47 protein-coding genes and 2 tRNA genes (2 of these 49 cut by a window edge) are annotated in these 57,671 nt (G+C 70.5%); 29 read left to right on the top strand and 20 right to left on the bottom strand.

Annotated features, from left to right (window positions below; genetic code table 11):
• From QNO09_RS18705 to QNO09_RS18695, 3 genes are all read left to right on the top strand, one after another.
• Positions 1-16 carry the 3' end of a hypothetical protein gene (locus QNO09_RS18705; RefSeq protein WP_283971336.1) on the top strand. It extends 719 nt beyond the left edge of the window, so 16 of the gene's 735 nt are visible here — the last part of the coding sequence; its start codon lies off the left edge, out of view; it ends in the stop codon at positions 14-16.
• A 104-nt stretch (positions 17-120) separates the two neighbouring features.
• Entirely contained in the window at positions 121-603 is a 483-nt protein-coding gene (locus QNO09_RS18700; protein WP_283971335.1) for a hypothetical protein, read from the top strand.
• A 2-nt stretch (positions 604-605) separates the two neighbouring features.
• Positions 606-995, top strand: a complete 390-nt coding sequence (locus tag QNO09_RS18695) for a hypothetical protein (protein WP_283971334.1) — start codon at positions 606-608, stop codon at positions 993-995.
• Positions 996-1,059: 64 nt separating this feature from the next.
• Here QNO09_RS18695 and QNO09_RS18690 read toward each other — a convergent pair whose 3' ends face one another.
• Positions 1,060-4,356 carry a S8 family serine peptidase gene (locus QNO09_RS18690; RefSeq protein ID WP_283971333.1) on the bottom strand — a complete coding sequence of 1,099 codons (3,297 nt, stop codon included), beginning with the start codon at positions 4,354-4,356 and terminating at the stop codon, positions 1,060-1,062.
• A 224-nt stretch (positions 4,357-4,580) separates the two neighbouring features.
• Between QNO09_RS18690 and QNO09_RS18685 the strand changes: the two genes are divergently transcribed.
• Positions 4,581-5,039 (top strand): NUDIX hydrolase, encoded by a 459-nt coding sequence (locus QNO09_RS18685; RefSeq protein WP_283971332.1) that lies wholly within the window; start codon positions 4,581-4,583, stop codon positions 5,037-5,039.
• 231 nt (positions 5,040-5,270) lie between these two features.
• On the top strand, positions 5,271-7,031 hold the full coding sequence (locus QNO09_RS18680; protein ID WP_283971331.1) for a TIGR03767 family metallophosphoesterase: 1,761 nt from the start codon (positions 5,271-5,273) through the stop codon (positions 7,029-7,031).
• A 269-nt stretch (positions 7,032-7,300) separates the two neighbouring features.
• On the opposite strand, the gene QNO09_RS18675 is transcribed toward QNO09_RS18680, so the two are convergent.
• Both QNO09_RS18675 and pepN read right to left on the bottom strand, forming a co-directional pair.
• Positions 7,301-8,341: a hypothetical protein gene (locus QNO09_RS18675; protein ID WP_283971330.1), complete on the bottom strand. Its 1,041-nt coding sequence runs from the start codon at positions 8,339-8,341 to the stop codon at positions 7,301-7,303.
• A gap of 196 nt (positions 8,342-8,537) precedes the next feature.
• Positions 8,538-11,117 (bottom strand): aminopeptidase N, encoded by a 2,580-nt coding sequence (pepN, locus tag QNO09_RS18670; RefSeq protein WP_283971329.1) that lies wholly within the window; start codon positions 11,115-11,117, stop codon positions 8,538-8,540.
• A gap of 137 nt (positions 11,118-11,254) precedes the next feature.
• Here pepN and QNO09_RS18665 point away from each other — a divergent pair, with 137 nt between their 5' ends.
• Complete coding sequence (locus QNO09_RS18665; protein ID WP_283971328.1) at positions 11,255-11,893, top strand: mycothiol-dependent nitroreductase Rv2466c family protein; 639 nt, start codon at positions 11,255-11,257, stop codon at positions 11,891-11,893.
• Between the two features lie 3 nt (positions 11,894-11,896).
• On the opposite strand, the gene QNO09_RS18660 is transcribed toward QNO09_RS18665, so the two are convergent.
• The 9 genes from QNO09_RS18660 to QNO09_RS18620 form a co-directional block, all read right to left on the bottom strand.
• On the bottom strand, positions 11,897-12,118 hold the full coding sequence (locus QNO09_RS18660) for a hypothetical protein (RefSeq protein WP_283971327.1): 222 nt from the start codon (positions 12,116-12,118) through the stop codon (positions 11,897-11,899).
• A gap of 442 nt (positions 12,119-12,560) precedes the next feature.
• Complete coding sequence (locus QNO09_RS18655) at positions 12,561-13,979, bottom strand: FGGY family carbohydrate kinase (RefSeq protein WP_283971326.1); 1,419 nt, start codon at positions 13,977-13,979, stop codon at positions 12,561-12,563.
• Positions 13,980-13,998: 19 nt separating this feature from the next.
• Positions 13,999-15,030 (bottom strand): 2-hydroxyacid dehydrogenase, encoded by a 1,032-nt coding sequence (locus tag QNO09_RS18650; RefSeq protein WP_283971325.1) that lies wholly within the window; start codon positions 15,028-15,030, stop codon positions 13,999-14,001.
• Positions 15,027-16,106 (bottom strand): ABC transporter ATP-binding protein, encoded by a 1,080-nt coding sequence (locus QNO09_RS18645; RefSeq protein ID WP_283971324.1) that lies wholly within the window; start codon positions 16,104-16,106, stop codon positions 15,027-15,029. The genes QNO09_RS18650 and QNO09_RS18645 overlap by 4 nt, the downstream gene beginning before the upstream one ends.
• A gap of 57 nt (positions 16,107-16,163) precedes the next feature.
• Positions 16,164-16,976: a DeoR/GlpR family DNA-binding transcription regulator gene (locus QNO09_RS18640; RefSeq protein WP_283971323.1), complete on the bottom strand. Its 813-nt coding sequence runs from the start codon at positions 16,974-16,976 to the stop codon at positions 16,164-16,166.
• Positions 16,973-18,061, bottom strand: a complete 1,089-nt coding sequence (locus tag QNO09_RS18635) for an ABC transporter ATP-binding protein (protein WP_283971322.1) — start codon at positions 18,059-18,061, stop codon at positions 16,973-16,975. The genes QNO09_RS18640 and QNO09_RS18635 overlap by 4 nt, the downstream gene beginning before the upstream one ends.
• Positions 18,058-18,882 (bottom strand): carbohydrate ABC transporter permease, encoded by an 825-nt coding sequence (locus tag QNO09_RS18630; protein ID WP_283971321.1) that lies wholly within the window; start codon positions 18,880-18,882, stop codon positions 18,058-18,060. The genes QNO09_RS18635 and QNO09_RS18630 overlap by 4 nt, the downstream gene beginning before the upstream one ends.
• Entirely contained in the window at positions 18,879-19,757 is an 879-nt protein-coding gene (locus QNO09_RS18625; protein WP_283971320.1) for a carbohydrate ABC transporter permease, read from the bottom strand. Before QNO09_RS18625 ends, QNO09_RS18630 begins: the two co-directional genes overlap by 4 nt.
• A 2-nt stretch (positions 19,758-19,759) precedes the next feature.
• Positions 19,760-21,181, bottom strand: coding sequence for an ABC transporter substrate-binding protein (locus QNO09_RS18620; RefSeq protein WP_283971319.1), 1,422 nt, complete (start codon positions 21,179-21,181; stop codon positions 19,760-19,762).
• Positions 21,182-21,337: 156 nt separating this feature from the next.
• Here QNO09_RS18620 and QNO09_RS18615 point away from each other — a divergent pair, with 156 nt between their 5' ends.
• Positions 21,338-22,810: an FGGY-family carbohydrate kinase gene (locus tag QNO09_RS18615; RefSeq protein ID WP_283971318.1), complete on the top strand. Its 1,473-nt coding sequence runs from the start codon at positions 21,338-21,340 to the stop codon at positions 22,808-22,810.
• Positions 22,807-23,430, top strand: coding sequence for a histidine phosphatase family protein (locus tag QNO09_RS18610; protein WP_283971317.1), 624 nt, complete (start codon positions 22,807-22,809; stop codon positions 23,428-23,430). The genes QNO09_RS18615 and QNO09_RS18610 overlap by 4 nt, the downstream gene beginning before the upstream one ends.
• Positions 23,431-23,584: 154 nt before the next feature.
• Here QNO09_RS18610 and QNO09_RS18605 read toward each other — a convergent pair whose 3' ends face one another.
• The gene (locus QNO09_RS18605) at positions 23,585-24,232 is read right to left on the bottom strand and encodes a superoxide dismutase (RefSeq protein WP_283971316.1); all 648 of its coding nucleotides are present in this window, start codon (positions 24,230-24,232) and stop codon (positions 23,585-23,587) included.
• A gap of 130 nt (positions 24,233-24,362) precedes the next feature.
• Complete coding sequence (locus QNO09_RS18600) at positions 24,363-25,745, bottom strand: amino acid permease (RefSeq protein ID WP_283971315.1); 1,383 nt, start codon at positions 25,743-25,745, stop codon at positions 24,363-24,365.
• Positions 25,746-26,116: 371 nt separating this feature from the next.
• Here QNO09_RS18600 and QNO09_RS18595 point away from each other — a divergent pair, with 371 nt between their 5' ends.
• Entirely contained in the window at positions 26,117-26,737 is a 621-nt protein-coding gene (locus QNO09_RS18595; protein ID WP_283971314.1) for a biotin transporter BioY, read from the top strand.
• Between the two features lie 84 nt (positions 26,738-26,821).
• Here the strand turns inward: QNO09_RS18595 and QNO09_RS18590 are convergent, their stop codons facing one another.
• Positions 26,822-27,547 (bottom strand): hypothetical protein, encoded by a 726-nt coding sequence (locus QNO09_RS18590; RefSeq protein ID WP_283971313.1) that lies wholly within the window; start codon positions 27,545-27,547, stop codon positions 26,822-26,824.
• A 197-nt stretch (positions 27,548-27,744) separates the two neighbouring features.
• Between QNO09_RS18590 and QNO09_RS18585 the strand changes: the two genes are divergently transcribed.
• Complete coding sequence (locus QNO09_RS18585; protein WP_502962313.1) at positions 27,745-29,658, top strand: serine/threonine-protein kinase; 1,914 nt, start codon at positions 27,745-27,747, stop codon at positions 29,656-29,658.
• Between the two features lie 89 nt (positions 29,659-29,747).
• On the opposite strand, the gene QNO09_RS18580 is transcribed toward QNO09_RS18585, so the two are convergent.
• The gene (locus tag QNO09_RS18580) at positions 29,748-31,238 is read right to left on the bottom strand and encodes an amino acid permease (RefSeq protein ID WP_283971311.1); all 1,491 of its coding nucleotides are present in this window, start codon (positions 31,236-31,238) and stop codon (positions 29,748-29,750) included.
• Between the two features lie 277 nt (positions 31,239-31,515).
• Here QNO09_RS18580 and QNO09_RS18575 point away from each other — a divergent pair, with 277 nt between their 5' ends.
• Both QNO09_RS18575 and QNO09_RS18570 read left to right on the top strand, forming a co-directional pair.
• Positions 31,516-32,001 (top strand): ribose-5-phosphate isomerase, encoded by a 486-nt coding sequence (locus QNO09_RS18575; RefSeq protein WP_283971310.1) that lies wholly within the window; start codon positions 31,516-31,518, stop codon positions 31,999-32,001.
• 249 nt (positions 32,002-32,250) lie between these two features.
• Positions 32,251-33,060: an Fpg/Nei family DNA glycosylase gene (locus tag QNO09_RS18570; protein ID WP_283971309.1), complete on the top strand. Its 810-nt coding sequence runs from the start codon at positions 32,251-32,253 to the stop codon at positions 33,058-33,060.
• A gap of 113 nt (positions 33,061-33,173) precedes the next feature.
• On the opposite strand, the gene QNO09_RS18565 is transcribed toward QNO09_RS18570, so the two are convergent.
• Positions 33,174-34,424, bottom strand: a complete 1,251-nt coding sequence (locus QNO09_RS18565) for a GNAT family N-acetyltransferase (protein ID WP_283971308.1) — start codon at positions 34,422-34,424, stop codon at positions 33,174-33,176.
• Positions 34,425-34,587: 163 nt separating this feature from the next.
• On the opposite strand from QNO09_RS18565, the gene QNO09_RS18560 reads away from it, so the two are divergent.
• Positions 34,588-35,766, top strand: a complete 1,179-nt coding sequence (locus QNO09_RS18560) for a SpoIIE family protein phosphatase (RefSeq protein ID WP_283971307.1) — start codon at positions 34,588-34,590, stop codon at positions 35,764-35,766.
• A 144-nt stretch (positions 35,767-35,910) separates the two neighbouring features.
• Positions 35,911-36,348, top strand: coding sequence for an HD domain-containing protein (locus QNO09_RS18555; RefSeq protein ID WP_283971379.1), 438 nt, complete (start codon positions 35,911-35,913; stop codon positions 36,346-36,348).
• Positions 36,349-36,363: 15 nt separating this feature from the next.
• Here the strand turns inward: QNO09_RS18555 and QNO09_RS18550 are convergent, their stop codons facing one another.
• On the bottom strand, positions 36,364-37,476 hold the full coding sequence (locus tag QNO09_RS18550; protein WP_451521803.1) for an acyltransferase family protein: 1,113 nt from the start codon (positions 37,474-37,476) through the stop codon (positions 36,364-36,366).
• Positions 37,477-38,169: 693 nt separating this feature from the next.
• Between QNO09_RS18550 and QNO09_RS18545 the strand changes: the two genes are divergently transcribed.
• Positions 38,170-38,364 (top strand): hypothetical protein, encoded by a 195-nt coding sequence (locus QNO09_RS18545; protein ID WP_003990237.1) that lies wholly within the window; start codon positions 38,170-38,172, stop codon positions 38,362-38,364.
• Between the two features lie 109 nt (positions 38,365-38,473).
• Positions 38,474-40,861: a protein kinase domain-containing protein gene (locus QNO09_RS18540; protein WP_283971305.1), complete on the top strand. Its 2,388-nt coding sequence runs from the start codon at positions 38,474-38,476 to the stop codon at positions 40,859-40,861.
• Between the two features lie 113 nt (positions 40,862-40,974).
• On the opposite strand, the gene QNO09_RS18535 is transcribed toward QNO09_RS18540, so the two are convergent.
• Positions 40,975-41,048 (bottom strand) — tRNA-Gly (locus tag QNO09_RS18535).
• 164 nt (positions 41,049-41,212) lie between these two features.
• Between QNO09_RS18535 and QNO09_RS18530 the strand changes: the two genes are divergently transcribed.
• The 5 genes from QNO09_RS18530 (at position 41,213) to clpX (ending at position 46,118) form a co-directional block, all read left to right on the top strand.
• Positions 41,213-41,289, top strand: a tRNA-Pro gene (locus QNO09_RS18530).
• Between the two features lie 194 nt (positions 41,290-41,483).
• Positions 41,484-42,890: a trigger factor gene (gene tig / locus QNO09_RS18525; RefSeq protein ID WP_283971304.1), complete on the top strand. Its 1,407-nt coding sequence runs from the start codon at positions 41,484-41,486 to the stop codon at positions 42,888-42,890.
• 335 nt (positions 42,891-43,225) lie between these two features.
• Entirely contained in the window at positions 43,226-43,831 is a 606-nt protein-coding gene (locus tag QNO09_RS18520; RefSeq protein ID WP_030818448.1) for an ATP-dependent Clp protease proteolytic subunit, read from the top strand.
• Between the two features lie 110 nt (positions 43,832-43,941).
• On the top strand, positions 43,942-44,649 hold the full coding sequence (locus QNO09_RS18515; RefSeq protein ID WP_283971303.1) for an ATP-dependent Clp protease proteolytic subunit: 708 nt from the start codon (positions 43,942-43,944) through the stop codon (positions 44,647-44,649).
• Positions 44,650-44,828: 179 nt separating this feature from the next.
• Entirely contained in the window at positions 44,829-46,118 is a 1,290-nt protein-coding gene (gene clpX, locus QNO09_RS18510; RefSeq protein WP_283971302.1) for an ATP-dependent Clp protease ATP-binding subunit ClpX, read from the top strand.
• Between the two features lie 67 nt (positions 46,119-46,185).
• On the opposite strand, the gene QNO09_RS18505 is transcribed toward clpX, so the two are convergent.
• Complete coding sequence (locus tag QNO09_RS18505) at positions 46,186-47,148, bottom strand: hypothetical protein (protein ID WP_283971301.1); 963 nt, start codon at positions 47,146-47,148, stop codon at positions 46,186-46,188.
• A gap of 137 nt (positions 47,149-47,285) precedes the next feature.
• On the opposite strand from QNO09_RS18505, the gene QNO09_RS18500 reads away from it, so the two are divergent.
• From QNO09_RS18500 to mrdA, 8 genes are all read left to right on the top strand, one after another.
• Positions 47,286-49,910: a valine--tRNA ligase gene (locus tag QNO09_RS18500; protein WP_283971300.1), complete on the top strand. Its 2,625-nt coding sequence runs from the start codon at positions 47,286-47,288 to the stop codon at positions 49,908-49,910.
• Between the two features lie 165 nt (positions 49,911-50,075).
• Positions 50,076-51,599, top strand: a complete 1,524-nt coding sequence (gene folC / locus QNO09_RS18495; protein ID WP_283971299.1) for a bifunctional tetrahydrofolate synthase/dihydrofolate synthase — start codon at positions 50,076-50,078, stop codon at positions 51,597-51,599.
• Between the two features lie 5 nt (positions 51,600-51,604).
• Positions 51,605-51,961 carry a DUF4233 domain-containing protein gene (locus tag QNO09_RS18490; RefSeq protein WP_283971298.1) on the top strand — a complete coding sequence of 119 codons (357 nt, stop codon included), beginning with the start codon at positions 51,605-51,607 and terminating at the stop codon, positions 51,959-51,961.
• Positions 51,962-52,026: 65 nt separating this feature from the next.
• Positions 52,027-52,440, top strand: a complete 414-nt coding sequence (gene ndk / locus QNO09_RS18485) for a nucleoside-diphosphate kinase (RefSeq protein WP_283971297.1) — start codon at positions 52,027-52,029, stop codon at positions 52,438-52,440.
• A gap of 275 nt (positions 52,441-52,715) precedes the next feature.
• Positions 52,716-53,735: a rod shape-determining protein gene (locus tag QNO09_RS18480; protein ID WP_006133575.1), complete on the top strand. Its 1,020-nt coding sequence runs from the start codon at positions 52,716-52,718 to the stop codon at positions 53,733-53,735.
• Positions 53,736-53,879: 144 nt separating this feature from the next.
• The gene (gene mreC, locus QNO09_RS18475; RefSeq protein WP_283971296.1) at positions 53,880-54,827 is read left to right on the top strand and encodes a rod shape-determining protein MreC; all 948 of its coding nucleotides are present in this window, start codon (positions 53,880-53,882) and stop codon (positions 54,825-54,827) included.
• Between the two features lie 13 nt (positions 54,828-54,840).
• Entirely contained in the window at positions 54,841-55,512 is a 672-nt protein-coding gene (gene mreD, locus QNO09_RS18470; RefSeq protein ID WP_283971295.1) for a rod shape-determining protein MreD, read from the top strand.
• Positions 55,513-55,660: 148 nt separating this feature from the next.
• Positions 55,661-57,671 carry the 5' portion of a penicillin-binding protein 2 gene (mrdA, locus tag QNO09_RS18465; RefSeq protein ID WP_283971294.1) on the top strand. The gene runs 233 nt beyond the window's last position, so 2,011 of the gene's 2,244 nt are visible here — the first part of the coding sequence; it begins with the start codon at positions 55,661-55,663; its stop codon lies off the right edge, out of view.

Below are 57,671 nucleotides of genomic sequence, written 5' to 3'. Positions count from 1 at the left end.
GGCCACGAGCGGATGACCCCGCGCCCGGCATCGCCCACCGACTCCGACGTCCCTCACACCGACAGAGAGAGAACTCCCGTGCCGAGACTTTCTCCCCGGCTGACCACTGCCCTTGCACTGGTGGCTGCCTTCACCCTCGCGCTCCCCGCTACGGCTCGCGCCGGTCACGACGACAACGGAACCGACCCGGACAACCGAAACCAGGCGATCAAGGGATTCAGCCTGACCGCCAACGGCACGAAGGCAATGAATCACGGTAAGGCCGAACTGGAACGCAGTGTCATCACCACCTCCTGGGGCGGTGGTGACATCGAGGTCTACGACAAGGATTACGGAAGCAACGGTTGGCACGGCTACGCGGACTGCACCGACTGGAACGCCCTGTGGACCTCCTGTGACATCATCCGCGTTCGGTTCAACACCCACTGGAGCCTTACGGCGTCACAGTGGCGCAGCCTCGGTTGCCACGAGTTCGGCCACACCGCCGACCTAGGCCACCGCAAGAAGTCGAACGACACGGACAACAACTCCTGCATGCGCGAGGAGGTCTGGCCCACCCACTACGACCAGCACGACCTCAACGCGATCAAGGCGGGCACCTGAGCATGAGAAAGAGGTACGTGGTGACCGCCGTGACGGCGGCGGCGGCGGCGGTGCTCGGGCTCGGAAGCGTCGGATTTCTCTGGTTCGGCGAGTCGGAGGCCGACGAGTTCAAGGACTCGGCCAAGAGGGCTGCGTTCTGCCGCACGGCAGCCCCGCTGGACCTTCAGCGGGCCGAGGAACTGAGCCCGCACAAGCGGCATCACATCATCGAGGATCTCAACGACGGTCTCCCGAGTCGAATTTCGGAGGACTTCGACCGGTTACTGGCCTGGTATGAGCACCCCGAGCCGGAGCATGAGCAGGCTGCCCGCCGATCCAGCTACGCGGTCGGTGGGTTCATTGAGAAGGTATGTGAGGACGTCAACATCGGCGGAATCAGGGCGTCTCGGTAGGGGCCCCTGGCAGTTGAAAAAAGGGGGGTGTCCGTCAGGACACCCCCCTTTGCCGCATCAGGAGTTACGGCATGACCTTCTCGATCTTCACACTGCCCACGCCCGCGGCCGTCCCGCGCGCGTTGACCAACTGGACCTTGCCGAAGAACTCACGCCCCTCGGGCGCGGACGCCGCGGCGGTGACGCTGCCCGAGACCGTCGCCGAGTCGCCCGTGCCGAGCTTCACGGGCGCCGAGCCGTCGACGGAGATGCTGCCCAGGGTGGGAGCGAAGAACAGGTCCTGGTAGTCGTACTCGGTCGTGCCGGCCGGCACCGAGTAGCCGAAGACCTCGACGGTGTACTTCCCGGGAGCCGGGGAGGGGACGGAGACCGACTCCTCCGAGTCGCCGTCCGCGGACCGGCCGACCACGTCGCCGGACGCGTCTTTGACCGCCAGATCCAGGTCGGCGCCGGCATCGGAGACACTGCCGATGGCGACGTCGAGGGAGGTGGCGCCCTCCGGGACGACCACGGTGGTGGTCTGCGTCTCACCCTCCTTGACCGACGGCCGGGTCGTCTTCGACGAGCCGAGCGGGCCACCCACCAGCTTGCCGTCGATCGCGGCGAAGCCGTTCGTCACCTTCCAGGAGGCGGCGGCCGGGGTGCCGATCTTCGCCTCGGGCACGGTCACGGTCTCCGGCTCGAAGGCCGCGCCGAGCACGGCGACATCGAGCTCGTACGGGTTGTCCAGCAGCGGCGACGTCCGGCGCGACTCGACCTCGATCTCCCAGACGCCCGGCTGCGGGTCCGCGTACGAACGCAGGTCGGGGCGGCAGGTGTTGGCCGGGTTCGCGTAGTTCGGGTAGCAGTTGATCGTCGACGTCGGGTCGGACGGGACGCCGTACGGGTGGATGGAGATGAACCGGGTCTGGCTCTTGTCCTTCAGCCCGCTCATCGCGACCTCGAGCGTCTTCGCGCCCTCGGGCACGGTGACGTAGTAGTGCCGCGAGCTGTTGCGCTGCACCGAACCGGACGCCGAGAACGTGTACTTCAGCGGTGCCGCGACCACCACCGTGGTCAGGACCTGCCTGTCGATGCCCTCGGTCTTCGGGTCGTCGACCTCCAGGATCGCGCTCTTGATGCCTGCGGACTTCGGCGCGGCCTGGACCTTGACGGTGACCGGCTTGTTCAGCGGCAGCTTCACCTCGTCGGAGCCGACGATCCGGAACGTGCCGCCCGCGTTGTTCTCGAAGTGCAGCTCGTGCCGGATCGCCTTGTCGGCGCCGGACGTGCGGGTGACGGTGATCTCGTACGTCTTCTTCTGGCCGGCCTTCAGGCCGCCCTCACGGTCGTACAGCCCCGTGCCGTAGCCGGGCGTCTTGAGCTTGTCGTCCATCGCGGTGTCGACCGGCGCCTTCACCGTGTAGGCGTGCGAGGCGGCGCCGTCGCGGATCGAGTCCCAGGCGTCCTCGATGTTCATCAGGCCCGCGCCCTCCTCGTACGCCTGCACACCCTTGATGTGGTCGGCGGTCGAGGTGAGGGCCGTGCGCAGGGTCGCCGGCGTGAGCTCGATCTTCTTCTGCTTGGCGGCCGACAGCAGCAGCGCGGCGGCGCCGGCGGCCTGCGGGGAGGCCATCGAGGTGCCCTGGAGCATGCCGTAGCCGGCCGGCAGGGAGTAGCCCGCCTCGGCGACCGGCTGGCCCGGCATCCAGGTCTGGATGGTGTTGATCGCGGCACCGGGGGCGACCAGGGTCGGCGTGAAGCCGCCGTCCTCACGCGGGCCGCGTGAGGAGAACGGCATCATCGCGTACTTCTTCTTCACGACCGAGCCGTAGTTGGCGGCCCAGGTCGCCTTGGAGACGGACGCGCCGACCGAGATGACCTTGTCGGCCAGGGAGGGGTCGCCGATGGTGTTGGCGCCGGGGCCGGAGTTGCCCGCGGAGATCACCAGCTGAACGCCGTAGGTGTCGATGAGGCGCGTGTACAGCTCGGCGCGCGCGTTGTTGCCGTCGTTCAGCGCCGGCAGGCCGCCGATGGACATGTTGACGATGTCGACACCGCGCTTGGTGACGAGGTCGATCATGCCCTCGGTGAGCGCGACGTTGGTGCAGCCACCGGACCAGGTGCAGGCACGCGAGGAGACCAGCTTGGCGCCCGGCGCCGCGCCGTCCATCTTGCCGCCGAACAGGCCGTTCGCGGCGGTGATGCCGGCGACGTGCGTGCCGTGCTCGGACTCGATGACGCCGATGTTGACGAAGTCGGCCTTCGCGCCGGCGCCGTTGTGGACGACGTCCTTGCGGATCTCGACGACGAACGGCTGCCGCTCGGCGATGTCGGTCTTCGGGTTGTCGGTGCCGAAGTACCCGATCTGGAAGCCGTCCTTGTACGGCTTCATCGCGGTGTCGTCGGCGAAGTCGAAGTTGTTGTTCAGGTCGACGCGGACGGTACCGGCGGCCGGGTCGTACAGCACGCCCCAGGAGTCCGTGGTGTCACCGTCGCGGTTGGCGTCACCCGCGGCGTCACCGCCGGTGGTGTACGACTCCTTGAACGTGCTCACCCGGTACGAGCCCGACGGCGCCTTCCAGGTCCTGCCGTCGTGCGTGAAGGTGGGGCCCGCGACGGAGGTGTCCATCCGGCGCCAGGTGTTGTCGTTGTCGACGACCGGGTCCGTCGCCGTCACCCAGTCGACGATCTTCCGCTCACCGGTCGTCGTCTTCTGCAGCGCCGGGTGGCCGAGGTCCACGCCGGAGTCGAGGATGCCGATGGTGACGCCGCGGCCGTCCGCCTTCGGGTGGTCCTCGACGAAGTCGACCGCGCCCGTCTCGAAGGACGGGTTGTACGGGTTCTCGGCCGGGGTCTTCTTCCCCGGCGCCGGGTACTTCCCCTTCGCGGCCTTGGCGCCCTTGGCGGTGTCCGCGCTCGGCGTCGGGTCGTCCAGCGGGATCTCCTCGCGCAGGTCGATGCCGTGCACGGAGGAGAGCTTGGTGGCGGCGGCGATCGCCGAGTCCGCCTTGGCCGTCGGGACGGTGGCGCGGACGTAGCCCAGCTTGTCGTCGGCCCGGCCCACCGAGCCGCCCTTGACCGCGTCCAGCTGCCCGGCGACCTGCTCGGTCTTCCCGGGCGCGGTGGCGATCATCATCGTGACGGTCTTGTCGCCGTCGGCCTTGGCCTCCGCGAGCAGGTCCGCGTCGTCCGAACCGAGCTTGGCGTGCGCGGACTTGACGGTGGGGTCGGCCGGGGCGTCCGCGCCGGGACCGTCGGCGGAGAAGGCCAGGGGGATCGGCCCGGCCGCGGAGAGCGCGGCGACGATACCGGCGGCCACGGCGATGCGGGCCACGCGTCTCGGGCCCGATATCTGATCGCGCGGGGTGGGAGGGGTCATCGGCATCCCTTGTAGGTAAAGGAACGAGCGGGAAGCGACCGGGACCGATCGGTCCAGGTCGCCAACGGTCCGAACGGCAAGCCCGGACGATCGCACAGCCTTACGCAAGGGGAAGTTCTTTGGGGAGGGTTGACCGAAACGAAGTGTAGGTATGGGGAAAACCCGCGATTCGTTTTGTGAGCATCAGTCCTGAAGGTGGCGGAGAAATCGGTTAACGTCCCCTCGTGCGACAGAAGTTGAGGGTGGCGGCCTACGCCGTATGCGCCCGGGACGGACAGATCCTGCTCGCCCGCTCACCCGCCCAGGACGGCACCCCCGAGTGGGTCCTGCCGGGCGGCGGCATGGAGCACGGCGAGGATCCCTTCGACACCGTCGTGCGGGAGGTGGAGGAGGAGACCGGGTACCACATCGAGGTGACCGGACTGCTGGGCGTGGACTCCTCCCACCGCGTCTTCCGCGAGGGCCTGCGGCCCCCGGTCGACCATCACGGCGTCCGGTTCGTCTACGAGGGCCGGATCATCGGCGGGGCACTGCGCAACGAGGTGAACGGCTCCACCGACCTCGCCGCCTGGCAGGACCTGGACGCCGTGCCCGGTCTCGTCAGGGTGTCGATGGTCGACATAGCCCTGCGCATGTGGCGCGAACGCCCGGTCACCGGACGGCTGGCCAAGGTCCCGGAGTAGGTGCGCTACCCCGGAAGATGAACGCCGCGTGACCGGATGCGGGCCGGTCCCGGAGCAGGCGACGACGCGCAGGGTAGTCCAAGATCCACGTTCGGTGATCGGCGCTGCGCGTTGCCGCCGCGTTTACGCGCAGGTCATTCCCGCTGCCAACGATCCAGTACGAGCGGGGTGTTCGGGTCATCGACGCCCCGCGACCATTGCCGACGCGTTCGCACTCGGGGAGAGAAGCGCATGTCGCGCACACGCTCAGTCGCCGGCTCCGGCCAGGGCATCCACCGTCGTTCCGTCCTCGCCGCCACCGGCGCGGTCGCCCTGTCCGGGGGCGTCGGCTACGCCCTGCGGCCCAGTGACAGCGAGGCAGCCACGGTCAAGGAGAGCGCCGACGCCGCCGTGGCGGCCTCCTCGCGCCTGGCACCCGCCGCGCCACTGGCCCCGTACACCAGGGGCACCACCCTGGCGTCCGTCGCCGCCCCGCGCGGCAGCTCCGGCTACCGGCGCCTGGGCGACGGACCCGGCTGGAAGCGGGTCGTCCGCTCCGAGCTGGCCGCGCCCAAGCCCGGCCGGGCGGGCCGCCGTACCGCGCTCGCCGCCTTCGTGCAGCTCACCGACCTGCACATCATCGACGCCCAGCACCCGCTGCGCCTGGAGTACCTGCGCTCGGCCGACATCCACGCCTGGCGGCCGCACGAGGCGCTGACCGTGCAGGGCGCGATCGCCCTCGTGGAGCGGATCAACGCCCTGCGCGGCGCCCCCGTCACCGGCGCCCCGCTGCACTTCGCCATGACCACCGGCGACAACACGGACAACAACGCCAAGTCCGAGCTGGAATGGTTCATGAAGATCATGAGCGGCGGGCGCATCACGCCCAACACCGGCGACCCGCGCCGCTACGAGGGCGTCCAGAACAGCGGCCTCAAGCAGTACTGGCAGCCGGACGCCGCGGTCCGCGACACCGACAAGCAGGCCGGCTTCCCGCACCTCGACGGCTTCCTGAAGGCCGCCATCCGGGAGGTGCGCAGCCCCGGCCTCAACCTGCCCTGGTACTCCACGGTCGGCAACCACGACTCCCTGCCCATGGGCTGCTACGCCTCGCACGGTGACTCGTACCTCACCGAACTCGCCGTCGGCGGCAAGAAACTGATGAACGTGACCGCGGCCGAGGCCCGGCGGCTCCAGGCGCAGATCAAGAAGGCCCGGGACCCCGAGGGCGTCCGCTACCACGACTTCCTCACCTCCCACGCCCGCTCGATGCGTTCGGTCACTCCCGACGAGCGGCGCGCCCCCTTCACGCCGGCCGAGTACCTCAGGGCGCACCTGGACCCGGCCCACAGCGGTGTCGGCCCGGCCGGTCACGGCTACTCCTCCGCCAACCTGGACGCGAGTACGCAGTACTACGCCTTCCGGATCTCCGACGACGTCATCGGCATCAGCCTGGACACCACCGACGCCGCCGGCCACTACCAGGGGTCCATCGGCACGGCCCAGATGAGATGGCTCGACAAGACACTGCGGGACAACAAGGACTCCTACGCGGTGATCTTCAGCCATCACACCAGCAAGACGATGACGAACCTCCGCCGTGATCCGGCCAGGCCCAACGAGCGCCGCCACAACGGCCAGGAGGTCCTCGCCCTGCTCGGCAGCCACCCCCGGGTGCTCGCCTGGGTGAACGGCCACATCCACAAGAACGTCATCACCCCGCACTCCGCGCCCGGCGGCCGTTCCTTCTGGGAGATCTCCACCGCCTCCCACGTCGACTTCCCGCAGCTCGCCCGGATCATCGAGCTGACCGACAACAAGGACGGCACGATCTCCCTGTTCACCACGCTGGTGGAATCCTCGGCCCCGCACCGCACCGACTTCTCCGACCTCTCCCAGACCGGCCTCGCGGCCCTCTACCGCGAGCTGTCCCTCAACGCCCCCGGCGCGAAAACGACCCTCGGCGGCGACCCGGACGACCGCAACACCGAACTGGTGCTCAAGAAGGGGTGAACGCCCCGGGGTCGGAGTCCCGGGCTCGCACAACGGACGCCACCGGCCGTGCTGCTGCGCTCGCCTCCTGCTCCACGGGACGCCGGAGAAGCGGTTGAGGTCCGTCACCACCGGCGACGGCCGCCGCTCCCTCGCCCTCCACGAGCTGCTACGACGTGCCCGTCGCCGCGGGCCTGGGCGGCGAGGAGCGACTCCACACCGCGAGGAGGGGCCGCCGGTGCGTCCCGGCGGCCCCTCCTCTTCCCTCCTGGTGCTGCCCCGGTCCGTCACTACCGGGGCAGCACCGCGACATACGCGGCCGGTTCGCGGTCGGCCGAGGCCATCAGGGCCGTGCGGACCACCGTCGCCTGCTGGTCCGGGGAGTCCCGGAGCTTGCGCGGTGTGATGTGGACGACCGTGATGCCGAGCCGCTCCAGGTGCTCGCGCTTGCGGGCGTACTCGGACCACAGGGCGTCGTCGTCCTGACGGGGCGCCCGGGTGTCGAGTTCCACCGCCACCGCCTGGTCGGGCCAGTACGCGTCGAGGCCGCCGAGGTAGGGGCCGCCGGGCAGGCGCAGGTCGACGTTCCAGACCGGGTCGGGCAGGCCGTACTCGTGGACCATGCGGTACAGGCGGTCCTCCGCGCGGGCCCGGCCCTCGGCGAGCAGGGACTCCACCGCGTCCACCACATGGGGGCGGCTCAGCAGCCGGGCCTGGTTCAGCTCGCGGACCACGACCGTCGGGTCGCAGTGTCCGCCGCGGACCGCCTCCGTGAGCAGCCGGCGGACGACGCCGGCGTCCGCGAGTTCGGCGACCGCGTCGGCCAGCGCGCGGGCGACCGGCGCCACCGGCACCCCGGTGACCTGCTCGGGGGCGGGCAGGGCGGGCGTGCGGACGATGCGCGCGCAGCCCGTGGAGCGCAGCCGCCGCAGCCGCGGGACCAGGATGTCGATGGTGTCCAGGGACGGCAGCGGGGGAGTGGAGGAGAAGCCGTGCAGCGTCAGCGCGGCCAGGCCCGTGATCATCACCTCGGGGGAGGCGGGGGCGTGCGGTCCGCTCGCGCCCGGCTGGGCCGGCACCCCGGTGCCGCGCTCCCGCGCCGCGTACATCAGCACCGCGTGCAGCCGCTCCTCGCTGGTCGGCGGGCCCGGGTGGAGCAGCACGACGCCGGGGAGGATCTGCTGCCAGGGACCGCCCGCGCGGCACCGCTCGTTCGTCTCGGCCGTGGAGACGCCGTGCGAGCGGAGCTGGGCCGTGGTCATCACGTGGGGGCGCCCGCCGCCGGACAGGTGGTGCAGGGGGCGGGGGGAGAGCGGGGTGTTGTGGGTCATGTCCCGCAGATTCCCGCGTCCCCACCCCCCTTGAACCGCTGTTACAGGGTCGTCGACAAATATGGACAACTCGGCCCTAAAGGACGGGTGTTCGGTTGCCGAAAGCCCCTGGTCCGTTCGGGTGCGGACCAGGGGTTACGGCTTGCGGGGCACTCATCTCGTAACGAAGGCCGAACGCCCGGATCTCAGGCCAAAGCTACTGGTCAGAGGCCTCGTCGCACGCCTGTCCACGCAACGCCCGTGCCAGATCGTCACGGGACTCCAGCACCAGCCGGCGCAGCGCCGGGGCCGCCTCCTCGTGGGCGGCCAGCCAGGCGTCCGCGGCGTCCAGCGTCTGCCGGGACTGCTGGAGGAACGGGAACAGGCCCTGCACCACGTGCATGCCGATCTGGATCGACCGCTCGGCCCACACCCGCTCGATCGCCGCGAAGTACTTCTCGGCATACGGCGCGATCAGCTCCCGCTGCGAGTCCTGGGAGAAGCCCGCGATGGTCGCCTCGACCATGGCGTTGGACAGCGCGTCCGACTCCACCACCCGCGCCCACGCCTGGGCCTTGACCGCCGCGGACGGGCGGGCGGCCAGACAGCGCACCTGGTGGCGCTTGCCCGAGGCGGTGTCGTCCCGGCTCAGCTCCTCGGCCAGCACCTTCTCGTCCACGGCACCGTGCGCGGCCAGCGGCTCCAGGAACACCCAGCGCAGCTCCTGGTCCAGGTCGAGACCCTCGACCGTCGCGGTGCCCGCGAGCAGGTCCCGCAGCAGCTCGAAGTCGGCCTCGGTGGTGGCCGTCCGGGCGAAGAACCGTGCCCAGGCCAGCTGGTGCTCGCTGCCCGCCCCGGCCGCGTACAGCTCACGCCGCGCCCCCTCGGCCAGCAGCCGGGCGCTCGTCTCGCGCCGGGCGGGCGCCGTGTAGTGGGTGACCGCCGACTCGGCCCAGGCGTGCAGCATCTGCACGACGCCGATCTCGGACTCGCGCCCGCCGAACCGCAGCACCAGGTCCACGAACTCCCGCGCGGGGAGCAGCGCGTCGCGCGTCATGTTCCACAGCGCCGACCAGCACAGGGCGCGGGCCAGCGGGTCGGTGACCGCGCCCAGGTGCTCGCGCAGGGCCGCCAGCGAGGTCTCGTCGAAGCGGATCTTGCAGTACGTCAGGTCGTCGTCGTTGACCAGGACCAGGTCGGGGGCGTCGGCCCCGGCCAGTTCCGCCACGACCGTGCGCGCGCCGTCGACGTCGGTCTCCACGCGCGCGTACCGCTCCAGCGCCCCGGCCTCCGTCACCCGGTACAGGCCCACCGCCACCCGGTGCGGGCGCAGTTCCGGGTGCGACTCCGCCGCCTCCTGCACCACCGCCAGCTCCTCGACGCGGCCGTCCGCGTTCAGCAGCACCTGCGGCGTCAGCGAGTTCACCCCGGCCGTCTGGAGCCAGGACCGCGACCAGGCGCTCATGTCCCGGCCGCTGGTCTCCTCCAGCACCGACAGCAGGTCGCTCAGGCGGGTGTTGCCGTACGCGTGGCGCTTGAAGTAGCGCCGGGCGCCCTCCAGGAAGGCCTCCTCGCCGACGTACGCGACGAGCTGCTTCAGCACCGACGCGCCCTTGGCGTACGTGATGCCGTCGAAGTTGAGCTTGGCGTCCTGCAGATCGCGGATGTCCGCCGTGACCGGGTGCGTGGAGGGCAGCTGGTCGGCGCGGTAGGCCCAGGCCTTGCGGCGGTTGGCGAAGGTGATCCAGCCGTTCGCGAAGCGGGTCGCGCCGACCAGGGAGAACGCGCCCATGAAGTCCGCGAAGGACTCCTTCAGCCACAGGTCGTCCCACCACTCCATGGTGACCAGGTCGCCGAACCACATGTGCGCCATCTCGTGCAGGATGACGTTGGCCCGGCCCTCGTAGGACGCCTGCGTCACCTTCCCGCGGAAGATGAACTCCTCGCGGAACGTCACCAGGCCCGGGTTCTCCATCGCGCCCAGGTTGTACTCGGGCACGAACGCCTGGTCGTACTTCCCGAACGGGTACGGGAAGTCGAAGTGGTCGTGGAAGAAGTCCAGGCCCTGCTTGGTGACGAGGAACACGTCGTCGGCGTCGAAGTAGGGGGCGAGGCCCTTGCGGCACAGGGCGCCGAGCGGGATCTCCAGCGTCGTGCCGTCGGCGAGGGTGCGCGTGTAGGAGTCCGTCACGTAGTGGTACGGGCCCGCCACCACGCAGGTGATGTACGTCGAGATCGGCTTGGTCTCGGCGAACCGCCACACCCCGTCGGCCTGCTCACCGGCCCCGTTGCTCCACACCGTCCAGCCCTCGGGGGCCCGCACCTCGAAGCGGTAGGGGGCCTTCAGGTCGGGCTGCTCGAAGGTGGCGAAGACCCGGCGGGAGTCGGCCGGCTCGTACTGGGTGTACAGGTAGACCTCGCCGTCCTCCGGGTCGACGAAGCGGTGCAGGCCCTCGCCGGTCCGGGAGTAGGCGCACTGGGCGTCGACCACCAGCTCGTTGTCCGCGGCCAGGTCCTCCAGCGCGATCCGGCAGCCGTCGAAGACCTCGCCGGGGTCCAGATCACGGCCGTTGAGTGAGACGGCCGTCACACTCGGCGCGATCAGGTCGGCGAAGCTGCTCGACCCGGGCTCGTTGCAGCGGAAGCGGATCGTCGTGACGGAGCGGAAGGTGCGGGGCCCGTCCCCCCGGACCTCACCGACCGCGGACCGCAGGTCGAGGGACACCTCGTACCCGTCGACGCTCAGCAGGGCGGCCCGCTCCCGGGCTTCGTCGCGGGACAGATTCTCACCGGGCACGGGCGGCACTCCTCAGATGTCGTGGGGCACGGCTGAACAGGACCGATCCTGCCACGTGCACCTGACACGGGGCAGCCGGGAATGACGGCAGCGCGTACGGGCGTTGCCGGGGAAACGGTTTCCTCGTGAGGAGAGACATGTCGGACAAGACCCCCGTCGACTTCTGGTTCGACCCGCTGTGCCCCTGGGCCTGGATGACCTCCCGCTGGGTGCTGGAGGTGGAGAAGGTCAGGGACATCGAGGTGCGCTGGCATGTCATGAGCCTCGCCGTCCTCAACGAGGACAAGCTGGACGAGCTGCCCGAGGAATACCGCGAGCTGCTGGAGACCAAGGCGTGGGGCCCCGTCCGGGTCGTCATAGCCGCGCAGCAGGAGCAGGGCCCCGAGGTCCTCGGCGATTTCTACACCGCGCTCGGCACCCGCATCCACAACCAGGACGAGGGCCCCGGCAAGGAGACCGTCGCCGCCGCCCTGAAGGACGCGGGCCTGCCCGAGTCCCTCCTGGAGCACTGGGACTCCACCCCGTACGAGCCTCAGCTGCGCGCCTCCCACAAGGAGGGCATCGACAAGGTCGGCCAGGACGTCGGCACCCCGGTCATCGCCGTACCCGGTTCCGACGGCGAGCAGATCGCCTTCTTCGGCCCGGTCGTCACCCCGGCCCCGCAGGGCGAGGAGGCCGGCCGCCTCTGGGACGGCACCCTCGCCGTGGCCTCGGTCCCCGGCTTCTACGAGATCAAGCGCACCCGCACCAAGGGCCCGGACTTCTCCAACCTGTAGGCCTCAGGTCGAGGCGTCGGCTTCCGGGTTCATCAACTCCTCCGGGAGCCGGCCCCCGCCGGCCCGGTGGTCCCAGGGCTGGTACCACCGGCAGCCCGCGGCGGTGCAGCGCCACAGGTCCGTGCGGTTGGTCCCGAGGGCCTTGCGCTCGGCGGGCTTGAGCGGCGCGAACACCTGAGTGCCGCCGCCCCCGCAGGTCGGGCAGTGCTTGTCCTTGAAGAACATCAGCGTCTCCTAGTGCCGCGGCAGGCAACGTTTGCCCATTGAGGAGCGGCGTCCGGTGCGTGCTCTCGGCGTGCCGGCCGGAAGCCCTCGTACTGGACGTACTTGGGCTTTCGGCCGGTGCGGCGGTGGGGGCCCCTCCCGTTCGAGCGAAGCCGAGAACGGGGGAGCGTGCCGGGCGTCGCGACGGGGCAAACGTTGCCTGCCGCGGCACTAGCCATCACCGCCGGGTCAGGGAAGTCGGTCACCACCGCGCCGACCCCCAAGCGGTAGTACAGCGCGTATGCGGCGAACGCGTCCCCGAAATCGGTCGGTCCGCTCCCCGTGTCGCGGCCGGACCACCCCTGAGGGTTTCGGCCACCGCCGGGGTGGCCGTGGCGGCCGTGGGGGTTCCCCCGCCCGCCGCGAGCAGGAGGCATGCGACTCCCCGTCGTCGCAAGCGGATTCACCGACGCGCCCGGGCCTGCGCCAGCCGCTGCAGGTGCTCCTCGTAACCCCGCGTGTAGAACGCGGTCCGGTCCGGGTCCGGCTCGACGACCGCCGTCGGTCTCGTCCACGCCACCGCGTCCAGCGCCACCCCGTAGCGCTCGGCCGCCGCCAGGACCGCGCCCCGCGCTCCCACCTCGCCTTCGACGACCCGCAGCGGCCTGCCCAGCACATCGGCCAGCAGCCGCATCCAGGCGGAGCTGCGCGTGCCGCCCCCGCAGACGGCCAGGTTCCCGGTGAGGCCCGCCGCCTCCAGGCAGTGCCGGGCGGCGTACCCGATGCCCTCACAGGTGGCACGGACCAGATCACCGCGGGTCGACTCCAGGGAGACACCGCTGAGTTCGGCACGCAGACGCGGCTCGACGAAGGGAGCGCGTTCACCGGAGGGCGCGAAGTACGGCAGCACGCCGACACCGTGCGCACCCGGAGGCGTCGCTGCCAGCAGGCCGTCCACCTCGTCGTGCCGCACCCCCGTCGTCGACAGCACCCAGTCCAGCGCCGCCGTGCCGACCATGGCGGGCATGGCACGCAGCCAGTGCCCGGGCCGGTCGGTGGAGATGTACAGGCCCGCCGGTTCCCCGGTCAGGTCGAGCCCGGTCGTGGCCACCAGACTGGCCAGACAGGTGCCGACGATCAGCAGACCGTCCCCCGGGGACGTCACCCCGGCCCCCAGCGCACAGGCCGGCAGGTCGTACGGGCCGTTCGCGATCCGGGTCCCGGACGGCAGGCCCTCGCCCCGCGCCCCGGCCGTGGCCACCGGGTCGCTGACCGGGGCGAGCAGTCCCCGGCGGTGCGCCAGCCCCAGCAGCTCGACGACCCCGTCGTCGTAGGCCCGGGTCCGCGGGTCGAGGAACGGCATCGACGCGTCCGACACATCGGTCGTCAAACCGGCTCCCGTCAGCCGCTGGAACACCATGTCCTTGCAGTACAGGGCGGCCTTGGCGGTGTCGAGCGCCCGCGGTTCGTGACGGTCCAGCCAGGCCAGCAGCGGGCCCGGGCAGCCCGGGAACATCGCGCTGCCCGTCCGCCGGAACACCGTCTCGAACGTGCCGTCGGCCAGCCAGCGGTCGACCAGTTCGTGCGCCCGCCCGTCCATCCAGGAGGCCGCCGCCCGCACCGGCCGCCCCTGCGCGTCGACCAGCCACACCCCGTCGCCCTGCCCCGTGAGCCCGGCCAGCTCGACCGGCCCGGGGACCCGCTCGGTGACCTCGCCGAGCACCGCGACGACCGCCCCGTACACCTCCTCCATGTCCTGCTCGACGACCCCGCCGTGCAGGGAGAGGCCCACCGGGCGCGCGGCCACGGCGAGTTCACGGCCCGTGGCGTCGAAGGCCGCCGCCTTGACCATGGACGTGCCCACATCGATACCGACGTACATGCGGCTCTCCTCCGGGTCCTCAGGTCAGACAGTGCGCGAGCGGCTCACCGCGCACCCAGCGGCCCACCTCTTCGGCGGCGATCCGCGCCGCCTTCTCCGCCACCGCCCGCGAGGCCCCGCCCAGGTGTGGGGTGAGCACCACGCGGTCGGCGAGCCCCAGCAGCCGGGACTCCGACGGCAGCGGCTCCCGCTCGTACGTGTCCAGCGCCGCCGCCGACACCCGGCCGCTCTCCAGCGCGTCGCACAGCGCGCCCTCGTCCAGCAGCGGGCCCCGCGCCACGTTCACCACCACCGCGCCGGGCGGCAGCAGTCCCAGCTCCCGGGCGCCGATCAGCCCCCGGGTCCCGGGCGTGAGCCGGGCGTGCAGACTGATCACCTGCGAGCGGCGCAGGAGGTCGTCGAGGGAGGTCAGGCGCAGACCGTGGATCTCGCCGTGCACATACGGGTCGTGGACCATCACCCGCGCCCCGAACGCGCAGAGCACCCGCGCGACCCGGCTGCCGACGGCCCCGTACCCCACCAGCCCGACGGGCAGGTCCTCCAGCTCCAGTCCGCTGTGCTCGTACGTGTAGTACGTCGCTCCCTCCCAGCTGCCCCACCGGACGAGCGGATCGTGGGCCTGGGGGATGCGGCGCAGGGCGGCCAGCATCAGGCCGACGGTGAACTCGGCGGTGGCGGCGGCGTTGCGGCCCGGCGCGAAACACACCCGCACGTCACGTCGCTCGGCCGCCTCCAGGTTGACGTTGACCGGCCCGCCCCGGCAGACCACGACCAGTCTCAGCTCCGGGCAGGCGGCGAGGACCTTCTCCGTCACCGGCCCCATCTGTGTGACCAGGATTTCCGCCCCGGCCAGCGCCTCGATCAGCGCGTCCTCGGCGTCACTGGCCTCCCGCACCTCGGCGACCGGCCCGAACGGCTCCAGCGGCCACCCGAGTTCCAGTTCCCTGACGTCCGCCCGCTCCACTTCGTGCCGCACCGCCCGTGTGATCAGCGACGGCAGGACGAAATGGTCTCCGGCGGCCACGACACGCACGCTGTTTCCGTCAGTCATCGCAGGGCATCTCCTGTCTCGGCGTCGAAGACATGGGTGTGCTCGGGGTCGGCGGCGACCCGGACCCGTTCGTCGTGGGCGAGCCGCACCTCGGGGCCGGTGAGGACGACCAGATGCCGCTCGACCCCGTCCAGGGCGAGGGTCGCCAGACCCGACTCCAGGAGCGGTTCGTGGGCGACGACCCGGGCGGGCAGGCCGCCCTCGGCGGTCAGCCGGACGTCCTCGGGGCGGATGCCGACCACCACCTCACGGCCCCGTTCCACCGGCACGGGCAGCACGAGGCGCACCGCGCCGGAGAGCCGGGCCCGCCCGTCGCCGTCGGCGATGCCGGGCAGCAGGGTGATCGCGGGTTCGCCGACGAAGTCCGCGACGAACACGTCGGCCGGGCTGTCATAGATCTCGTACGGGGTGCCGAGCTGCCGGATGACGCCGTCGTGCATCACGGCGATCCGGTCGGCCAGGGAGAGGGCCTCCTCCTGGTCGTGGGTGACCAGGATCGTGGTGTGGCCCAAGTCCTGCTGGATGCGCTTCAGTTCACGGCGGGTGGTGTCGCGCTGGGCCGCGTCCAGGTGGGAGAGGGGTTCGTCGAGGAGCAGCACGTCGGGCTCGCGGATCAGGGCCCGGGCCAGCGACACGCGCTGCTTCTGGCCGCTGGACAGGCCGGCCGGGCGGGCGTCGAGGAGCCCGGTCAGACCGACCCGCTCGGCGATCTCCTTCACCTTGCGGCCGACGTCCCCGCGGTCGGCCCTCTTGCGGGCCTTCAGGCCGAACGCCAGGTTCTCCGCGACCGACAGCGGCGGATACAGCGCGTAGTTCTCGAACGCCACGCCGATGTTCCGCCGCTGTGCGGGCCGTTCGACGACCGACGCCCCACCGACCAGGATGTCTCCGCCGGTGACGGACTCCAGCCCGGCGATCATCCGCAGGGTCGTCGACTTGCCGCACCCGGACGGACCGAGCAGCCCGAGCAGTTCCCCGGACCGCAGGGCCAGGTCGATCCCGCGCACGGCCTCCACCGGAGGCCGCCCCCGGGACCGGTAGGTCTTCCTCAGCTCACGTAACTCCAGTCCCGTCATGACCGTCCCCTCTCCTTGGCTCGTTCGCCTCCAGGTTCCGAGGCACCGGCGGGCCCTCTACGGCTCGCTCACGGGCATCGCGCAGACCTCGTAACGGACCTTGTGCTCGTCCAGATCCCGCAGTGCCTCCGGTGACGCCCCGCCGTCCACGAGGACCGTGTCGAAGCGGGACAGCGGGACGACCCGGTGCAGGGCGACCCGGCCGAGCTTGGTGTGGTCGATCAGCAGGACGTTGCGGGCCGCCGCGTCGAGCATCGCCCGCTTCACGGACACGATGTGCTGCTCCTGGTGGTACGCGTAACCCCGGTGCACGGCCGACGTCGACGCGAAGCACACGTCCACCCGGAGCTGCTCGACCGCCTCCACGCACGACACCCCGAGGAACGAGGAGTGCAGCGGGTCGTAGTCGCCGCCCAGCGCCATCAGATGGATGCCCCGCTGGTCGGAGAGGAGATTGATCGCCTCCAGGAAGTTGGTGACGACCGTCAGCGGGGTGACCTCGGCCGTGCGCAGCCGTCTCGCTATCTCCAGGGTGGACGTGGAGTCGTCCAGCAGGATCGCCATCCCGGGTTCCACCATCCGCAACGCGTGCTCGGCGACGGCGGCCTTCTCGGCCCGCATGCTCTTCAGCCGGTACTGCACGTTCGACTCGAAGACCCCCGACGGCTGCGCGGTCACCCCGCCCCGGAACTTCCTGACGATGCCCTGCCGTTCGAGCTCGTCGAGGTCCCGGTGGATGGTCATCAGGCTCACCCCGAACCGCTCGGCGAGCTCCGCCGCCGTCGCCGAGCCGTCGGCCAGCACCTGCTCGGCCATGGCGGCCTGCCGCGCCGCGGGCCCCTGCTGTCCACCACTGCTGTTGCTGCTCATGGCTGCGTCTCTATCCGTCGTCCCGGTCGCTCCGGCCGGTCGGCCTCGAACAGCAGCAGGTTCTCAGGCCGGACCACGAGCCGTACCGGATCGTCCGGACGAAGGCGCGCCGCGTCCGCCCGGGCCGCCACCAGCGACACCCGCTGGTTCCCGGTCCCGAGCCGGACGGTGACCTCCACGGACCGGCCGAGCACCTCGGTGACGTACACCGTCCCGGTCAGCTCGTGGCCCTCGCCGCGCAGGGCGAGGTCCCGGGGCCGCAGACCGACCAGGACGTCCGTGCCGGGCGCGGCCCGCGCGCGGACCGGCAGCTCGACCCCGCCGTCCGACCGCACCCCGCTCCGCGTCACCACCCCCGGCAGCAGATTGATCCGGGGCCGGCCGAAAGCCCGCGCGACCTCGGTGTCGAACGGCTGGTACCAGATCTCCTCCCGGGTGCCGGTCTGCACCATCCGGCCCTCCCGGACGACCCCGATCCGGTCGCCGAGGGCGAGCGCCTCGACCGAGTCGTGGGTGACGTAGAGGGTGGTGGTGCGCTGCACGGCCCCGATCGCCTTCAGCTCGGCCCGCATCTGCTGGCGGAGTTTGGCGTCGAGGTGGGAGAGCGGCTCGTCGAGCAGGAACGCCCGCGCCGGGCGGACCAGCACCCGGCCGAGGGCGACCCGCTGCCGCTGCCCGTTGGACAGCCGGCCCACCGGCCGGTCCAGCAGCCCCGAGATGCCCAGCAGTTCGGCGATCGCGCCGATCCGCTGCCGGGCCTCGGCGGCGGGCAGCCGGTACCGGGGCGAGCGCAGGGGCGAGGCCAGGTTGTCGTAGGCGGAGCGGTGCGGGTAGAGGGCGTAGCTCTCGAAGCACATCGCCACACCCCGGTCGTAGGGCTCGACGCCGCGCATGTCCTCGCCGTCGAGCACGACCGTGCCCGCGTCGGGCTGTTCGAGCCCCGCGACGGTCTTGAGCGTGGTCGTCTTGCCCGCGCCCGAGGGCCCGAGCAGGCAGAAGAACTCGCCCTCCCGCACGTCCAGTTCGAGTCCGTCGAGCGCGACGGTCCTCCCGTACGCCTTCCGTATCCCACTCAGCCGGATCACGACTTCACCGCCCCGAACGACAGGCCCCGCACCAGATACCGCTGGATCGTCAGCGCCAGCAGCAGCGGCGGGACGACGGACACCAGCGCGGCGGCGGCCGTCAGGTTGTACTTGGGCCGGTCGCCGCCGAGGAAGGACAGCGCGCCGACGGTCACCGTCTGGGCCTCGTTGGAGGTGAGGATCAGCGGGAAGACGAAGTTGTTCCAGGCGAAGATGAACGCCAGCAGCGACACGGCCGCGATGCCCGGCTTGACCAGCGGCAGCGCCACCTTGAAGAAGGCCTGCTTGCGGGTGTAGCCGTCCAGCAGGGCGGCCTGTTCCAGCTCGGGGGTGAGGTCGGCGAAGTAGGACCGCATGATCCACACGATCAGCGGCAGCGTCACCAGTTGCAGCACCCACACCATGCCGACGTACGTGTCGAACAGACCGAGCTTCTGGTACAGCACGAACAGCGGGATGATAACGGTCAGTTCGGGTGCGAATCGGAACGACAGCAGGGTGAACATCAGGTTCTCCGACCCCTTGAACCGCCACCGCGCCGAGGCGTACGCGGCCGGCAGCCCCACCACCAGCGACAGCACCACCGCCCCCACCGACACCACCAGGCTGTTGACGAAGTACCGCACGAACGGGATGCCCTCGCTGTCGCCGAGGACCGTCCGGTAGCCGTCGAGGGTCGGGGAGAAGGAGAAGTAGGTGGAGAAGAGCTGGTCAGCCGGTTTCAGCGACAGGATCACCATCCAGGCGACCGGGAACAGCGCGAAGACGAAGTAGAGGACGAGGGCGGCGTCGCCGAGCCACCCCAGGGCGCGTTTCCTCATGTGGTGACCTCCGCGGCCTTCCGCTGGATCTTCCCCAGGTGCTTCACCAGCACCATCGCGGCCAGGTACACCACGGCCCACAGCACGATCGTGTAGGAGATCCCGAAGGAGTAGCGCTGGAAGCGGATGGCCTCCAGGTACGCCCGGATCTGCAGGACGACCGTCGAGTCGCCCGGCCCGCCCTCGGTCAGGGCGTAGATGATGTCGAACACCTTCAGCGAGTCCATGAACCGGAAGATCACCGCGACCAGCACGTACGGCCACAGCATCGGCAGGGTCAGCCGCCGGAAGGTGTACCACCACCCCGCGCCGTCCACGGCCGCCGCCTCGAACGGGGAGGTGGGCAGCGACCGCAGACCGGCGAGGGCGAGGATCGCCACGAACGGGGTGTAGACCCACACGTCCACGGCGATCGACGACAGGAGGGCACCCGTGGGGGTGTCGGTCCACTGCACCCCGCCCAGCCCGAAGGGCCGCAGCAGGTGGTTCACGACCCCCACGGACGGCTGGAGCATCAGCTTCCAGATGATCGCCGCGATCACCGGGGCGATCATCAGCGGCAGGATGAGGATCTTCTCCAGGACCCGGCCCACCAGGGTCGAGCGGTGCAGCAGCAGGGCGACGGCCACCCCGAGGACGGTCTCCGCGAGCGCTGCCCCGACGGCGTACAGCACCGTCACCCACGCCGAGTTCCAGAACGCCTCCTGCGTGAAGACGGCCCGGTAGTTCTCGAACCCCACCATGTCCGGCTGCGGTTTGCTCGCCGAGAAGTCGAACAGCGTGTAGTACAGCCCGAGCCCGAAGGGATAGAGGATCCCGCAGGTGAGCAGCAGGGCCGGGACGATCAGGAAGTACGGGCGCAGCGCGAGCCGCACGGCTAGCCCACCTTGCCGGCGAGGTCGTCCGCCAGCCCGTCCAGCACGGACTGCGCGCCCTGGCCGCCGTAGATCTCCTGGAGGGCCGCCGCCCAGCTGGTCGTCGCGTCGAAGAACTGCGCCTGCGGGGTGAACTGGATCTTCGTCTGGTCGACGACCGTCTCGAAGGTCTCCAGGAAGCCCGGCAGATGCCGCATCTTGTCCTTGTACGCGGCGTCGTCGGCGACCGACTTGCGCACCGGGTCGATGTGGTTGTGGGTGATCGCGCTCCTGCGCAGGTGCTCCTTGCCCGTCGCCCACTGGAGGAACAGCCAACCGGCGCTCTTCTTCCTGCTCTTGGCGTTCATGCCGAGCGACCAGATCCACATGTTGGTGGCGAGCGACCCGTCCGGTCCCTTCGGCCCGGGGTGGAAGGCGATCTTCCCGGAGGCGGGGCTCGCGCCCTTCACCGCCTGGAAGTAGGCGGCCGTGTCGGCGTCGAAGAGCATCGCGGCCTTCTTCGCTCCGAGGTCGCTGGAGCACTGGTACCAGGTGTACGAGGTCCAGGACGGCGGCCCGCCCCGCTTCACCATCCGCGCCCACTCCTCGGTGAAGGCCACCGCCTCGGGGCTGTTCATCGCGGGTGTGAGCTTCCCGCCGTCGACCGTGAAGTCCTTCAGCCCGTTGCGGGCGTACATGGTCATGAAGCCCGGGTGGATCGTCGCCCAGCTCCTGGACCCGCGTACGGCGATCCCGTACATCCCGTCGAAACCGGCACCCGGCGCCTTCCGCTTGATGGTCCCGGCGAGTTCGGCCAGTTCGTCGAAGGTCTCGGCCGGCTTCAGCCCCAGCTTCCCGAACACCTCGGTGTTGTAGGCGACGACGTTGGTCTCCCAGCCCCACGGCAGGGCGTACTGCCCGCCCTGGCCCAGCGGCGCGCCCGCCTTCAGCGACCACCGGTCGGCCTGGAGCAGGTTCGGGAAGAAGTCCGCCTGGTCCCATTCGGCGCCCGTGGCCGAGGAGTTGCGCATCCAGGGACCGAGGTCCTCCAGCCAGCCCGGCGGCCCGTACTGCCACACCATGTACGCGCCGAGCATGAAGACGTCGTAGGAGGCACGCCCGCTGGACAGGTCCACGGTGAGCTTGTCGAAGTAGTTGTCCTCGGGGAAGACGTCGTACTCGACCTCGATGCCGGTCTTCGCCGTGAACGACTTCAGGTCGGCGATGAGGGCGTCCGTGTAGGGGTGCTTGTTGAGCAGGGCCTTGACGGTGGTGCCCTGCTCCCGCTTCCAGTCGAAGGAACCGGTGACGTCGTCCGCAGCGGACCCGTCGCTCTTGTCGTCGTTCCCGCCGAAACCGGCGCCGCAGGCCGTGAGCAGCGGGGCCGCCGCCGCTGCGGCGGCGAGGGCGAGGAAGCGCCGGCGGTCGTGCACGTGCGTGTCCATCCATACCTCCGCGTGGAGCTGGGGCAACACGTCGAGTCGACTCGTTAACAGAGGGTGGAACGGCCGAAGTTGGGCGTCAATCCCTCGCGCACGGGAAAATATCGGGGCACAGTGAGAAGTTCACAGATCCGGCTGCGACGGTGTGGGAGGTTCCGGATGGTGGACGAGGGCGCGGGCTGGCTGGGCGTCGACCTGGGCACACAGAGCGTCCGCGTGCTGCTCGTCACCGCCGACGGCACGGTCCTGGGCAGCGGCTCGGCCCCGCTGACCGGGCGGCGCGACGGCGTCCGGCACGAGCAGGACCCGCTGCGGTGGTGGGCGGCGCTGTGCACGGCGTCCCGAGCGGCCCTCGCCGCCGCGCCCCCGGGCCCGCCGGTCGGCGGCCTCGCGGTGTGCGGCACGTCCGGCACGGTCCTGCTGACGGACCACTCGGGCCGTCCCGTGAGCCCCGCCCTGATGTACGACGACGGGCGGGCGACGGGGGAGGCGGCGCGGGCCCGGCGGGCGGGGCTCGCGGTCCAGGACACCTGGGCGCTGCCGAAGGCCCTGTGGCTGCTGGGGCAGTACGGAGGCAGCTCGCTGCGCCTGACGCACCAGCCCGACCTGATCGTCTCCCGGCTCACGGGCGGGTCGCCCCCTGCCGATTCCAGCCATGCCCTGAAGACGGGCTACGACCTGGAGGGCGACCGCTGGCCGGAGGCCGTCCTGGCCGAACTGGGCGTCCCCGACAGCGTGTTCCCCGGCGTGGTCCGCCCGGGCACGCGCCTCGGTGAGGTCTGCCCGGCCGCCGCCGACGCCACCGGCATCCCCGCCGGCACCCCGGTGTTCGCGGGGATGACGGACGGCTGCGCGGCCCAGATCGCGTCGGGCGCGCTGCGGCCCGGCTCGTGGAACTCCGTGCTCGGCACCACGCTCGTGCTGAAGGGCGCCGCCCGCGACCCGGTCCGCGATCCCACCGGCGTGGTCTACAACCACCGCGCCCCGGACGGCACCTGGCTGCCCGGCGGAGCGTCGAGCGTCGGCGCCGGGGCGCTCGCGGCGCACTTCCCCGAGGCCGACCCGGCCGAGATGGACGTGCCCGCCATGGCGTTCGCACCGTCGGGCGCCCTCGCCTACCCCCTGGTGTCACCGGGGGAGCGGTTCCCGTTCCGTGCGCCGGAGGCGACCGCGTTCGTCCTCGGTGACCCGGCGGGCGCGGCCGACCTGTGGGCCGCGCTGCTCCAGGGCGTCGGCTTCGTCGAACGCCTGTGCCTGGACTACCTCCACCACCTCGGCGCCCCCCTCGACGGCCCGCTCACCTTCACGGGCGGCGGCGCCCGCAGCCCGTACTGGAACCAACTGCGCGCCGACATCCTGGGCCGCCCGGCCCGCGTCCCCGAGCAGACGGAACCGGCCCTGGGCATGGCGGCCCTGGCCGCGTACGGGGCGTCGGGCTCCGGTGCGCTCGCGGACGTCGCCGAGCGCATGGTCCGGGTCCGGACCGTCCTGGAACCCCGCCCCGACCGCACGGCCGCCTTCGCCGAGCCCTACGCGCGTCTCGTCGACGCCCTGCGGGAGCGCGGCTGGCTGCCCGCCCCGGTCGCCGCGCACGCGCACCGTCGCCTGAGCCGGGATACTTCCGCATCATGAGTACGACCCTCCTGCTGGTCCGTCACGGACAGACCGTCTGGCACGCGGAGAACCGCTACGCCGGCATCAGCGACATCGACCTCACCGACACCGGCCGCGCCCAGGCCGAGGCCCTGGGCCGGTGGGCCGCCGCCCACCCCGTCGACGCGATCTGGACGTCCCCGCTGTCCCGGGCCGTCGCCACCGCCGAACCCGCCTGCCGCGCCCTCGGCCTCACCGCACAGAGCGAACCCCACCTGAGGGAGTGCGACTTCGGTGTGCTCGAAGGCCGTACGCTCGCCGAGTTCGAGGCCGAGGACCCGGAGTGGGCCGCGGCCTACCGGGCCGACCCGGTGGAGCACTCCTTCCCCGGCGCCGAGGACCCCCTGGCCGCGGCGGCCCGCGGAGTGCGCGCCCTGCGGGACGTCGCCGCCGCCCACCCGGGCGAACGCGTCATGGTCGTCGCCCACAACACCCTGCTGCGGCTGGTGCTGTGCACCCTGCTGTCCATCCCGCTGAGCGAGTACCGCAGGGTGCTCCCGCGGTTGCGGAACGCGGCGATCAGCGAACTGCGCATGAACCCCGACGGTCGCGCCGCACTCCTCTCACTCAATGTGCCGTGCGAGGGGGAGGTGCCGTAGCACCCTGGGCGCATGACGCGGATCGACCAGAGGTCCCGGCACACGGGAAACCCCCGCGAGTCACGTCCTCGCGGGGGTTTCCTTCATTCCGCCTGCCGTGCGTGAAGGGTGAGAAGACGATCACGAGGCAGGACGACTCGGCGCCGGGCCGCCGTCAGGGCGCCGGCAGCAGCACATCCGCGCGGGACTTGGCCGCCTCGTAACGCCGCGCCACGTCCTGCCAGTTGACGACCTGCCACATCGCCTCGATGAAGTCCACCTTCTGGTTGCGGTACTGCAGGTAGAAGGCGTGCTCCCAGGCGTCGAAGACGAGGATCGGGGTGGCGCCCTGGCCGACGTTGCCCTGGTGGTCGTAGACCTGCTCCACGATCAGGCGCCCGCTCAGCGGCTCGTAGGCGAGCACGCCCCAGCCGGAACCCTGCGTGGTCGCGGAGGTCTTGGACAACTGCGCCTTGAACTTGGCGAAGGAACCGAACGACTCGGTGATCGCGTCGGCGAGCTCACCCACCCCGTCCTGCGCCAGCGGCTCACCGCCGCCATCCTTCGGACCGGTCATGTTCTGCCAGTAGATGCTGTGCAGGATGTGCCCGGACAGATGGAACGCCAGGTTCTTCTCCAGCCCGTTGACCGACCCCCACGACTCCTTGTCCCGCGCCTCGGCCAGCTGCTCCAGCGTGTCGTTGGCGCCCTTCACATAGGCGGCGTGGTGCTTGTCGTGGTGCAGCTCGATGATCTCGGGGCTGATCACGGGGGCGAGCGCGGAGTAGTCGTAGGGCAGTTCAGGCAGCGTGTAGACGGGCATGCGCGGGATCCCCTCCGGACCGTTATTGCAACTCACTTGCAACTGCACGCTAGCAGCAGGAGGAGGCCGGTGGATGCTCCGGGCATACAAAAGGCCCCCGCGTGTCGCGGGGGCCTGGGACGGCGGTTTCCTACCGCTGGGCGCGAGCCCTCTGCCAGGTGTATCCGATGACCGCCAGGACCAGGATCATCGCGCCCGTCGAGTACAGCTGCACCCGTGTGTCCGGCTCACGGGCCATCAGGACGAAGATGGCCGCCATGCCGGCCAGGGCGGCCCAGGTCAGCCACGGGAACGCCCACATGCGGACGGCCAGCTTCTCGGGCGCCTCGCGCTCCAGGCGGCGGCGCAGCCGCAGCTGTGACACGGCGATGAAGATCCAGACGGCCAGGATGACCGCGCCGATCATGTTCAGCAGCCAGGGGAAGACGTCGTCCGGCCGCCAGTAGCTCAGCAGCACGCACAGGAAGCCGAAGACGGAGGACGCCAGCACGGCGATCCGCGGCACCCCGCCCGAGACCCGGCCCAGTCCCTGCGGGCCCTGGCCGCGCTCCACCAGCGAGTAGGCGATGCGGGAGGCGCCGTAGATGTTGGCGTTCATCGCGGACAGCAGGGCGACCAGGACGACCACGTTCATCAGCTGGCCGGCGCCGGGGATGCCCAGCTCGTCGAGGGCGGCGACGTACGGGCCCCTCTCCACGACCGCCTCGGAGTCCCACGGCACCAGGGTGACGATGACGGCCATCGAACCGATGTAGAACAGCGCGATGCGCCACATCGCCGTACGGACCGCGCTCGCCACGCCCTTGACGGGGTTCTCCGACTCGGCCGCCGCGATGGTGACCGTCTCCAGGCCGCCGTAGGCGAAGACCGACGCGAGCAGGCCGATCACCAGGCCTTCTGCGCCGTTGGGCAGGAAGTCGGTGAGGTGGCTCGCGCCGGGCGAGTCCGTGCCGGGCAGGACACCGGCGATCGCCAGGACGCCCAGCACCAGGAACAGGGTGATCGCGCCGACCTTCAGCGCGGCGAACCAGAACTCGAACTCGCCGAAGTTCTTCACGGCCGCGAGGTTCGTGCCGCAGAAGACGACCATGAACAGTGCCACCCACGCCCACTCCGGCGTGCCCGGCAGCCAGCCGCTGACGATCTTCGCGGCGCCGATGCCCTCCAGGCCGACGGCCGTGCACAGCAGCACCCAGAAGGACCAGCCGGCGGTGAATCCGGCCCAGGGGCCGATCGCCCGCTCCGCGTGCGCCGAGAAAGACCCCGACGACGGATACGCGGCCGACATCTCGCCGAGCATCCGCATCACCAGCATCATGAGGACACCGGAGAGGGCGTAGGCGACCACGATCGACGGACCGGCCGCGGCGATACCGGCGCCTGAGCCGACGAACAGACCGGCTCCGATCACCCCGCCGAGGGCGATCATCGACAGATGGCGCTGCTTCAGGCCGGGGGAGAGGGAGACGCCGTCCGTGCCGGTCGGCGTCTCCGTGGTGGTGCTGCTGGGCATGGGTGCGGTTCGTCCTGTGGGTGAGGGGCGTACGAGGGCAAAAACGCCGCCAGTCTCGGATGCCTCCCGGCGGCGGCGGAGAGGCATCCCACCATCCGGACAGTCGCGTCGCTCTGCGTGCCCGGGTGGTGACCAGGTGGCGGAGGCAGCGCTTTGGGGGAAACCTACAGACGCCGCTCCACCCGGCCCGCGTGGCACACACCATCCCATCACCGTGACCGGCGTCACCCCGTCCTCGGTGTATCCCGCACCCTTTGTTCGAAGTCGACCAACCGCCGGTCCACGCCTTTGTCGAGCGCTGACGGTGATCGGGGCCAGGGCGCTGGGATAGCGTCACCGTGTCCCACCGGCCCTCACTCCGCGGAGTCCCCATGAGCACCGCTGCCGCCACACCCGCCCGCGCCGGACAGGTCCTCGCCGACCTGCTCCCCTCCCCCAAGCTCTCGGCGGCGCTCGAGCAGGGCGGTGCCCCCACCCGTGTCCGGGACGCGGCCCTCGTGCTCGGCGGCGCCGCGCTCACCGGCCTCGCCGCCCAGCTCGCCGTGCCCGTCCCGGGCTCCCCGGTGCCGGTGACCGGCCAGACCTTCGCCGCGCTGCTCGTCGGCACGTCCCTCGGCGCGGGCCGCGGCTTCCTCGCGCTGGCCCTGTACGCCCTCGCGGGCATCGCCGGTGTGCCGTGGTTCGCCGGTGCCTCCTCCGGAGTCGCCCCCTCCTTCGGCTACATCCTCGGCATGATCCTCGCCGCCACCGTCGTCGGCGCCCTGGCCCGCCGCGGCGCCGACCGCTCGATGCTGCGCATGGCGGGCGCGATGCTGGTGGGCGAGGCGATCATCTACGCTATCGGCGTGCCCTACCTGGCCCTCGCCACCGGCATGTCCGCCACCGCCGCCATCGCGGCCGGCCTCACGCCGTTCCTGATCGGCGACGCGCTGAAGGCGGCGCTGGCGATGGGCGCGCTCCCGACGGCCTGGAAATTCGCGAACAAGCGCTGACCCGCAGGCGTTGTGCCGAGGCCCGCCGGGGGCATGACGCCCCCGGCGGGCCTCTTGGCGTCAACCGGGCCGACCGGGGCTGAATCAGCCCTCCCGTACACCCGGCCGCCGCCGCTGCGACCACCACATTCCGGCCACGCCCGTCGCGAGCAACGACGCACCGGCCGCGCCCAGCGGCAGCAGATCACGGGCCGGCCCCGTCTTCGGCAGCTCCTTGCGGCCGGGGCCCGCCGGTTTGTTGTCGGTGCCGAGCAGCAGCGGCGTGGCCGGTGCGTCGGGCGACGGGTTGCTCGTGCCGAACGGCACCGGTCCCTGCTGCCAGAAGGTCTTCTTCCCGTCGCTCGTCTGCACGGGCAGACAGATCTTCCCGGTCTTGCCGAGGTCGAACGTCGCATCCACGGCATACGACTTCGACTCACCGGCCGCGAGATTGTCGATCGGGCATGCGAATCCGCTGTTCGAACCCTCCGGAAGTCCGTTCTCGGGTATCGCCGAACACCCCTCGACGCCCTCGACGACAAGTCCGTCGAATCCGACGACCAACAGCCTGATCTTCCCGCTGTCCTTGCTCCCCTCGTTCTTCACCGTGGCCGTAATCGCCGTCTTTTCCGACCCGTTGTCGACCGAGATCCTCCCGGGCAGCAGCGTGGTGAGCTTCACGCCGGCCGGTGCCTCGTCGACCACCTTTCCCCCCTTGCCGCTCGGCGGTCCGTCGTCCTCCGCGCCGGCCGTGCCGGAAAGGATCATCACCGCCGAGAAAGATGCCATGACCAGCGATCCCGCGATCGCCGTCGTATGACGAGAACTCATGTTCGGCCCCCCTTGCGTCCCCCTGGGCTGCACCCGAATTCGCAGCAATGAAAGAGGTACCACAAGATTTCGCCGCACTATCCTGGTGCGGCGCGAAGTGTGACCGTTGTGTTTCACTGGAGTCGGTCGCGGCGTCGTGGAGGGGGTGCAGCGGATTGCCGGGAAATGCGAACAGCGGCGGTGTTCCAGGGATATTGGTGACGGGACGCTATCGGTTGGTCGAAAGTATCGGTCAGGGGGGAATGGGGCGGGTGTGGCGAGCCGCCGACGAAATACTCGACCGGCAGGTCGCCGTCAAGGAAATGCGGATCGACGGTCTCGACGCGGAGGACAGCAGGACCCGCCGCGAACGCACCCTGCGCGAGGCCCGGGCCACGGCCCGCATCGACCACCCCAATGTCGTACGCGTCTACGACGTGGTGGACGAGGGCGAACGCCTGTGGATCGTCATGGAGTTGGTGGCGGGCCGCTCCCTCGAACGGATCCTCGCGGAGACGGGCCCCCTGAGCCCCGGCGAGACGGCCCGCATCGGCCTCGGTCTGGTCGCGGCACTACGGCAGGTGCATGAACGGGGCGTACTGCACCGTGACATCAAGCCCGGCAACGTGCTCGTGGAACACACGGACGGGTCGGCCGGATCCACACGCGGCAACGGCAACGGTTCCGGCCACGGACGGCGGGTCGTCCTCACGGACTTCGGCATCGCCGCGATCCAGGACACCAAGGCGCTCACGATGGTCGGCATGCTGGTCGGCTCGCCCGACTACATGGCCCCCGAGCGCATCTCCGGCCGCCCCCAGGGCCCACCGTCCGACATCTGGTCCCTCGGCGCGACCCTCTGCGCGGCCCTGGGCGGCCGCTCCCCGTTCTCCCGCGACACGACGCTCGCGACCCTGCACGCGGTCCTGTACGAGGAGCCGGAACTCCCGGCCGCCGCCGGCCCGTTGCTGGACATTCTGACCGCCCTGCTGGCCAAGGAACCGTCGGCTCGCCCGGACCTGGAAACGCTGGAGACGGCGCTGGAGCCGGTGGCGTATCCGGCACCGACACCCACGGTCGCGGTGGGGCCACGGGACTCGATACCGGAGCCGGAGCCCGCCCCGGGTCCGCACACCACCCTCGGGGGACAACAGCCGGGCCCGGCGCCGCAGTCGCCTCCCCCCGCATCCCCGCGGGAGTCACCCACCCCCGACCGCCTCCCCGCTCCTCGCCCCACGACCCCCGGGGACCCCCGCCGCCCCGCCCCCGGCCCGGACCCCCACTGCGCACCCACCACCCCCGCTGAATCCGCCGCGGGGGCCCGGACGGCGGCGGCCCGCTCCGAGAACCGAGCCGGTCCCACCCACCGCCCGGGCCGTGTCTCCCTCACCCGGGCACAGGCGGAGACCGAGCACCGCCCCCACCCGGCGCCCGTGCCGATGCCGCCGGGTGAACTCCCCGGACCGGCCGTCCCGGCCACACCCCGCCCCGGCCGCCGCCCCGGCGCGGGCCGTCGCCGCGTTGTACTCACCGCCGCGGCGGCCACCCTCGCCACCGCCGGCACCGTCGTGGGCATCCTGCTGGCGTCATCGCCGGGCTCACCCGGCGATGACGACACGCCCCGCGCGGGCTCCTCGGCCTCCGCACCGGCCACCACCGGCGGCACCACCGCCTCGCCCACCGTCGAGGGCACCACCAGGCCGCGGACCCTGCCGCCCGGCACGCGCCGGGAGGCCGGCGGTTTCGCCTGGGCGCCACCCGAGGGCTGGCGGCGGGACGTGAAGACGGGCGCGGAGGTGCACTACACCTCCCCGGACGGCTCCCAGGAACTCGTGGGCAAGTCCTCCCTGGCCCGGGGCGACCTGCTGGAGACCTGGCAGACCTCGGAGCGCAACGCCCACCAGGGCCAGGGCTACCGCAAGATCCGTCTGGAGGAGACGACGTTCCGAGGTCACCCGGCGGTGGTCTGGGAGTACACGTTCACGCTGGAGGGCGTCCACTGGCACGCCCGTCTGCTCGGCTTCAACGTGACCGGCACGTCGTACCAGGTCAACACCTGGTACGAGGAGGGGATCGAGCAGGAGGCGCGCGACACCTACGAGAAGGTCAAGGACGGTTTCACGGTGTTGTAGGCACACGGAAGAGGTCCCGTCGCGTGTGCTGCCGGGCGGCGGCACACACCACGGGCCCCGTTCACGACGACCGGTGGGCGGCCGGAGGATCAGCCGGCGGAGACCTCGCTCCGCTCCGCGTCCCGCACCTGCGGGGCGTCGGCGGCGGACCGGCCACCACCGACCTTCTGCCGAACGACGGCGACGACGAGCACCATCGCCGCGACGAGCAGCGACAGCAGGATGGTCCGGCGCCCGTCGTGCTCGGTGTCGGTGAGCATGTAGCCCAGGATGAACACGATCAGCGCGGCGGTCGCCCATGTCAGATACGGGTACAGCCACATCTTCACCACGAGCTTCTCGGGCGCCTCGGCCTTGATGATCTTCCGCATGCGCAGCTGGGAGAAGCAGATCACCAGCCACACGAACAGGGCGACCGCGCCGCTGGAGTTCACCAGGAACAGGAAGACGGAGTCCGGGAACTTGTAGTTGAAGAACACCGCGACGAAGCCGAAGGCGACGGACGCGAGGATCGCCGTGCGCGGCACGCCGTTGGAGGTCGTGCGGGCGAAGGCCTTCGGCGCGTCACCCCGCCGGCCGAGGGAGAAGGCCATGCGGGAGGCCGTGTAGAGGCCGGAGTTGAGGCAGGACAGCACCGAGGTCAGCACGATGAAGTTCATGATCTGACCGGCGTGCGCGATCCCCAGGGAGTCGAGCGCGGCCACGTAGGAGCCGTCCTCGGTGATGGACTTGCTGTCCCACGGCAACAGGCACACGACCACGGCGATCGAGCCGAGGTAGAACACCGCTACACGCCAGATGATGCTGTTGGTGGCCTTGGTGACGGCCTGCCGAGGGTTTTCGGACTCACCGGCGGCCAGGGTGGCGATCTCGCTGCCCATGAAGGAGAAGACGACGAGCAGCACACCGGTGAGGATGGCGCCGGCCCCGTGGGGCAGGAAGCCGCCGTGCCCGGTGAGGTTGCCCAGCCCGGCCTGCTCGCTGTCCACGCCCGGCAGCAGCCCGAAGACGGCCAGTCCGCCGATGACGATGAACGCGGCGATGGCGACGACCTTGATGCCGGCGAACCAGAACTCGAACTCGCCGTAGGAGCCGACGGAGACCAGGTTGGTGGCGGTCAGCACCAGCATCACGATCAGGGCCCAGCCCCACTGCGGCACGGCCGGTATCCAGCCCTCCAGGATCACCGCACCGGCGGTCGCCTCCACGGCGAGCACGACCACCCAGAAGAACCAGTACAGCCAGCCGATGGAGAACCCGGCCCACGGACCGAGCGCCCGGTCGGCGTGCGCGGAGAAGGAACCCGAGGTCGGGTTGGCGGCCGACATCTCACCGAGCATCCGCATCACCAGCACCACGAGCGTGCCGACGAGCGCGTACGACAGCAGGATGCCGGGCCCGGCGGTGGCGATACCGGAGCTGGATCCCACGAAGAGTCCGGCGCCGATCACACCGCCGATGGCGATCATCGACAGATGCCGGTTCTTGAGCCCGGCCTGCAGCCCGGAGCCCTGGGCTTCGGGTTCTCCGGGTTCTTCGGGGTCGTTTCCGGGCTTGGTCATGGTCGGCTGCGAGGTCATGGACGGGTTTCCTTTGCGCCGGGGAGCTGTACTTCCGTACGGGACCGCCCGAGCCGTACGAACGGGGTGTGTCGCGGCACGACGGTGTACGGGGGCTCGTACGAGCGGTGTACGAGCTGGTCCAGTGAATCGGAGGCTAACGATCAGGAGAACCTACGAAACCACATTGTTGCTCGAGGTTTTACTGAGTTTTTGTAATGTGGCTCACGCGGGGCCCGGGTTTTCCTGAGCGACACCCCGCGCGCTTGCCCCGAAACGCCCGTGTCACACTCGTCCCATGCGCGTGTACCTCGGCTCGGACCATGCGGGCTACGAACTCAAGAACCACCTCGTCGAGTGGCTGAAGGAGGCGGGTCACGACCCCGTCGACTGCGGCCCGCACCTCTACGACGCTCAGGACGACTACCCGCCCTTCTGCCTCCGGGCGGCGGAGCGCACGGCCGCGGACCCCGACGCCCTCGGCGTCGTCATCGGCGGCTCGGGCAACGGTGAACAGATCGCCGCGAACAAGGTCAAGGGCGTCCGCGCGGCCCTCGCCTGGAGCGAGGAGACGGCGGCCCTGGGCCGCCAGCACAACAACGCGAACGTCGTCGCGGTGGGCGCGCGCATGCACGCGCAGGACGAGGCGACGAAGTTCGTGGAGATCTTCCTCGGCACCCCGTTCTCCGGTGACGAACGTCATATCCGCCGCATCGACATGCTGTCGGCCTACGAGACGACCGGCGACCTGCCTCCGATCCCCCCGCACCACCCGCAGCAGTAGGCCCCCGGGCCAGTGCGCTGACGGACGGACTCGGGCAGCCGCGTGGAGCGGCTGCCCGATCCGGCGTGGGGCTGCCCGAGCTCGGTCGCAGCCCGAGTGCCGGGGCGGCTCAGAGGCACCCCCGCGGGGTGCGGAGGTGAACCCCCGCGGGGGTGGGCCTGCGCACCGGGGGCGGCCTCGCCGCCTGCCCAACCGCCCAACAGGGTTCACCGAACGGCTGAGGCAAGGGCGACGACCGCAAGGAGAACCGTGCCGGAAGGCCACACGATCCACCGCCTGGCGCAGGACTACGGCGCCGCCTTCCTCGGCACGAAACCCCGGGCAACCAGCCCCCAGGGCAAGTTCACGGCCGCCGCCGCCCTCCTCACCGGCACGGAACTCACCCACACGGAAGCCCACGGCAAACACCTCTTCCTCGGCTTCCGCGACACGAGCTGGATCCACATCCACCTCGGTCTCTTCGGCAAGGTCACCTTCGGCCCGGCTCCCGCACCGCCCCCCACCGACACCGTCCGCCTCCGCCTGGCCGACGACACCGCCTACGTGGACCTCCGGGGCCCCACCACGTGCGTCCTCATCACACCCCCGGAGAAGCAGGCGATACACGACCGGCTGGGCCCCGATCCCCTCCGCGACGACGCCGACCCGGACACCGCGTTCCGCCGCATCTCCCGCAGCCGTACGACGATCGCCGCCCTCCTCATGGACCAGAAGGTCATCGCCGGCGTCGGAAACGTCTACCGCGCGGAGGTCCTCTTCCGGCACCGCGTCGACCCCTACCGTCCCGGCAAGGACATCACCCCCGCCGAGTGGCACGCGATCTGGACCGACCTCGTCGACCTCATGCGCGAAGGCGTCCGCAACAACCGCATCGACACCGTCCGCCCGGAGCACACCCCGGAGGCGATGGGCCGCCCGCCCCGCGTGGACGACCACGGCGGCGAGGTGTACGTCTACCGCAGGGCCGACCTGCCCTGCCACATCTGTGGCGGCGAGATCCGCACCGCCGATCTCGCCGCCCGCAACCTCTTCTGGTGCCCGGCCTGCCAACGCCCCTGAGACCGCCCGGGGTTCAGAACCCGTGCGGCAGTCACGGCACCGCGCCCGTCCTGAATCCGGGCGAGCCTTGGTAAGCGCCTCCGGGGCGCAACGCTCCTGGGACCGCCCGGGGTTCAGAACCCGTGCGGCAGCCACGGCACCGCGCCCGCCCCGAACCCGAGTGACGCCTCCGCCAGTGCCCCCCGCCGCAACTCGCGCACCCGCCCCGCGGCGCCCAGCGAGGCCAGGGACACACCGCCGAGATAGGCCGCGCCCAACTCCCGTACGGACAGTGCCAGATCCGCCGCATCCGCCGTACGCTCGCAGGACGCCCCCTTCGCATCCCCGCTGAGCCGCCAGCGCCCGGCGTTCCAGGGGCAGAACGTGTCCTCCACCTCGAACACCACGTCCACCGGCGTCTGATACGTGCGCGCTTCCAGCGCGGCCCCCACCTCCACCGGCCGCACGTACAGGGAGTCCCGCAACCGCAGATTGCACCGCCGCAGGTCGGATGCCAGGTACTGCCACGGGTCGTCCACCGGCCGCCCTCGCACGGCGACGGTCGAGGTCAGGTCGATCCCGAACAGGAACCGCCACAGCGCCGCGTCCGCCGCGGGGTCCAGCGCGGCCGAATCCTCCAGGACGACCTTGCCGTCGGGCCCGGGCGACTCCCACACCGGCTTGACGCGATAGCGCGCGTACCCGACCGTCTCCCCGTCCCGCTCGGCGAGCACGCACTGCAGGGGCGACGCCCCGTCCCGCTCGCTCTCCGGATCGAGCACCCCGAGCCGCTCCCAACCGGGCCGCCGCTCCAGCATCCCCGGCCGCGCCGGCACCAGCCGGGCGTACACCGCCTCGCACACATCGAGCACTTCGGCCGGCGCCGCGTACCGCACCCTTACGTCGTCCGTACCGGCCGACACCGACAGCCGCACCCGGCTCGTGTCGATCTCGGCATACAGCGAGAAGGTCGCGTTGCCGTATCCGAACCGCCCGTAGATCGCCGGCTCGGACGCGGTGAGCACGGCCAGCGGCTCACCCCACGAGCGCACATCGTCCAGCTGCCGCCGCATCATCGAGGTCAGGATGCCGCGCCGGCGGTGTGTGGCGGCCACGCTGACCATCGTGACGCCCGCGACCGGCAGTGAGGCGCCGCCGGGCACGGTCAACCGGAAGCTGAACGCCCCGGCCGTACCCACGCACTCGTCCCCGTCCCAGACACCGAGTGAACGGTCGAACTCGGTCAGGGAGTTCCACAACTCCCGCTCCTCGGCGGCCTCCGGCACCCCTCCGAAGCCCCGGATCAGGGTGTTGTACCACTTGTCCCATTCATCCTGTCGAAGGACCCGCAGGTCGGTGGAGAGGCCGTTCGCGTCAGATGCCATGAGCCATGCCTACCAGGGCCATGCGGGACGAGCGACGGAATTTCTCCCCGGTTGACGGCAGCGCTGCGCGCGGTGAAGTTCACTGTGAAGTCGGCCCTCGGACGGGGGACAAGTGGGACCTCCCGTGCCAAGGGGCTGGTCCGATGGATAGGGTCCCGAACTAATGGCATCAGGACGGCAGCGGCGCGCGGAAGCCGACACGTTCACGGCCCGGTTGAAGAAACAATGGCACCGGGTCCGCGTCGGCGTGCGCCGAGCCGCCGTGGACTACTTCCGCGGCAACGGCTCGGACTGGATCGCCCTGGCCGGGCTGCTCCTGATGGTTCCCCTGATCGCGGCGGCTACGCTGGCCAACTCGGTGTGGTTCTCACCGGCCGCGCTGGTCCTGCCGGTTGTCGTCGGCGGACTGCTGCTCCGGCCCGCGAGCCTGCTCGGGCTGTACGCGGCGGCGGCCACGGCCCTGATCGTGGAGGCGGTACGGCTCGGCCCGTACACGGAGGGCGCGTCGAGGGTCACCCCGGGCATCGTCCTCGTGGTCGCGGCCTGCGGTTTCTTCGGGCTGCTCCTGGCCCAGTTCCGCAGCCGGGTCGGGGTGCCCTGGCGGCGTGGCGGCACCATGCTCTTCGACCTGCGTGAACGCATCCGGGTGCAGAGCAAGCTGCCGGACCTGCCGGACGGCTGGCACCGGGAAATGGCCCTGCGCCCGGCGGGCGGCCAGTCCTTCTCGGGCGACTTCGTGGTGGCGGCCCGCACCAACGGCGGCCGTACGCTCGAAGTCGTCCTCACCGACGTCTCCGGCAAGGGCATGGACGCGGGCTCCCGCGCCCTGCTGCTGTCCGGCGCGTTCGGCGGCCTGCTCGGCTCGCTCCCGCCGCACGCCTTCCTCCCGGCCGCGAACGGCTACCTCCTGCGCCAGGACTGGGAGGAGGGTTTCGCCACCTCCATCCACCTGGTCCTCGACCTCGACTCCGGCGACTACGAGCTCTACTCCGCGGGTCACCCGCCGGGCCTCCAGCTCAGCGCCGGCAGCGGTCGCTGGGAGGAGAAGGCAGCCGAGGGCCCGCTCCTCGGGGTCTACGACGGTGCCCAGTTCGACCCGGTGAAGGGCTCGCTGCGGCCGGGGGACGTGCTGATGCTGTTCACGGACGGCCTGGTGGAGACCGCCGACCGCGACATCGTCGAGGGCATCGACCGCCTCACCGGCGAGGCCGACCGCTATGTCGCCGGCGGCTTCCACGGCGCTGCCTGGCACCTCATCGAGGCCGTCGCCAAGGACGTCAACGACGACCGGGCCCTGCTGCTGATCTGCCGCGAGGGACCGACGGCGGCCGCGACCCGCTGAAGCGGGGTCCTCCTCCGGGCCTCGGGCGGAGCGACCACGGTCTCCTCCTGGGGCCCGGCCGCCGTCCGGGGGGTCGATGAGGGGCCTGGGCTTCCAGGCGGCGCTGCGTGGGGAGACACTGAAGCGGTGACCGAGACATCCCCCATGACACCGGCCCAGGTGGAGGCCACCGCCCGGGCCGCGCACGCCGGCCAGACCGACAAGGCGGGCCGGCCCTACGCCGAACACCTCCGGGCCGTGGCGGAGGGCGTACGGGCCCGGGGCGGCGACGAGGAGCAGATCGCGGCGGCCTGGCTGCACGACGCCGTGGAGGACGACGCGCTCTCCCTCGAGTGGCTGCGCGGGGCCGCGCTGAGCAGCCGCACGAAGGACATCGTCCTCGCCGTCACCAAGCGGGAGGGGGAGTCGCCGGAGGAGTACGCCGCGCGGATCCTCGCCACGCCCGGTGCGCTGCTGGTGAAGGAGTCGGACCTGGCGCACAACGCCGACCCGGCCCGCCTCGCGGTCCTCGACGAGGCGACCCGCACACGACTGACCGAGAAGTACGCGCGGATGCGCGCACTTCTCGGTCTCGTCGGATGAGTCCCGCCCCGAGGGTCAGGCGTTGAGCTTCTCGCGGTCGCGCTCGCGCCGCTCGGCGCCCTGGCGCTCGCGGGCCAGCTCGGCGGCGTCCCGCTTGAAGGCCCAGTCCATCTTCGGCTCCATCGCGAACCGGAAGACGCGCCGCACGGGCCCGGTGCACAGCACCGTCACGACGGCGGCCGCGAGGGCGGTCACGAAGATCTCACCGGCCGGGTGGTGCAGCCAGGACGCCTCGAACCAGCCCTGGTAGTCGCCGGCCTTCACCAGGAAGCCGTGCAGCAGGTAACCGTAGAGCGTGCCGGCGCCCAGGGCGGTGAACCACATGTGGCGGCGCGGCACCCAGGCGAAGAAGCAGGCCGTCAGCACCAGGGAGCAGCCGAACATCGCGAGCACCATGACCGGGCCGGTCCACCACGGGGCGCCCAGCTCCTGCGCGGCGTCACGGTGGTAGAACCACGCGGTGTTCATGCGCGGCACCGCCCACCAGCTGAAGGCCAGCGCGACGGCGAACAGCGGCACCGAGGCGATCCGCACCGAACGGCGGCGCACCATGTGGAAGTGCTCGGGCTTCATCACCAGGCCCAGCACGAAGAACGGCAGGAACTGCAGGACGCGCTGCAGGTCCAGGTCGTCACCGATCTCCGGGGTGACGCTCGCCAGCATGGCGAGACCGAGCGCCAGCGGCAGCGGCCAACGCACCAGGTTCCAGATGGGGGTGGTGAGACGCCAGACGAAGAGCGCGACCAGGAACCAGGTCAGGTACCAGGGGTCGAGGAGGCTGATCTCCTGATGCGGGTCGTTGTCGATGACCCGCTTGAAGAGCGGATAGGCCGTCTCGAAGACGATGTACGGCACGGCGACGCCGGTGATCAGGCGCTTCAGCCGGTCGGGCCGCATGTCGAAACTGCGGGAGAAGTAGCCGGAGATGATGATGAACGCCGGCATGTGGAACGCGTAGACGACCTGGTACGCCGCCTCCAGTACCCGGCTGTCGCCCTTGAGCGGCTCCCAGGCGTGGCCGACGGCCACCAGCACGATCGCGAGGTACTTGGCGTTGTCGAAGAACGCGTCGCGTTGTCTGCCGTTCTGCTTCTTCTGCGTGCTCTGCGGCGAGCGCGGGCTCGGCACTCCGTCGACCGGCGACTGTGCCGGGGGAAGTGGCGCCCTGCGGTCGCCGTTCGGTCGCAGCGAGTTCGTCACAGACCCTCCCACCAGGTGCTCGGGGAGACGATCCGGGACCTCGCTGCGCGTGCGGGGGACGAGGCAGCGTGGAACATCTGAGGCACCCTAGCGTTCCCTGCAGCTATTCGTAAAACGCCGGACGTGATTCCTGGCTATTCGCTGCGGGTACCCCGGATTACGGGTAGTTGACGCCGCTGTCGGCGTGATGGTCGACACATCGTCTGATGCCGGAATGTGGACATGTCCAGGCCCTGCTTGTCGTGATACATCCGGACTAAGCGACGCATAAGACCAGCAGGCGACTCCTGTGGAATGTCTGATTCCGCCCTCTTCGACGCCTGCTCCGCACGGGTGTTGGTGAGTCTGTGGCAACAATTCGAATTAGCTGCGGACGCGTTGTGTGGAGACGGAAAGGAAGCGGTCGAATTCCCTGTGCGGGTGGCCCCTCGAATTGCCGTACGACTCCCCGGTGTCGACTCCCGCGCACGGGCGACACCCGCGGGCGGGGACGACACGGGCGCAGTCGATGCGCCACCGGCCGCATAGCCAGGCCACGTTGGTGGCACGATGGTCCTGGCGGGGTGCGCGGGGTCGCGTCCCCGGGCCGGGCTAGCGGACCGACCGAGGGTGTGATCAGTTGTGGCCATTTCACTGTCTGTGGTGCTGCTGTTGGCGATCATCCTTGTGGTGTTGCTGAGAGGAGGATCGATCAAGGCAGGTCCCGCGATCGTGGCGGTCCTCTTCGGCTTCTTCCTCGCCTCGACCGGTATGGCCGACGACATCCAGCGATTCCTCAACTCGATAGCGGAGACCATCAACTCCATCAGCTTCTGACGGGCGGGACGCGACCGCGCCACCCGAGCCCCGCGCCGCGGGTCCGCGGCGCGGACGGATACGCTCGCCCCGACCACAGGACGGTGCGTGACGGGGGGAACGTAGGGGGATGGCGCTGCGCGATTCCGACCCGGCGGAGGTGGGCGGCTACCGCATCGAGGACCGTCTCGGCTCCGGCGGCATGGGTGTGGTCTACCTGGCCGGCTCCGCCTCCGGCCGACGCCTGGCGGTCAAGGTCGTGCACAGTCAGTACGCCGACGACGACGAGTTCCGCACCCGTTTCCGCCGCGAAGTGGCCGCCGCCCGCCAGGTCAGCGGCGCCTTCACGGCCCCCGTCGTCGACGCGGACGCCGACGCCCCCCACCCCTGGATGGCCACGCTCTACATACCGGGCGCGGACCTCGGCACCCACGTCCGCGAGCACGGCCCGCTCCCGCTGCCCCGTCTGCGCGACCTCGCCGCCGGCCTCGCCGAGGCGCTGCGCGACATCCACCGCGCCGGAGTCGTCCACCGCGACCTGAAACCGGCCAACGTGATGCTCGCCGAGGACGGCCCCCGCGTCATCGACTTCGGCATCTCCCGCGCCGCCGAGTTCGCCGCCTCCGACGTCCTCACCCAGACCGGCCGCGTCATGGGCACCCCGCCCTTCATGTCCCCGGAACAGTTCGCCGCCCCCCAGGACGTCGGACCGGCCGCCGACATGTTCTCCCTCGGCTCGGTCCTCACCTACGCCGCCACCTGCCGCGGCCCCTTCGACAGTCCCAGCCCGTACGAGACGGCCCTGCGCGTCGTCGAGGGCGAGCCGGACCTCACCGGCGTCCCCGCCGAACTGCTCCCCTTCATCCGCCTCTGCCTGGAGAAGCACCAGAAGTCCCGCCCCGCCGCGCACGAACTGTTCACCCTGCTCCGCGAAGGCGGCGCCCCCGGCACACGCTCCGCGCCCGGCACCGGCACACCACGCCCCGTACGCCCCTGGCCGGGCGCACGGCCGACCGAACCGGCCGTCACGGCATGGCCCGACGCGGCCCGCACCGAGCGGGGCGAGACGTCCCGTCCCCTGCCCGACGAGGCGGACGGCGGGGTGGACGCCGAACGGCCCGACGCGCGGCGCCCCCGACTCGACAAGACCCCGGCGAACCAGGCCCAGCCGCCACGTGACCCGGCCGGACCCCCGGAACCCGAGGCCGGCCGCAGGCGCCGCCTCCGGCGCGGGCTGCTGCTGGTCTCGGCCGCCGTGAGCGTCGCCCTCGCCGCGGTCGTCACCACGACCGTCACCCTGATCCAGGACGACGACCGCCCACCCTCCTCCTCCACCACCACCAGGACGGCCGACCTCCCCGAGGGGTGGAAGCCGTGGGTCGCCACGGCGAAGGCCCCGGTGGACAGCGAGGGCGGTCTGGGCGGGCCCGACACGTCCTTCAAGAGCTGCTCCGTCGTCGACGCCTCTCTCGTGTGCGCCGGATCCGACCTCATGGCGACGCGCTTCGGTCTCGCCGACGGTCGCAACACCTGGAGCCGGCCCGTCGACACCACACCTGACGGCGCCTCCGGTGACGAGGGCGCGCTCATCGGCACCGGCGACGGACGCGTCTACGCCTACGGGGCCGAAGACCCGGTAGGCGCGAGCGGCGTGGGTTCCAGCTACACGGTCCACGCCCTGGCCGCCGACACCGGCAAGGAGCTGTGGCGGACCCCGACCGGCAGCGGCGAGACGGCGAGAGTCCCCGAGGGGCCCCGGGGCGGTGCCACGGCCGTGTCCGAGGGTGTCGTCACCTTCTACGGATCGCGGGGCGACGAGTACGCCCTGCTCGACGCGGAGACCGGCAAGGTCCGCTGGCGGCAGCCGGAGCCGGGCGCCCGGGGCGACTGCTCGCTGGATTCGGCGGCCGACCGTGCCTACGTGATCTGCACGACGGAGGCCGACGACGAGAAGCGCGCCAGGACCACCGTCTCCCAGATCGATCCGGCCACCGGGAAGTCCCGCTGGACCGTCGAGGCCAAGGGCGCCTTGGAGCTGCTCGGCGCGCAGGAGGGACATCTGGTGTTCGTGGACGGCACGTCCACCGCCCGCGGCCTCACCCTGATCGACGCCTCCTCGCACGAGCTCACCGTGCGACGGCTGGCGAAGCCCCGGCCCGAGGCGTCGAGGGCGTACCTGGTCCGAGGCACCCTCTACTTCACGCGCGGCAGCGGCGGCGTCCGCGCCGTCGCGCCGCTCACCGGGCGCACCCTCTGGGAATCCAACTCCACCCTGGAGCGGCAGGGGCCGCCGACCGCCTCCGCCACTCACGTCTACTTCGCTTCGCCCAGTGGCCGCCTCGCCGCCCTGAACGCGCGCAGCGGCAAGGTGGAGGCCACCCGGCTCGGCCGCGACGACGGCGGCCGGGTCGACAGCATGTTCGTCACCTCCGGAGCGCCGCTGTCGCTCGTCGGCGACGCCCTGTACGTCCCGTACGGCGTCCGCTCCGTCTACAGCGTCGACGTCCGGGACCTCTGACCCCGGCAGCGGTCCACGGCGGTCCGGCCCGTCTCACCGGCCGAGACCCGGCTCCCGGAAAACACTCAGGGCCGGGCCGGAGGAGTGATCCTCCGGCCCGGCCCTGAGCCGGATGGAGCGGGCGACGGGAATCGAACCCGCGTAGCTAGTTTGGAAGACTAGGGCTCTACCATTGAGCTACGCCCGCACAGCACGCGCCGCGGGTCGGGTGACCGCGGCACTGAAGGCATCGTAGCGGGTCGGTCCCCTCCGTCGCACACCGTGTTCCCGACGGAGACGGCGCGGCGCGCACCCTGTGGAAATACGGCGGTCACACCGCCTCGCGGCATGTACCCTACGTCTCGCACCAGACGGGGTGTGGCGCAGCTTGGTAGCGCGTCCGCTTTGGGAGCGGAAGGCCGTGGGTTCAAATCCCGCCACCCCGACCAGCCACCCGATCACTCGCGTGATCGCCCATCCGATCGCTTTACGTGATCGCCTTTTGGGCGGTGTAGTCGCTGCCGTTACTATGCAAGCTGCACGCCCGTGTGTCTCATCGTCTGAAGTCCTCCGGGCGGCGAAGTCCGCCGGGCCGTTCTGGCCCCGGCAGAAACCAAGAAGTCAGCCACAAGGAGACCGAACCGTGAAGAGCGCCGTGGAGACCCTGAACCCGACTCGGGTTCGGCTCACTGTCGAGGTGCCCTTCGAGGAGCTCAAGGACAGCCTCGACGCGGCGTACAAGAAGATCAACCAGCAGGTCACGGTGAAGGGCTTCCGCAAGGGCAAGGTCCCGGCCCGGGTCATCGACCAGCGGTTCGGCCGCGGTGCGGTTCTGGAGGAGGCGGTCAACGACGCGCTTCCGAAGTTCTACACCGACGCGGTCAACGAGGCCGAGCTCAGCGTGCTGGGCCAGCCCGAGGTCGACATCACGGAGCTGAAGGACGGCGAGACGCTGAACTTCACCGCCGAGGTCGACATCCGCCCGACCATCGAGATCCCGGACTTCTCCGGCATCGAGGTCGAGGTCGACGCGGTCGAGGTCACCGAAGAGGACGTCGACAAGGCCGTCGAGGAGCTGCGCGAGCGCTTCGCCTCCACCGCCCCGGTCGAGCGTGCCGCCGAGGACGGCGACGTCGTGACGATCGACCTGCGCGCCAAGGTCGACGGCGAGGTCCTCGAGGACGGAGTCGCGGACGGTGTCTCCTACACCATCGGCTCCGGCGAGCTGCTGGACGGCATCGACGACGCCGTGAAGGGCCTGGAGGCCGGTGGCGAGGCCACCTTCGCCTCCGAGCTCAAGGGCGGTTCGGCCGCCGGCAAGGAGGCCGAGGTCACCGTCAAGGTCACCCAGGTCGCCAAGCGCGAACTGCCCGAGCTGGACGACGAGTTCGCGCAGCTCGCCTCCGAGTTCGACACCATCGAGGAGCTGCGCGCGGACAGCCGCAAGCGCCTCGAGAACATGAAGCAGTACGACCAGGCCACGCAGGCCCAGGAGCGCGTCCTGGAGAAGCTGCTCGAGCTGGTCGAGGTCCCGGTCCCCGAGAAGCTGCTCGAGGACGAGATCAACACCCGCAAGCACAACCTCGAGCACCACCAGCTCGGCCAGATGGGCCTCGACCTCGCGAAGTACCTGGAGATCCAGGGCAAGAGCGAGGAGGAGTTCGACGCCGAGACCAAGGAAGCCGCGGTCAAGGGCATCAAGACGCAGTTCGTGCTCGACGAGCTCGTCAAGCAGGAGAAGCTGAACGTCAACCAGGAGGAGCTCACCGAGCACCTCATGCGGCGTGCGGCCTCCTCCGGCATGTCCCCCGACCAGTTCGCCCAGGCGGTCGTCGAGGGCGGTCAGGTTCCGCTCCTGGTCGGCGAGGTCGCCCGCGGCAAGGCCCTGGCCGTCGTGGTCGAGAAGGCCACGGTCAAGGACACCAACGGCGAGATCGTCGACCTCGACGACGAGGACGAGACCGAGTCCGCCGAGGCCGAGGCCACGGAGGCCTCCGCCGAGGAGACCCCGGCCGAGGACGCCCCGGCCAAGGACAAGACCGAGGGCTGAGCCCCGGCACCGGTGAGTTCATGAGAAGGCCCCGGGGTGCGAACCCCGGGGCCTTCTTGCCGCCCGCGGGGGCAGCGCACCTCAGGGGCGCGGGGAACGGCGCGAGTGACCACGACGCGCCCGCAGCCGCCGATGGACCCAACCGCCCCGCCGAAGCCGTGCTGCGCTACGCCCCCGGCGAACACTCCCATCTCCGGGATTCCCCGAAGGGACCCGCGCGTTAGGGTCCATGAATACGAGGGCAGTGGAGTCCCCGAACGGCTCCTAGCCCCTAGGGAAACGTGAGACGGCCCGGCGCCGTCGTAAGACGAGCAGGTGGATACGTGACGAATCTGATGCCTTCAGCCGCCGGCGAGCCTTCCATCGGTGGTGGCCTCGGTGACCAGGTCTACAACCGGCTGCTCAACGAGCGGATCATCTTCCTCGGCCAGCCGGTCGACGACGACATCGCGAACAAGATCACCGCGCAGCTGCTGCTCCTTGCCGCCGACCCGGACAAGGACATCTACCTGTACATCAACAGCCCCGGCGGTTCCATCACGGCCGGCATGGCGATCTACGACACCATGCAGTTCATCAAGAACGACGTGGTGACCATCGCCATGGGCCTCGCGGCCTCGATGGGCCAGTTCCTGCTCAGCGCCGGCACCCCCGGCAAGCGTTTCGCGCTGCCGAACGCCGAGATCCTGATCCACCAGCCCTCCGCCGGCCTCGCCGGCTCGGCCTCGGACATCAAGATCCACGCCGAGCGGCTGCTGCACACCAAGAAGCGCATGGCCGAGCTGACCTCGCAGCACACCGGCCAGTCGGTCGAGCAGATCACCCGCGACTCGGACCGCGACCGCTGGTTCGACGCCTTCGAGGCCAAGGAGTACGGCCTCATCGACGACGTCATCCCCACGGCCGCAGGCATGCCGGGCGGCGGCGGCACCGGGGCCTGAGCGGTCCCCACGGGGCCTGTGGCGCCCCGTGAGGCCCACGGAGCCCTCCCGGGCCCCCAGCGACCCCAGAAAGCCCCAGCCGACCGCCTCAGCCCCTATCAGGAGACACCGTGAACCAGTTCCCCGGCAGTGGGATCTACGACCGCCAGCCCGCCGTGCAGGACATGAGCGACTCGCAGGGCCGCTACACCGGCCCGCAGGCCGAGTCCCGCTACATCATTCCGCGCTTCGTCGAGCGCACCTCCCAGGGCATCCGCGAGTACGACCCGTACGCGAAGCTCTTCGAGGAGCGCGTGATCTTCCTCGGCGTCCAGATCGACGACGCCTCCGCCAACGACGTCATGGCGCAGCTGCTGTGCCTGGAGTCGATGGACCCCGACCGTGACATCTCGGTCTACATCAACAGCCCCGGCGGCTCCTTCACGGCGCTCACCGCGATCTACGACACGATGCAGTACGTGAAGCCGGACATCCAGACGGTCTGCATGGGCCAGGCGGCCTCCGCCGCCGCGATCCTGCTGGCTGCCGGTACGCCGGGCAAGCGCATGGCCCTGCCGAACGCGCGGGTGCTGATCCACCAGCCGTACAGCGAGACCGGCCGCGGTCAGGTCTCCGACCTGGAGATCGCCGCGAACGAGATCCTCCGGATGCGCGCGCAGCTGGAGGACATGCTGGCCAAGCACTCCACCACGCCGGTCGAGAAGATCCGCGAGGACATCGAGCGCGACAAGATCCTCACGGCCGAGGACGCGCTGAGCTACGGCCTGATCGACCAGGTCATCAGCACCCGGAAGATGGACAACTCGAGCCTGCGCTGAGGCGAGAGGCTGTATCGTCTGCCGCCCCTTGGCATGGTTTGGCTCGGTTCACGTCAAAGCGAACCGCGCCAAGGGGGGCCGGACGGGTGGCCCGGCAAGGTACCGTCGGACATAAGGCAGCACCAGGAGTCCGCTGGACGTCGCGTCCAGGAGTCTCCCAGGCGAAGGGGAAGCACACCGTGGCACGCATCGGTGACGGCGGCGATCTGCTCAAGTGCTCGTTCTGCGGCAAGAGCCAGAAGCAGGTCAAGAAGCTCATCGCAGGGCCCGGTGTGTACATCTGCGACGAGTGCATCGACCTCTGCAACGAGATCATCGAGGAAGAACTCGCGGAGACCAGCGAGGTCCGCTGGGAGGAACTCCCGAAGCCGCGCGAGATCTACGAGTTCCTCGAGGGCTACGTGGTCGGCCAGGAGGCCGCCAAGAAGGCCCTCTCCGTAGCGGTGTACAACCACTACAAGCGGGTCCAGGCCGGCGAGAACGGCGGGGCGAACGGCCGTGACGACGCCATCGAGTTGGCGAAGTCGAATATTCTGCTCCTGGGCCCCACGGGCTCCGGCAAGACCCTCCTCGCGCAGACCCTCGCGCGCATGCTGAACGTCCCCTTCGCGATCGCCGACGCCACGGCTCTCACGGAGGCCGGTTACGTCGGCGAGGATGTCGAGAACATCCTGCTCAAGCTGATCCAGGCGGCCGACTACGACGTCAAGAAGGCCGAGACCGGGATCATCTACATCGACGAGATCGACAAGGTCGCGAGGAAGAGTGAAAACCCCTCGATCACGCGCGACGTCTCGGGCGAGGGCGTCCAGCAGGCCCTGCTGAAGATCCTGGAGGGCACCACCGCCTCGGTTCCGCCGCAGGGCGGCCGTAAGCACCCCCACCAGGAATTCATCCAGATCGACACGACGAACGTGCTGTTCATCGTGGGCGGTGCCTTCGCCGGACTGGAGAAGATCATCGAGTCCCGGGCCGGCGCCAAGGGCATCGGCTTCGGCGCGCAGATCCGCTCCAAGCGCGAGATGGAGTCCAAGGACCAGTTCCAGGAGGTCATGCCGGAGGACCTGGTCAAGTTCGGCATGATCCCCGAGTTCATCGGCCGCCTGCCGGTCATCACCTCGGTCCACAACCTCGACCGTGAGGCCCTGCTCCAGATCCTCGTCGAGCCGCGCAACGCGCTCGTCAAGCAGTACCAGCGCCTCTTCGAACTCGACGGCGTGGAGCTGGACTTCGAGCGCGAGGCCCTCGAAGCCATCGCCGACCAGGCCATCCTCCGCCAGACCGGCGCGCGTGGCCTGCGCGCCATCATGGAGGAAGTCCTCCAGGGCGTGATGTACGAGGTGCCGTCCCGCAAGGACGTGGCCCGGGTCGTCATCACGGCGGACGTCGTCCAGTCGAACGTCAACCCGACCCTGATCCCGCGGGACGCGCGCAACGGACGCGGCCCGGGCGAGCAGAAGACGGCGTGACACAGGCGTAAGGGAAGGGGCCCCGGTCGACGACCGTGGCCCCTTCCTCTTTGTGTCTTCGGCGTCGTCAGGCCTTGACGCGGATCTCCGGGCGGATCTTGGTGGTGATGTCGACGGCGGCGTCCTTGCTGGTCTCCTGAGTGGCCTCACGGGACGAGACCACGGCGATCGTGCTGTAGTCCGCCCAGGCGCAGAACCAGTTGGTCTGTTCCTTCTTGGTCACCAGGTCCTGCCCCTTGGCCGCCTGGCACTTCATGACCGCCCCGTCGAGGTCAGCCTCCTCCGGCTCACCGATCAGTTCCGTCTTGGGGCCGGTGCTGCCGGAGGATTCCTTCTCGGACGACTTCTTGAAGTTGGCGAAGAACGTGTCCAGGGCCGCCTCGGGGTCGGAGATCTCGCCGTAGACCCCGAAGAACGAGGCGGTCTTGGCCGTGGCCAGCGAGGCGGCGGACGACGGGTCGTTGGGGTCGTACTTGCTGATGTCCACCGTGGAGTAGGTGCCCAGCACCGACTTGCCGTTCTTGACGCCGCTCTTCTCCAGTTCCCTGGTGGAGTCGTCGCCCGCGGTCGCCCCGTCCTTCGACATGCGGTTGTACTCGCTCAGCACCTTCGCCGGAGTCGCCAGCTTGTGCGGGCCGTCGTCCTCCAGGGCGCCCGCGCCGCCGCCTCCGCCGATCACGAAGTACGCGCCCACGCCGATCGCCGCCACGACCGCGACCGCGCCGATGATCAGGCCCGTCTTCTTCTTGCCGCCACCGGGAGCCGGGGGGTGGGGGACGCCGTAGGGGGCCTGGCCGTAGGGCGGTTGCTGGCCGTACGGGGGCTGCTGACCGTAAGGGGCCTGCTGGGGCGGGACGCCCTGCGGGGGCTGCTGCGGGTAGCCGTAGCCGGGCTGGGGCGGAGGGGCCTGCTGGGGGTAGCCGTAGCCGGGCTGGGGCGCCTGCGGCGGCTGGCCGTACGGGCCCGGCTGGCCGTACGGGCCGGGCTGCTGGGGCTGCCCGCCGTACGGGCCCGGCTGGTTGTAACTCATGTTCTGGGTTCCCCTCCAGATGCGTGTGTCTTCCGGTCATCCTGGCGCAGACCCGCCGTGTGCATGGCATCGGGGGGCCCATCGTTACGAAGCAAACGCGTTTCGGTACGGGCCGGTGACACCTCTAAACTGACCCCGTGACCGAGAACGCTCAGCAGCAGCCACCAGCGCCCAGCACCGACCTGCCGACCCAGTACGCGCCGGCCGACGTGGAGGGGCCGCTGTACGAGCGCTGGGTGGAGCGGGGTTACTTCGAGGCGGACGAGAAGAGCGAGAAGCCGCCCTACACCATCGTCATCCCGCCGCCGAACGTCACGGGCTCGCTCCACCTGGGGCACGCCTTCGAGCACACGCTCATCGACGCCCTGACCCGCCGCAAGCGCATGCAGGGGTACGAGACGCTGTGGCAGCCGGGCATGGACCACGCCGGTATCGCCACGCAGAACGTCGTCGAGCGGGAGCTCGCCAAGGAGGGCAAGTCCCGCCACGACCTGGGCCGTGAGCCGTTCGTCGAGCGCGTCTGGCAGTGGAAGGGCGAGTCCGGCGGGCAGATCAGCGGCCAGATGCGGCGGTTGGGCGACGGCGTCGCCTGGTCGCGCGAGCGCTTCACGATGGACGAGGGCCTGTCCCAGGCCGTCCAGACCATCTTCAAGCGCCTCTACGACGACGAGCTGATCTACCGCGCCGAGCGCATCATCAACTGGTGCCCGCGCTGTCTGACGGCCATCTCGGACATCGAGGTCGATTACCAGGACGACGACGGCGAGCTCGTCTCCATGAAGTACGGCGACGGGGACGACACCATCGTCGTCGCCACCACCCGCGCCGAGACGATGCTCGGGGACACGGCCGTCGCCGTCCATCCCGGGGACGAGCGGTACAAGCACCTGGTCGGCAAGCTGGTCAAGCTGCCGCTGACCGACCGCTCCATCCCGGTCGTCGCCGACGAGCACGTCGACCCCGAGTTCGGCACGGGTGCCGTCAAGGTCACCCCGGCGCACGACCCGAACGACTTCGAGATCGGCCAGCGCCACGGCCTCCCCGCCCTGACGATCATGGACGAGCACGCGGTCATCACCGCCCACGGTCCCTTCCAGGGCCTGGACCGGCTGGAGGCCCGCTCGGCGATCGTCGCCGCGCTGCGCGCCGAGGGCCGGATCGTCGCGGAGAAGCGGCCCTACGTCCACTCCGTCGGCCACTGCTCGCGCTGCAAGACGACGATCGAGCCGCGCCTGTCCATGCAGTGGTGGGTCAAGGTCGGCCCGCTCGCGAAGGCCGCCGGTGACGCGGTCCGCGACGGGCGCGTCAAGATCCACCCGCAGGAGATGGAGAAGCGCTACTTCGACTGGGTCGACAACCTCCACGACTGGTGCATCTCGCGGCAGTTGTGGTGGGGCCACCGCATCCCGGTCTGGTACGGCCCCAACGGCGAGGTCGTCTGCGTCGGCCCGGACGAGGAGCCGCCGAGCGGCGAGGGCTGGCGCCAGGACACCGACGTCCTCGACACCTGGTTCTCCTCCGGCCTGTGGCCGTTCTCCACGCTCGGCTGGCCCGAACAGACCGAGTCGCTCGCGAAGTTCTACCCGAACTCGGTCCTGGTCACGGGCTACGACATCCTCTTCTTCTGGGTCGCCCGGATGATGATGTTCGGCCTGTACGCGATGGACGGCACCCCGCCGTTCCACACCATCGCCCTGCACGGCATGGTCCGCGACCAGTTCGGCAAGAAGATGTCGAAGTCATTCGGCAACGCGGTCAACCCGCTGGACTGGATGGACAAGTACGGCTCCGACGCCCTGCGCTTCACCCTCGCCCGCGGCGCCAACCCGGGCGTCGACGTCCCGATCGGGGAGGACTGGGTCCAGGGCTCCCGCAACTTCGCCAACAAGATCTGGAACGCGACGCGCTTCGCGATGATGAACGGCGCGACGATCGAGGGGCCGCTGCCGGACGCCTCCAAGATGTCGGCGACCGACCGGTGGATCCTGTCCCGCCTGAACTCCGTCGTCGCCGAGGTCGACGCGTTCTACGAGGACTACCAGTTCGCGAAGCTCTCCGACGCCCTGTTCCACTTCGCGTGGGACGAGGTCTTCGACTGGTACGTCGAGCTGTCCAAGACGACGTTCCAGGCGGGCGGCGAGGCGGCCGAGGTCTCTCAGCGGGTCCTCGGCGAGGTCCTCGACGTCACGCTGAAGCTGCTGCACCCGGTGGTCCCGTACGTCACCGAGACCCTCTGGACCACGCTCACCGGCGGCGAGTCGGTCGTCATCGCCGACTGGCCGAAGGACAGTGGCTTCCGGGACGCCGACGCCGAGCGCGAGATCGAGAGCCTCCAGTCGGTCATCACCGAGGTCCGCCGCTTCCGCGCCGACCAGGGTCTCCAGCCCGGCCAGCGGGTCCCGGCCCGGCTGGCCCTCGACGGCACCCCGTTCGCGCCCCACGAGGCGGCCATCCGCCAGCTGCTCCGCCTCCAGCCGGAGGGAGAGGCCTTCACGGCCACCGCGACCCTCCCGGTCGCCGGTGCCGAGGTCGCCCTGGACCTCTCCGGCACGATCGACGTGGCCGCGGAGCGCAAGCGCCTGGCCAAGGACCTCGCCGCGGCGGAGAAGGAGAAGTCCCAGGCCAACGCCAAACTCGGCAACGAGGCGTTCCTGGCGAAGGCCCCCGACCACGTCGTGGACAAGATCCGCACCCGCCTCACCAAGGCGGACGAGGACATCGCCCGCATCCAGTCCCAGCTGGAGCGCCTGCCGCAGGCGTAAGGGTGCGTACGGTCGGTCGTGCAGGCCCCGATGCTGCTCAGCGCCGGGGCCTGCACGCGGTTCGGGGGCGCGGGGAACCGCGCGAGCGACCCCCACGGACCCGCAGCCGCTCAGGGACATAAGCCACCGCAAGCAATGTCAGTCGGTCTCCGTAGACTGGGCCCCGTGAGCGAGCTCCCTCCAGACCACAACGCCGACGACCAGCCCGACCCCCTCACCGCCTTCGACGAGATCATCGCGGAGGAGACCGACCGCGACCCCGACCTCGCGGTCATCGAAGCCGGCAGCCGAACCCTGCGCACCCAGGGCGGCCCGCCCGACGCCGACATCCCCGCGCGCCCCGCCGACCCCGAGGTCGACAAGGCCCTGCGCGAGGTGGAGACAGAGCTCGCCACCCGCTGGGGCGAGACCAAGCTGGAACCCTCCGTCAGCCGTATCGCCGCGCTGATGGACGTGCTGGGGGAGCCGCAGCGGTCGTACCCGTCGATCCACATCACGGGCACGAACGGCAAGACCTCCACGGCCCGCATGATCGAGGCCCTGCTCGGCGCCTTCGAGCTGCGCACCGGCCGCTACACCTCGCCGCACGTGCAGTCGATCACCGAGCGCATCAGCCTCGACGGGGCCCCCATCGCGCCCGAGCGGTTCATCGAGACGTACCAGGACGTCAAGCCGTACGTGGAGATGGTCGACGCCGCGCAGGAGTACCGGCTGTCGTTCTTCGAGGTGCTCACCGGCATGGCGTACGCGGCGTTCGCCGACGCCCCCGTGGACGTCGGCGTCGTCGAGGTCGGCATGGGTGGCTCCTGGGACGCCACGAATGTGATCGACGGGGATGTCGCCGTGGTCACGCCCATAGACCTCGACCACACCGACCGGCTCGGCTCCACGCACGCCGAGATCGCCGCGGAGAAGGCCGGCATCATCAAGCAGGGTGCGACGGTCATCATGGCGCAGCAGCCGGTCGACGCCGCCCAGGTGCTGCTGAAGAAGGCCGTCGAGGTGGACGCGACGGTGGCCCGGGAGGGGCTGGAGTTCGGTGTCGTCGAGCGGCAGGTGGCCGTCGGCGGGCAGCTGGTGACGCTGCGCGGGCTCGGCGGCGAGTACCCCGAGGTGTACCTGCCGCTGCACGGCGCGCACCAGGCGCACAACGCGGCCGTCGCGCTCGCCGCCGTCGAGGCGTTCTTCGGTGTCGGCGCGCAGCGGCCCGACGCGCTGGACCTCGACACGGTCCGCAAGGCGTTCGCGGCCGTCGCCTCGCCGGGCCGGCTGGAGGTCGTGCGGCGGTCGCCGACGGTCGTGCTGGACGCCGCCCACAACCCGGCGGGTGCCCGGGCGGCGGCCGAGGCGATCGGGGAGGCCTTCCAGTTCAGCCGTCTCATCGGCGTGGTCGGCGCGAGCGGCGACAAGAACGTGCGGGGGCTGCTGGAGGCCTTCGAGCCGGTGTTCGCCGAAGTCGTGGTCACGCAGAACTCCAGCCACCGCGCGATGGACGCCGACGAGCTCGCCGGTATCGCCGTGGAGGTGTTCGGCGAGGAGCGCGTCCAGGTCGAGCCGCGGCTGCCCGACGCGCTGGAGGCCGCGATCACCCTGGCCGAGGAGGAGGGCGAGTTCGCGGGCGGCGGTGTGCTCGTCACCGGTTCCGTCATCACCGTCGGCGAGGCCCGACTGCTTCTGGGGAGAGGCTGAGTCACGTGCGCACGCTGTGTTCTTCGACCCTGATCGGCGAGTTCTTCGTCATCGGGTTCGCCGGTCTGGTCGCCATGAAGGACCCGGACCTGTCCATGACGACCGTGTGGACGGTCAGCGGCATCGCGATGTTCCTGTGCCTGGTGCTGTGCGGCCTGGTGACGCGCCCGGGCGGGGTCGCCCTCGGCTGGGCGCTGCAGATCGCGCTCATCGCGTCCGGGTTCATCGTGCCGACCATGTACTTCCTGGGCGCGATCTTCGCGGCGCTGTGGTGGGCGTCCGTGCACTACGGGCGGAAGGTGGACGAGGCGAAGGCCAGATTCGCGGCGCAGGCGAACTCCTCCACGCCTGACGCTGCGTAACGGGCGCCCCGACACGCCGGGTAATCTCGTCCCACCGCAAGACCTTCACCCATAAGGAGCCCGTCGTGAGCCAGCGCACCCTCGTCCTCCTCAAGCCCGACGCCGTCCGTCGAGGCCTGACAGGCGAGATCATCAGCCGCATCGAGCGCAAGGCGGGCTGGCGGATCACCGCGCTGGAGCTGCGCACCCTGGACCAGGACACGCTGGAGCAGCACTACGGCGAGCACAAGGGCAAGCCCTTCTACGAGCCGCTGGTGGAGTTCATGGCCTCCGGCCCGGTCGTGGCGCTGATCGTCGAGGGTGAGCGGGTCATCGAGGGGGTCCGCCAGCTGACCGGCCCGACCGACCCGATCGCCGCGGCGCCCGGTTCCATCCGCGGTGACTACGGGGTGATCGTCCGGGAGAACCTGATCCACGCCTCCGACTCCGAGGAGTCCGCCGAGCGCGAGGTGAAGATTTTCTTCCCCGGTCGGGCATAGCGTCCACACCTCACCAGCACATACGTCGGGTCCGGGGGCGCAGACCCCCGGACTGTGCGGCGTATGGGTGGCGATCGAGGGAACGATGGGCCCCGAACGCCCGTCTCCAGAAGCGAATGCGGTCGGCATCTGCTGACAATGGCGGAGACCCTCCCGCAGTGTTCGCGAAGGCGCGTCTACGATGGAAGCCTTCACGTCACAGCACCCACCTTTGCCTACCTGAAAAGCCCTCAAAAGCCAGTGGGAAGGCCAGACGAATCCTGATGGGGAACTCAATGTCGTTCATCGGCCGTGACATGGCTGTCGACCTCGGGACCGCCAACACGCTGGTGTACGTCAGGGGTCGCGGGATCGTACTCAACGAGCCGTCCGTCGTCGCGATCAACACCAACACCGGTGGCATCCTCGCGGTCGGCGCCGAAGCGAAGAAGATGATCGGGCGCACACCCGGCAACATCGTTGCCGTTCGTCCGCTGAAGGACGGCGTGATCGCCGACTTCGAGATCACCGAGCGGATGCTCCGCTACTTCATTCTGAAGATCCACAAGCGGCGGTATCTGGCTCGTCCGCGGGTCGTCGTCTGTGTGCCCTCGGGCATCACGGGCGTCGAGCGCCGCGCCGTCATCGAGGCGTCGTCCCAGGCCGGCGCCCGGCAGGTGCACATCATCGAGGAGCCCATGGCCGCGGCCATCGGCTCCGGCCTGCCGGTCCACGAGGCCACGGGCAACATGGTGGTCGACATCGGCGGCGGCACCACGGAGGTCGCGGTCATCTCCCTCGGCGGCATCGTCACCGCCCAGTCCATCCGTGTCGCGGGCGACGAACTGGACAACGCGATCATCCAGCACATCAAGAAGGAGTACTCCCTCCTGCTGGGTGAGCGCACGGCCGAGCAGATCAAGATCACGATCGGTTCGGCGTACGACCTCGACACCGACGAGCACACCGAAATCCGCGGGCGGGACCTGGTGTCCGGGCTGCCGAAGACCGTCGTCATCTCCGCCGCCGAAGTCCGCAAGGCCATCGAGGAGCCGGTCAACGCGATCGTCGACGCCGTCAAGACGACCCTCGACAAGTGTCCGCCGGAGCTGTCCGGCGACATCATGGACCGAGGAATCGTTCTGACCGGCGGCGGAGCGCTGCTGCGAGGCCTCGACGAGCGGCTGCGCCGGGAGACCGGTATGCCGATCCACATCGCCGAGGACCCGCTGGACAGCGTGGCGCTCGGATCCGGAAAGTGCGTCGAGGAGTTCGAGGCGCTCCAGCAGGTGCTGGACGCCCAGCCGCGCAGATGACATAACGCTTCGATTCCGCCGTACGGGACGATCTCCTCTCGTACGGCGGATCGTTGATACAGCTGCATAAGCTCCCACAAAGCAGCCCCTCGGGTTTCCCTGGGGCTTCCCGAATTCCTATGAGGAAGGGCACGGCCGCCGCACGTGAGGGACACACGAGAGAGCCGGCTGCTCCTGGTGCTGCTGATCGCCGTCGCGTTCGCGTTGATCACGGTGGACATCCGCGGTGGGGAGGACTCACCCGTCGACGGTGCCCGACAGGGCGCGGCGACGGTCTTCGGCCCGATCGAGAGCGGCGTCTCGGCCGCGGTCGACCCGGTCGGCAACGCGGTCTCCGCCATCCGCGACTCCGGTGAACGGCACGACCGGCTCGCCGCGCTGGAACAGGAGAACGCGGCCCTGAAGGCGCGGCTCGGCAGCGACGACCGCAGCCGCAGCCGCCTCGAGCAGCTCGACAAGATGCTGAAGATCGCCGGCCGGGGCCAGTACGGCATCAAGGGCGCCCAGGTCATCGCCATCGGAGCCGCGCAGGGCTTCTCCTGGACCATCACCATCGACGTGGGCGCCAGGGACGGCATCAAGCGCGACATGACCGTCCTGAACGGCGAGGGACTCGTCGGTCGCGTCACCACCGTCGGCCCCGACACGGCCACGGTCCTGCTGGCCAGCGACCCCGACTTCACGGTCGGCACCCGCATGGAGTCCGGCGACGAGCTCGGCTTCGCCTCCGGGCAGGGGGACCGCCCGCTGCGCGTCGAACTCCTCAACGGCAAGGCCGAAGTGAAGAAGGGCGACCGCCTGGTCACCTTCGGCTCGCAGGCCGACCGGCCGTTCGTACCCGGGGTACCCGTCGGTGTGGTCTCCCGCGTCGACCCCTCCGGCGGCGGCCTGACCCGCACGCTCTACGTCACGCCGTACGTCGGTTTCACCAAGCTCGACATCGTCGGTGTCGTCGTCGAGGCCCCGAAGAAGGACCCGCGTGACACGGTCCTCCCGCCCAAGCCCAAGCCGACCCCCCGGCCGACGGTCACGGTGACCGTGACGCCGTCGGCCGAGGCGCCCGTGGACGGCCAGAACCAGCAAGAGCAGTAGGAGCTGTCACCCCATGCGCGTCAACCGGATCCTGCTCTCCTCCGCCCTGGTCGTCGTCGCCCTGGTGATCCAGGTGAGCGTCCTCGCCCGCCTCCACCTGCCCGGCGCCGTGCCCGACCTGCTGCTGCTCACCGTGCTCGGCCTCGCGCTGGTGTACGGGCATGTGGGCGGCGCCCTGGTCGGCTTCGGGGCGGGCCTGCTCGCCGACCTGGCCCCGCCCGCCGACCACGCCGCCGGGCGCTACGCCCTCGTGCTGTGCGTCATCGGCTACCTCGCGGGCCTCGTGAAGCCCGAGACGGGCCAGCTGAAGTCCGCGACCGGCCCCATGGTCGTGGTGGCGGCCGCCGCGGTCGGCTCCACCCTGCTGTACGCCGGGGTCGGCGCCCTGGTCGGTGACGACGCCGCCCGCCATGTGGGCCTCGGCAGCCTGCTGTTCACGGCCGCCCTGTACGACCTGCTGCTCGCCCCGTTCGTCGTGCCGGGGATCATGGCCCTGGCCCGACGCGCGGAGAACGATCCGCTCGCCGAGACCGGCTCCGCCGCCAAGGCCGCGGACATCTCCTCCGGCTGGCTCGCCGGCGGCACCGGACTGAAGACCGGCGGCCAGCGCAACGGGATGCGGATGAGGGCGGCCCGGGCGCGGATGGCGCGCGCCGGGCGCATCAAGGGGGTCAAGCGGCTGTGACCGCAGGGAAGATCACCCGAACGGGTCACTCCCGTAGGAACGCCGACGCGTGGGCCCGTCGTTCCTCACTCGTATCCGCACATCCGTGCCCCGACGCACCGTCACACCCGCACATCTGTACGCGCACCGAGAGGGGGAGGCAGCCGCAGTGACCAACATTCCCGAGACCGGCCGGAATTCACGGGTCCAGATCCGGCTCGTCGTCATCCAGGTCCTCGTCCTCTCCCTCCTGCTCACCCTCGGCGGCCGCCTGTGGTACCTCCAGATCCGTGAGGGCGCGGCCTACGCCAAGGAGGCCTCGGGGAACCACGTCCAGCAGGTCGTCCAGCCGGCCGTCCGCGGCTCCATCCTGGACGCCCGCGGCGTGGCCCTGGCGGACAACGAGACGCGGCTGGTGGTCTCCGCCTCGCGCACCGACCTGCTGAAGATGAAGGACGACGGCAAGGACGTCCTCACCAAGCTCGCCGGGGTCCTGGGCATGACGCCCAAGGAAGTCCAGGAGAAGGTCCGGCTGTGCGACGCCGAGACGCCGCAGCCATGCTGGAACGGCTCGCCGTACCAGCCCATCCCCATCACCGACGAGGCCACCGCCAAGCAGGCCCTGCAGATCCGCGAGCGCGCCGAGGACTTCCCCGGCATCACCGCCGAGCCGGAAGCCGTGCGCCGCTATCCGAGCCCCGGCAAGGCCAACACCGCCCAGGTCCTCGGCTACCTCTCGCCGGTCACCGACGAGGAGATCAAGAAGGCGCAGAACACCAACTCGCCGTACCTGCGCTCCGACCAGGTCGGCCGCTCCGGCCTGGAGCGCCAGTACGACAAGGCGCTGCGCGGCAAGGCCGGCGTCACCCGCTACGAGGTCGACAACCTCGGCCGGGTCATCGGCCAGGCCGAGGCCGACCCGGCCCACCCGGGCGACAACCTCGTCACCAGCATCGACTCCCGGGTCCAGCGGATCGCCGAGTACCAGTTGAACGAGGCCATGAAGGAGGCCCGCCGGCAGCACGACCGGAACACCGGCACGAACTACAAGGCGGACTCCGGAGCCGTCGTCGTCATGGAGGCCAAGACGGGCCGCGTCGTCGCCATGGCGTCCAACCCGACGTACGACCCCAACGCCTGGGTGGGCGGCATCTCCGCCAAGGACTACGCACGCCTCACCGGCAAGACCTCCAACTACCCCCTCCTCAACCGCGCCATCCAGGGCCAGTCGGCACCCGGCTCGATCTTCAAGGTCATCCCGACGGCCGCCGCGGTCAAGGCGGGCTACTCCTTCAACGGCCCGTACCAGTGCTCCAGCTCGTACTCGATCGGCGGCCAGGTCTTCAAGAACTTCGAGTCCAAGGGGTACGGCCCGATCAGCCTCGGCCGCGCCCTGGAAGTCTCCTGCGACACCGTCTTCTACCGGCTCTCCCACGAGGAGTGGAAGCGCGACGGCGGCACCAAGCCGAAGAAGAACGCCAACGACTGGTTCTACAAGACCGCCCACCAGTTCGGCCTCGGCAAGGAGACCGGCATCGACCTGCCCAACGAGGTCACCGGCCGCGTCCCCGACCGCCAGTGGAAGCTGGACTACTGGAAGGCCAACAAGGACGCCTGGTGCCGCACCGGCAAGCGCAACGGCAGCTACGCCGAGAAGATCGCCTACGAGAACTGCCTCGAAGGCAACCGCATGCGCGCCGGTGACTCCGTCAACTACTCCATCGGACAGGGCGACACCCTCGTCACACCGATCCAGATGGCCACCATCTACGCGGCCATCTCCAACGGCGGCACGATGTACACCCCGTCGGTCGGCAAGGCCGTCATCAGCGCCGATGGCAAGACCGTCACGCCGATCAAGCCCAAGGCGCACGGCAAGCTCCCGATGACCCAGAAGACGCGCAGCGAGATAAGCGAAGCCCTCGCGGGAGTCGCCACCCGCGGTACGGCCGCCTGGAGGTTCGGCGGCTGGCCGCAGGACAAGATCCCGATGCACGCCAAGACGGGTACCGCCGAGGTCTACGGCAAGCAGACGACCTCCTGGTTCGCCACGTACACCAAGGACTACGCGATCGTCATGACGATCTCCCAGGGTGGTACGGGCTCCGGCGCCTCCGGCCCCGCCGTCCGCAACATCTACAACGCGCTGTACGGCGTCTCCCCGGACGGCGACATCGACC

Source organism: Streptomyces sp. 378, assembly GCF_030124145.1.
Classification (GTDB): Bacteria; Actinomycetota; Actinomycetes; order Streptomycetales; family Streptomycetaceae; genus Streptomyces.
Note: the sequence above shows the minus strand (reverse complement) of the source record. Positions and strands in the feature narration are given on the sequence as shown.

What these genes read in the sequence shown, in the direction of transcription:
- QNO09_RS18480 (WP_006133575.1), top strand. Translation starts at nt 52,716, where the DNA reads ATGTCGTTCATCGGCCGTGACATGGCTGTCGACCTCGGGACCGCCAAC.
- QNO09_RS18580 (WP_283971311.1), bottom strand. Translation starts at nt 31,238, where the DNA reads ATGACCTCGCAGCCGACCATGACCAAGCCCGGAAACGACCCCGAAGAA.
- QNO09_RS18560 (WP_283971307.1), top strand. Translation starts at nt 34,588, where the DNA reads ATGGCATCAGGACGGCAGCGGCGCGCGGAAGCCGACACGTTCACGGCC.
- QNO09_RS18595 (WP_283971314.1), top strand. Translation starts at nt 26,117, where the DNA reads ATGAGCACCGCTGCCGCCACACCCGCCCGCGCCGGACAGGTCCTCGCC.
- QNO09_RS18650 (WP_283971325.1), bottom strand. Translation starts at nt 15,030, where the DNA reads ATGACTGACGGAAACAGCGTGCGTGTCGTGGCCGCCGGAGACCATTTC.
- QNO09_RS18505 (WP_283971301.1), bottom strand. Translation starts at nt 47,148, where the DNA reads ATGAGTTACAACCAGCCGGGCCCGTACGGCGGGCAGCCCCAGCAGCCC.
- mreD (WP_283971295.1), top strand. Translation starts at nt 54,841, where the DNA reads ATGCGCGTCAACCGGATCCTGCTCTCCTCCGCCCTGGTCGTCGTCGCC.
- QNO09_RS18690 (WP_283971333.1), bottom strand. Translation starts at nt 4,356, where the DNA reads ATGACCCCTCCCACCCCGCGCGATCAGATATCGGGCCCGAGACGCGTG.
- QNO09_RS18590 (WP_283971313.1), bottom strand. Translation starts at nt 27,547, where the DNA reads ATGAGTTCTCGTCATACGACGGCGATCGCGGGATCGCTGGTCATGGCA.
- QNO09_RS18675 (WP_283971330.1), bottom strand. Translation starts at nt 8,341, where the DNA reads ATGACCCACAACACCCCGCTCTCCCCCCGCCCCCTGCACCACCTGTCC.
- QNO09_RS18695 (WP_283971334.1), top strand. Translation starts at nt 606, where the DNA reads ATGAGAAAGAGGTACGTGGTGACCGCCGTGACGGCGGCGGCGGCGGCG.
- QNO09_RS18645 (WP_283971324.1), bottom strand. Translation starts at nt 16,106, where the DNA reads ATGACGGGACTGGAGTTACGTGAGCTGAGGAAGACCTACCGGTCCCGG.
- QNO09_RS18610 (WP_283971317.1), top strand. Translation starts at nt 22,807, where the DNA reads ATGAGTACGACCCTCCTGCTGGTCCGTCACGGACAGACCGTCTGGCAC.
- QNO09_RS18620 (WP_283971319.1), bottom strand. Translation starts at nt 21,181, where the DNA reads ATGGACACGCACGTGCACGACCGCCGGCGCTTCCTCGCCCTCGCCGCC.
- QNO09_RS18600 (WP_283971315.1), bottom strand. Translation starts at nt 25,745, where the DNA reads ATGCCCAGCAGCACCACCACGGAGACGCCGACCGGCACGGACGGCGTC.
- QNO09_RS18665 (WP_283971328.1), top strand. Translation starts at nt 11,255, where the DNA reads ATGTCGGACAAGACCCCCGTCGACTTCTGGTTCGACCCGCTGTGCCCC.
- QNO09_RS18575 (WP_283971310.1), top strand. Translation starts at nt 31,516, where the DNA reads ATGCGCGTGTACCTCGGCTCGGACCATGCGGGCTACGAACTCAAGAAC.
- QNO09_RS18660 (WP_283971327.1), bottom strand. Translation starts at nt 12,118, where the DNA reads ATGTTCTTCAAGGACAAGCACTGCCCGACCTGCGGGGGCGGCGGCACT.
- QNO09_RS18565 (WP_283971308.1), bottom strand. Translation starts at nt 34,424, where the DNA reads ATGGCATCTGACGCGAACGGCCTCTCCACCGACCTGCGGGTCCTTCGA.
- QNO09_RS18680 (WP_283971331.1), top strand. Translation starts at nt 5,271, where the DNA reads ATGTCGCGCACACGCTCAGTCGCCGGCTCCGGCCAGGGCATCCACCGT.
- QNO09_RS18640 (WP_283971323.1), bottom strand. Translation starts at nt 16,976, where the DNA reads ATGAGCAGCAACAGCAGTGGTGGACAGCAGGGGCCCGCGGCGCGGCAG.
- QNO09_RS18605 (WP_283971316.1), bottom strand. Translation starts at nt 24,232, where the DNA reads ATGCCCGTCTACACGCTGCCTGAACTGCCCTACGACTACTCCGCGCTC.
- QNO09_RS18630 (WP_283971321.1), bottom strand. Translation starts at nt 18,882, where the DNA reads ATGAGGAAACGCGCCCTGGGGTGGCTCGGCGACGCCGCCCTCGTCCTC.
- QNO09_RS18540 (WP_283971305.1), top strand. Translation starts at nt 38,474, where the DNA reads ATGGCGCTGCGCGATTCCGACCCGGCGGAGGTGGGCGGCTACCGCATC.
- QNO09_RS18615 (WP_283971318.1), top strand. Translation starts at nt 21,338, where the DNA reads ATGGTGGACGAGGGCGCGGGCTGGCTGGGCGTCGACCTGGGCACACAG.
- QNO09_RS18520 (WP_030818448.1), top strand. Translation starts at nt 43,226, where the DNA reads ATGCCTTCAGCCGCCGGCGAGCCTTCCATCGGTGGTGGCCTCGGTGAC.
- QNO09_RS18655 (WP_283971326.1), bottom strand. Translation starts at nt 13,979, where the DNA reads ATGTACGTCGGTATCGATGTGGGCACGTCCATGGTCAAGGCGGCGGCC.
- QNO09_RS18555 (WP_283971379.1), top strand. Translation starts at nt 35,911, where the DNA reads ATGACACCGGCCCAGGTGGAGGCCACCGCCCGGGCCGCGCACGCCGGC.